Below are 57,671 nucleotides of genomic sequence, written 5' to 3' on the forward strand. Positions count from 1 at the left end.
ACCTTATGAAACTACTTGATACAGACATATTAATTAAATAACTGTTTTTAATCAAAAAAATATCCATCGCAGAACCAGTGGATACCGTCTGAAACTCTATCAACCTTGGCTCCTAAGGGACAGGCCACTGGTTCGACTCCAGTCGGGAGCGCCATACAAAACAAGGGGTTGGCATCATCACGATGCCAACCCCTTGGTCGTTTTTGGCGGCAATGAATCCGACCATCCAACCGTAATGACCCTCTCCTTTCTGCGTTCAGAGCATGCGCTCTCTCTGATAAACTGCTTCTCTTTGGCTTGTCTTTGAGGCCAAGCCCTGTTTCATCTTGCAAAAGAGTGTTGGATGTCCGGATGTTCCTGGTGGGATAGATCCACCGGTTTTGCCTTGCTGACCATTGTGCTGTGGGCCTCGCTGGCGGCGCTGACGTCACGGGTCACCAGCGTGTCACCACTGGTGCTGGTCGGGCTGGTGCTGTTTTTCTGCGGGGTCGGGGCCTTGCCGTTCTGGCGCCAGTGGCGTGCTCGCCCTATTACCTGGCTGGTGACGGTTACGGCATTGCTGCTCTACCATCTGCTGCTCTTTATGAGCTTTCGCCATGCCCCGGTGCTGGAGGCAAACCTCATCAACTACCTCTGGCCGCTCTGCATCATTCTGTTCACCCCGCTGTTGTTGCCCGGTCATCCACTCCATGCACGTCATCTGCTGGCTGGCGCCTTTGGTCTGGCGGGTTCCATACTGGTGATGGTCGATGGCGAGCTGCAACTGCAGCAGGCCTATCTGCCGGGATACCTGTTGGCGCTCGGTGCAGCTGTCGTCTGGGGGGCCTATTCGGTGCTATCACGCCGTCTGCCACCAGCCCCTGCCGTGGTCACTGCGGCAGCCTGCCTACCCGCAGGTTTGCTGGCGCTGCTGCTTGCCCGTCTGCTGGAGGGGCCCCTGCCGCTCGCACAGATCCCCACCAGTGACTGGAGTCTCATCATCGGGCTGGCGCTGGGCCCGATGGGGGCGGCCTTTGTGACCTGGTATCTGGCACTGCGAGACGGCGATCCACGCCGGATCGGTGCCCTTGCCTACCTGACACCGCTGCTGAGTACTTTGCTGTTAGTGGCATTGAACGGAGAAGAGCTGACCTCGCGCCATCTGCTGGCCGGTGCACTTATCATGGGAGGCGCCCTGCTCGGTATGCTGGGCCAACGCAACAGAGCACTGGCATCCCCAGCCAATTAAGTCGGTAAAATAGGGCCACCTGACCATGCTGTCATAAAAACGCCATCATCCCTGTTTAGGCTCGGGCCACGCTCCCCCATGGTCTGTGCTGACAGGAATTACCCCGTGAAAATCGCCCATTACGCCACCCTATCCTCCCTTGTTTTGTTACTGGTTGCGGGAGGACAGGCGCTGGCCCTCTACCACGGCTGGCAACAGCTTGCCCATACCAATCAGGCCCAGCATCAGCACGAGACGCTGCAACAACTGGTGACAGTGACCCTGCAAAACAGCCTGCGTGACTACCTCAACAGCGGCGATCCGCAACAACTGACAGCAGCGGAGAAGATCCGCCAGCAAGCGCTCTCCTCGCTGGCCGCTCAGGATGATGCCGTGGCGGCCCCGCTCAGACAGCAACTCGAACAGATGGCGCAGCGCATCGCGCACGACTATCAGGCCGCAGGCAAGCTCTCGGGCAACAGCCAGCTGCTGCTGCAAAATGCGGAGAGTGAGCTGGGCAGCCAGGCCATGGCGCTGATCCGCTATGGGGAGCAAGGCGCCAGCACGGAACAATCTGCCGCGGCACAGCAATATCGCCGCGGTGCGGCCGAGATCCTGGCGGGCCTGCCGCGCCTCGCCCATTTGCGCCAAAGCTATATGGAGCAGGGCAATGAAAAGCTGCTCGAAGGGATCCGCTTCGAGCTGGAGGCACTGCAAAAACAGGCGCAAGCGCTGCAAGCCTTGCCGCTGCTCGGCCTGTATGAAGAGGCGCCCGCCGATGAGTTCACCCTGGGGGAGCCGGTACGCAAGGAGCTGGGAGATCAACCGCGCAGCGAATTACGTTCGCTGCTGGGCCGCTATCCGCAGGAGCTGGCCAACAGCCGCACGGCGCTACAACAGCAACAGGCTGGCCGCCAGACCGTGCAGCAAGACATCATGGCGATGTTGCAAGCGACCAGACAGATGGGGGAACAACTTGCACACGAACGGCAAGCCGTCAATCAGGAGCTGGCCACCATCCTCGGCACGCTGGCGCTCTGTCTGGTGATAGTCGCCCTGCTGTTTGCGCTGGTGCAACGACGCTGGCTGCTCGCCCCCTTGTTACGACTGCGCGGAGCCTTTCTACAGCTCGATCAGACGGGGCAGGCCGAGCCGTTGCCTACCGGGCGCGATCGCAACGAGTTGGCCGATATTGTTGCCAGCTACAATCGGCTGATCGGTCGTCTGCAACAGGATCAGCAACAAAAAGAGGGGCAGCTGTCAGCGGTATCCCTCAGTCTGCAAGGAATGGTTAGTCAGGTTGACGAGATCCACCACAGCACCCGCACCACCGAACAGGTGGTCGACGAGAGCGGTCAGATGATGGATGAGCTGAACCAGCTGGCCGGAGAGGTCCATCAGGTCGCCGCCGACATCGCCCGGCATGCCCACCATAACGAACAGGCGATGAGCCAGAGTGAAGATCTGGTGGGCAGCATGCTGCACGCTACTCATCAGACCGGACTGGCGATTGACGAGAGCGATGAGGCGCTGCAAGCCCTCACCCGCTCGGTTGCCGATGTGACGGCCATTGTCGATGTGATCGGTCATATCGCTCAGCAGACCAACTTGCTGGCCCTCAACGCCGCCATCGAAGCGGCCCGCGCAGGGGAACAGGGACGCGGCTTTGCGGTGGTCGCCGATGAAGTACGCCACCTCTCGGCCAATACCCAGCAATCCCTCAACCAGATCACCGATATTCTGGGGCGCCTGACCCAATCCGGCGAACAACTTGGCACTGTACTGAACCGGATCACCAGCGAATCAAGCCGCCAGCGGGCGCAGGCGGAACAACTGCGCCAGACTACCCAGGCAGTGCGGGAGATCGCCCGCAACACCGCAGTGATCGCCCTGCAGGGCGCCGACAACGCCAAAAGTCAGGAACACAAGCTGGCCAGTTTTGCCGATCTGATCGCCCGTATCCATCAGCATGCCCGTCAGGTGAGTCAGCTCTCGGTGCAGGTCTCGTCCCATATCCACCATCAGGCGCAGCAGATCCCCCGCATCCTCGACCAGCAAGGCTGACCCCTATTTGCCCCGCATCCTCACCAGATCACTTTCCCTCGACCAGAGGGAAAGTTTTTTTGTAGCACAAAATTATCTGTTATCGGCAGGTTAACTGACACCTCCCCCGTACCGGATGAAAACCCGCACTGGCGCTGGCTGCGGCCTCAAGAAAACGCTCTCATCACCGTGATACCTGCCATGAGGCTGTTTACGACCTTGCCCATGATTATTTGCACTCGGTCATACTTTTGAAACGTTGAGGGAACTTTTCATTGATATTTCGCACCGCGAACGTACTCTTGGGGTTGTCCGATAGCCAAGAATCGGAACATAAAAAAACAACATGTGATGATCAGGACTGCCAACTACAGATGTGCCAAGACATCCGGGTTTGCAGGTAGCCAAGACAAGATTTTTTGCCCTTCGGGGTTTTGATTGCAATGCCAATACCGAGCGGTAGGCCCGATGCCAACTGCCGGAAAAAAAAGCTAAGTCCATAAAATCAGGAGCAATAAAAATGGAAAAAGTGATCTTCAAGCGCGCCGCTTTGAGTGCCGCTGTGGTAGCCGCTCTGGTCGCCCCCGGTATGGCGTTGGCAGCTCAGGATATGATGAGCCCGGAATACGGCCAGTCCTATGAAACCTTCGTGAAAGACTCCAAACTGACCGGCGGTCTGTTCTACTTCCAGCGTGATCGTCAGCGCATCGATGGTGACCCGACTGCAGCCAAGAAAGAAGGCAAATACCAGTCCAACCTGAGCCATTCCACCGTTCAAGCCGCTCTTAACTTCAACTCCGGTTATGCCTGGGACACCGTAGGTCTGGATCTGGGCGGCTTCGGTGCCTATGACCTGGCCGTTACCGAAAATCACCCGGTCAACCAGGAAAACGAATTCTCCTTCGCTGGCCGTTCTTGGGGCAACAACGCCAAAGATGGCTCCCCTGAAGGTGGTTTCAGCCTCTCCAACGCAGCGATGAAGCTGAAATTCCTGGACGGCGGCATCACTGCCAAGGGTGGTTATACACAGCTGTATGTCCCTGGCCAAATCGGTGTTAACTGGTCTTATCAGCCGGGTACCTATCGTGGTGGTCAAGTTGAAGGTAACTTCGGTGGCCTCTACCTGACCTACGCCATCGCTGACGAGTACAAGGCCCCCTGGTACAAAGAGACTCAGGTCTTCTCCCGTGCCAAAGCGTGGATGGATCCGTTCGCTGATGAAAACGTCATCGACTACATCCACGGTATCGCAGCCCGTTACACCTTCGAAAATGGCACTGCAGTGACCGGTTCTTTCGGTCAGTCCGAAGGCTACATGGACAGCTACCACTTCAAACTGGCTCACAAGTTTGACGTACTGGGCGGCCTCTCCACCAGCTACCAGTTCTACGGTTCCGAGACCGAGACCTACACCAAGGGCGCTTCCCAGATCGAGACTTATGACGGTCTGGCATGGCAACAAGCTCTGACAGCTGCCTGGGGCATGGGCCCGTACGGCTTCCGTCTGGAAGGTCTGTGGACCAAGGCTGAAGGTGCGGAAGGCAACTACCTGCCCCGTCTGACCCGTGGCTACGCCAACTCCCAGGGTGCCAACGAAATTTGGTGGGACTCCCGCTCTGACTGGAACGCCAACAACGAGAAAGCGCTGTTCTTCGGCGTGACCCGTTCTCTGGATGACCTGGTTGGTGCGCCTGGCTGGTCCGTCGGTGTATCCGGTGCTTACGGTTGGGATATCGAAACCGGTCAAGGCAAGAAAGCAGCCAACGGTGAAGATACCGAATGGGCAGCCAACTTCGATGTCACCTATACCGTGCAGGATGGCAAGCTGAAAGGCACCCTGTTCAAACTGCACTACACCGACTACAACAACGACATCAGCCAGGGCGGCGGTTGGACCGATTACCCCAACATCTTCGCCTCCGAGCACGACGTCAAGTTCCACATCATCATGCCGCTTACCTTCATGTAATCAGGCAATACGATGTCAGCAAACCGGGCCACTTGGCCCGGTTTTCTTTTTGCCGGTTGGCAAGCTAACATGCGAGCCGGATAAGGATTTTATCCGCTCACCTACCCACACGCTTTTGTCAGCAGTCACAAGGACGCCATCATGCCCCGTTTTGTTCTGATCACCGGTTGTTCCAGCGGTATTGGCCTCGCCGCCGCACAGGCGCTCGGGCAGCACGGTTTTACCGTGATCGCCTCGGCGCGCAAGGCGGAAGATGTGGCCCGTCTGCAGCAACAGGGATTGCTGGCGGTGCATCTGGATCTGGCGGACCCTTCCTCCATCGAGCTGGGAGCCAGTGCGGCGCTCCATCTGGCGGGCGGGCGCCTCTATGGCCTGTTCAACAATGGCGCTTATGGCCAACCCGGGGCGCTGGAAGATCTGCCCACCGAAGCGCTCAGGGAGCAGTTCAATACCAACCTGTTTGGCTGGCACCATCTGATCCGTCAGGTGCTGCCGCCGATGCTGGAGGCCAAAGAGGGTCGGATAGTGCAGAACAGCTCGGTACTGGGGCTGGTTGCCATGAAGTATCGCGGCGCCTACAACGCCAGCAAATTTGCGCTGGAAGGTTATAGCGACACTCTGCGCCTCGAACTGGCGGGTAGCGGGGTATATATCAGCCTGATTGAACCGGGCCCCATCGATACCCGTTTTCGTGCCAATGCCCGCAGCGCCTTCTTGCGCCACATCGATCCGGCCCAGAGCCGTCATCAGTCTGCCTACCGCCAGACCCTGACGCGGCTGGAAAAAGAGGGAGCAACCAGCGGCTTTACCCTCTCCAGCGAAGCCTGCATCCCGCCGCTGCTCCATGCGCTGACCCACGCCCATCCCAAGGCACGCTATCCGGTGACCACTCCAACCCGGCTGTTTGCCTTCCTGCGACGGGTATTGCCCACTCGCTGGCTCGATAAACTGCTGGCCAAATCGGCCTGACCCCTTGATTGGCGCTAAGCATCCGGCCACCCGGGTGGAGTAGCCGGGTAACGACGTCACCCGACCCGCCAACCTTGTTTATCCCCCTCTTCAATAGTGCTCACCATTGCTGTAGTAGGCACTCTTGACCAGAGGGATCACCTGCACCACCACATAGGTCTGCTCCCCCAGCACCTGCTTCAAATGGCGCGTGATAAGGCGCGCGGCAGCGTCCTGCATCTCCTGCGGCCGTTCGAACCAGTGCAACTCGACAAACGGAAATCCCGCCTCTGGCTCGCCGTTGCGGATCCAGCTGCTCTCCACCCGCTCCATGGTGACAAACTCCGGCTTGCCGCCGGTCAGCTCGCAAAGCTCGGCCAGCAGCGGGCCGCTCACCTGTTGCAGGGTCTCGAGCGCCACGGCGCGAAAACGAAGATGGGGCATGGCAAACCTCTTGGTTATCTGAAATGAGGACTTATCATAGGAGTTATTGTCAGCAAGAGAAGTCACCCGGCGCATATTAAGGATCCCCATGAGATTTCATCGCACCCTCTTTGCCTTCCTGCTCTGCCTGCTGCTACCGCTGCACGCCTTTGCCGATCCTGCCTTCTATCGGATGAGCAAGGGCAACCAGCAACACTGGCTGCTGGGCTCCATCCATGCGGGCAAGCCAGCCCTCTATCCTCTGCCCGAGCCGGTGGAGCGTGCCTGGCTGCAGAGTCGCGCACTGGTGATGGAGGTGGACATGAACAGCATCACGCAGGATCAGTGGCAACAGACCGGCTCCCTCACCCGACTGGTGGATGGCAAGCCGCTCAAGGATCATCTGCCTGCCGAGCTCTATCAACGCACCCTGATGGCAGGCGCCCGCTATGGCATCGACGAGGCGACCCTCGCCACCCTGCGCCCATGGTTTGCCGCCATTACCCTGACCCAGGCCGCCATGGCCCGCTCCGACTTCAAGAGTGAACTCGGGATAGACCAGCACTTTGCCACCCGGGCCGCCAAAGAGGGCAAACCGGTAGTGGGTTTTGAAACCCTGTTGGAGCAGCTCGGTTATCTGGCCAGCGTGGGTGACAACCAGACCCTGATGCTCGCCAGCACCCTGGATGAGCTACCGATGCTGGAGAGCGGTTTCGCCGCCGTGATGAAGGCGTGGCAGCAGGGAGATGAGGCGACGCTGATCAATCTGCTCAAGGAGGAGATGGCTCCCCCAGCGCTACAGAGCTGGATGGAGCAGACCCTGCTGGCCGAGCGCAACCATAACTGGCTGAAGAAATGGTCCACCCTGCCCAACGAGAGCTTTATCGTGGTAGGCGCCCTGCACCTTTACGGCGAACAGGGGTTGCTGGCGTTGCTGGAGCAGCAAGGGTGGCGCATTACCCCGCTCACCACACCGGGCCCGGTGCAGGCTCGGTCGCAAGGAGTCCAGTGAGAACGATCACAGATCGCGCTGGTTATTAAACAACCTGCAAGGGAGTTGATCGGGATCATCCCGGACGGGGCAAAGAGGTATTTATCATGCCTGTCATCAACCGGGTGACAGGAGCAATAAAATGGACTTTTGGCTGGACCTGATGTTTGGCAACAGCGTGGGATTGATGTCGATGCTGGTGATTATCGGCACCTTCTTGCTCATCAGCTCTTACGCGGCCTACTTCATCTACAAGGTGATGCACTCGCAACCGCCTCATTCACAGCAACCCCATTCTCAACAACCCAAAGAGGGCAAATAATCCTCTGACCACAGGCGGCAGTTCACACTGACCGCCTGTGCTGTTTTATGGTTCGCGACTGTGATTCCCGGGCCAGGCTGCACCAGCGTCCATGCTGGGCGCCCCTTATCCCCTCCCCCTTTCCCCGTTTTCTGTGCCGGTTGCGGCCGTTATAATGGCCCCCACTTTTTCTTATGGGGAGCCTGCCGTGTCTCATAACGACGAACTCTCGCTATTTATGAATGAAGTGGCCGACGTGCGGCCCATTCGCAGCGACAACATCCATCCCCATGCGGCCAAATCCGCCCCGACCGAGGCGCAGCTCGCTCGCCGCCAGGCTGCCACTGCCGAACAACTCGCCCTCGACCACCTCACCATGGAGGCCATCGAGATGCTAGATCCGCACGAAATCGTCGGCTTCAAGCGTGATGGGGTGCAGGAGGGGGTCTACAAGAAGCTGCGGCTCGGCAAATACGAGCTGCAGGCCAGCCTGGACTTGCACCAGAAAACCCTCAATGAGGCACGTCAGACGCTGGTGCAGTTCATTGCGGATTGTGAAGTCCGGGATATCCGTTGCCTGCTGATCCTGCACGGCAAGGGGGAGCGCAGCACCCCGCGTGCCCTGCTGAAAAGCTATGTGAGCGCCTGGTTGCCGCAACTGCCCGCCGTCATGGCGTTCCACAGTGCCGAGCGTCGCCACGGCGGCAGCGGTGCCCTCTATGTGCTGCTGCGAAAAAGCGAACGCAAAAAATCGGAAAACCGCGAGCGGCACCAGAAGCGGCTCGGCTAATCCGCGTTTCGCCCCACGCCTTTGGCACGCCTGCATGAAGGTGGTCAACTATACAGCGGCGGTGTTAGCATCGAATGGCCCCGAGCATGCCAGGTACGGGGCGGCATACCATCAGGGACGATAACAAGGACAATCCCATGTCATATCAAAAGCTTGAACAACATCAGCAGCAGATCCACCGCTTTAGCCACCTCGCCGCCATCTGCGGCTGGGATCAGGCGGCCATGATGCCGGAAGGGGGCAACGATGCCCGCGCCGAAGCAATGGCCGAACTCGGTCTGCTGATCCACCAGAAGCGCACCGCTCCCGAGCTGGGCGACTGGATTGCCAAGGCCGAGAGTGAGCCGCTCGATGAAGTGCAACGGGCCAACCTCAGCGAGATCAAGCGCCAGTGGCAAGATGCCAGCCTGCTGCCCGGTGAGCTGGTCGAAGCGCTGTCGCTCGCTGGCAGCAAGTGCGAGCACGCCTGGCGCAGCCAGCGCAAGCAAAACGACTGGGCCGGTTTTGCCCCCAATCTCGAGGAGGTGGTGAAACTCTCCCGTGAAGTGGCGCAACTGCGGGCCGATGCGCTTGACGTGCGCCCCTACGACGCCATGCTGGCCCTCTATGAGCCGGGCATGACCAGCGCACGGCTCGATCAGATCTTCGGCGATTTGGCCAGCTGGCTGCCGGCTCTTATCCAGACCGTGAGTGAACAACAAAAGGGCGATGCCCTGCTGCTGCCGCAAGGCCCCTTCCCCATCCCGACCCAGCAGGCGCTCGGTCAGGAGGTGATGGGACTGCTCGGCTTTGATTTCGCCCACGGTCGCCTCGATGTGAGCAGCCACCCCTTCTGTGGCGGCGTACCGACCGACGTGCGGATCACCACCCGCTACAACGAGCAGGAGTTTGTCTCCAGCATGATGGGCATAGTGCACGAAACCGGTCACGCCCGTTACGAGCAGGGGCTGCCGCGTCATCTGCTGGGCCAGCCGGTGGCCGAAGCACGCTCCATGGCGATCCACGAGAGCCAGAGCCTGTTTTGCGAGATGCAGCTGGGGCATCATCCGGCCTTCCTCGCGCTGCTGGCACCACGCATTCGTCACCACTTCGGCGAACAGGCGGCGTTTGCGCCGGACAATCTGGCCAAGCTCTACAGCCGGGTCGAGCCGGGCTTTATCCGGGTCGATGCGGACGAGGTGACCTATCCGGCCCACGTTATTCTGCGCTACGAGCTGGAGCGCGATCTGGTGGAAGGGAAGATCGAGGTGGCCGACATCCCCGAGCTGTGGGATGCCAAGATGCAGCAGTGGCTGGGGCTCTCCACCAAGGGAAACTACCGCAATGGCTGCATGCAAGATATTCACTGGACCGACGGCTCGTTCGGCTACTTCCCGAGCTACACCCTGGGCGCCATGTATGCCGCCCAGCTGCGCTTTGCCCTCGAGAAAGAACTGGGCAGCATGGGTGAGGTGATCGCGGCGGGCCGCCTGCCGGAGATCTTCGGCTGGCTCGGACGCAACATCTGGTCACAGGGGAGCCTGCACAGCACCGACGAGCTGGTGCGCCGTGCCACCGGTGAAGCGCTCAACCCGCACTGGCTGCGCCAACATCTGGAACAGCGCTACCTGAAGTAATGAGCGCAGTAAGCTAACAGCAGAACGGGGCCCTTTTTAGTTGACCACTACAGGGCCCCGTTTTTATGGCGGTTCATTTTTATGGCGGTGCATGGCACAGCATGCCGTCACGGCAATGCTGTAAAAAGAGAGAGTTCAGAGGGGATCCGGGGCACCCAGCAACTCGCGTAGTTGCAGGATATTGCCCTCAGGGTCGAAGGCGTTGCGCACCACAAAGCCGGGCCCTGTCCACTGCTGTGACAACAAACCGCCGCCGAGATCCGCCGCCTTCGCTTCTGCCCAGGCGAGGCTGGAGACGGTGAAGAACAGCTTGATGGCCCCCTCTTCCCGCAATTCCGGCGGCCGCTTGATAACAACTTGCCCGGCATAAGGCTCGGGAATGGCGTGGATCAGCAGCTGGATATCGCTGTTTTCCAGCACCACCAACTGCTCATCCTGACTGCAGACCACCATCTGCAGCAGGGTACGGTAAAAGTGGGTCAGCAGGCCCGGATCCTTGGCATAGATCAGGGCACCGGCGCGAGCGGGGCCTGGCATGGAGCACTCCTCAACAGTGAACGGCTGGGTGGACAGATCTCCACCTTCTCACAGTTGCGCGCCCCGTTCGATCCTTTTTAGCGGCTCGCCAGCCTCACTGTACAAAGTGCCACTGCCGCAGTGCCAGTGTCGGAGGCGGCCCCTGCTCATCCCCCAAATCTGCCATGCCCAGCGCCTCGTCATAATGCACCCCGCCAGCACCGCTCTCGGTCAGGTGCTTGGCACGCACCGCCCCGTACAAACCGCCACTTCCGCTGATCTTCATCTCGGTCAGCGGGGCATAGAGGGCGGCATAGAGCGGGGTATTGCCCGACAGCTTGATCCCATCCTTGCCGCTATACGCGGAATAGATGGAGATAGCGGGCGTACCGCCAGTGGTCAGCCCCTGCTTGGCTGCCGTCACCTCTGCACCGGCCCCGAGATCGACCTTGCCGCTGACGATCAGGGTCAGGCTGCTCCCCTCGCTCACCGTCAACTTGTTGCTGCCAGTCATGGTGAAATCCTTGTCGATCAGCAGCACCACATCCCCCTTGATGATGAGACTGGCATCGGCCCCCATATTGAGGCTGTCGAGCTGATAAATGGTCTGCTCCTTGCCAAACAACTCCCCCTTGCCGGGTAGCGGTAGCCCGGGCTTGTGCTGGTTGCTGCTGGTGACCGAGCCGGTGGCGGGATCTGTGGTCAGCACCATCTGCTGGGTGGCGCCCAGCGTCAGGGGGCCATTGATGGGCAGCGTTGCAGGGGGGAACGATTTGGGCAACGCGGCCACATTGAGCGGGTCACACACCTGCCCGGCCACAGGTGGCAGCTTGGGATCATTGCGATACTCGGGATCCAGATACTTCTGGTTCGCCTGATCTTTAAAAAAGCCAGCACCACCATAACTGAGTTTGCCGCTGTCGATACTGGTACCCCAGTCCATGGAGACATTGCCATTGACCGCCACCTGACCACCGATGCGCCCCCCTTTCAGGGTCAAACTGCCACCCCCTTTCACATTGCCGGAGACCCGGACAATCTTGTCCGAAGAGGGGGAGATAATGACGTCGCTCCCGGCATTCACGTTGCCGGAGATGGGGGAAGATCCGTTGAGGGTCACGGTACCTGTTGCCCGCACATCGCCCCAAATTGGCGAATTGCCGTCAAGCACCACATTGGCCTTGTCACTGACGGTCGCCACCTTGGCATTCTGGTTAATGTTGGTGCCGCCATATTTGCCCTTGCGCGAGTCATAGCTGTCGATAAAACCGCTACCGGAGAGGCTCAGCCCTTCACACGCCACCACCGAATCCTGAAAGATGAGATTGCCGGGCTCGCGCTTGAGGGCAAACAGCGCGTTGAGGCTGGCATTGCCCTCCAAATAGCGGCCATGGCTCTGCAATGCCAGCTTGCTCCCGGCGGAGGCATCCAGCTGTTCGATGCTAAAGCGGCTACCCGCCATGGCCCCTTCGCCCTTGCTTGGCACCTTCTGCACCAGCTGAGCCCACTCTATCCGCGGTTCGGCGCCAAGGGCCTGATGCAGGGCACGATAACTCTCGTTCATCCCCTGCTCGGCACTGAGCTGCGCATTGATCTTCTTGTGAAAATTGCCGCTCAGGCGAGTTTGCAACTGGTTCTCCTGAATGCTGGTAAACACCAGCAGACTCGACAGCAGGCTCACCACCAGCACCACCAGCAGTACGGCTCCCCGCTGCCCCTGCAATCCCTTGTTCATCCCGCTCCCCCTGCTGTGGCGTTGGCACCGGATGTGGCCAACGCTGCCGCCCAGACCGCCTTGCGGCGGGCCACCTGCACCTCTACTCCCGGTGCCAGATAGCTGGGCAGCCCTTCGGGCAAGATGCGGATATTGACCAGTGCACCCTGCTGGCCGAATTCAAGATCCTGAAGATGGGCCAGCAACAGGCGCGGGCCATCTCCGTCATCGCAACTGAGCACCGGCGGCGTGAAGCGGTACTGCTCGGTAAAATCGGCGGTTTTCTGGTTGCCAAGGCAGGAGAGCACCTGACTGCCCCCCTCTACCTTGAAAGCCAGCGTCAGGCGATCAGGGGTCACGGCTATCAGCTGATCCGCCTGCTTGATGCTGTTGGTAAAGGTGAGAGTGGCAAAGCGCAGCACTTCGTTCGCCTGCTCCAACGCCTTGCTCTGCTCGACCGTGCTCTTGATCGGGGCGTAACCGGCAAAAATCGCCAGCATCAGCATCAGACCGAGCACCATGGAGATCATCAGCTCGACGAGACTGACACCTCGTTGCCGTGAGGGGACGCTCAGCATAAAGGCGGAAATCCTGCGTTCAGCTCCACCCGCTTGGCGCCGGAGACCCGCTCATCCTGCCACTCGATAGCGACCACAAAGTTGTCGCTATAACGGTTCGGCAGTACCAGCCGGTGGCCATCCTGCAGGGTGAAGCGGGCAAGAAAATCGGCCTGGGTGAACCGCTCGGGCTTGCGCTGCACTTCACACAGCGAGCTCCAGATCTGCTCCACGCTGTTGCTCGCCTCGATCGTAGCCAGCGTGCTCTGCAAGCTGTAGTGCGCCTGCTGCAACGAGACCACCTGCCCCTTGGCGAGACCGAGAAACACCATCACCGCCAACACCATGGAAACCATGATCTCCACCAGATTGAAGCCCTGCTGGCGAGCAAGTGCCGCGTATCTCATGAGCAGCTCCCTTGCAGCAGCTGGCCGCTCGGGGCCACGCAGAGCACCCGCTGCTCACCGAGGCGATTGGCCAGAATGATCTCGGCGTGGCTGCTGCTGCCGGTTGGCGCGATCTGGATGGGGTCAAACGGCTTGATCACCACGCCGCCACCGGGAGCTGATGCCTGACGCAACCGCTGGCTGTCGGCCATCACCTCCCAGCCACCGTTCTCGGTGCCCTGCAATACCACCGGCAGGGTCAGCTTGACCGCTTCACTGCGGGCAAAACGGTAGGCAGACGCGAGTTCGGTCGCGCTGCGATCGAGCCGTTCGGCCGCGAGGCGCTGACTCATGGAGGGCAACCCGACCAATAGCAAGATGGCGGCTATACCGACCGTGATCATCAACTCAATCAGAGTAAATCCGCGCACATTCATCTTATGATCCCCAGCAGTCATGGCGATTGGCCGCGCGATAACCGGTCTGATCGAGGGTCAGAGTGCCGCACTCATCCTGTTGTCGCGTCGTTGGAATGGCTTTAAGCAGGTAGTCGCCAGCATCTTGCTGGCTGTAGCTGAACTGGTAGAAATCCGTGTTGGAAGGGGTGGCAAACGTGTCGGGATAACGGCCCTGTTGGGTATAGATACGTTCGAGGGCGAGCGCCTGCTCCAGCAATTGCTGTTGCGCTTCGTAACGACGTCCCTGTTGCAAATAACCCTGATACGCTGGCAACGCGATGGCCGCGAGAATGCTGACAACCGTCATGGCGATCAACAACTCGATCAGACTAAACCCCCGGCAATGGGGCCATGCCTTACAGTCGTTCACTTATCATCCTTGGCAAGTGTTGTTGTTATTGGTCGGCTCTGGGCCGCAAATGCGATGACTTAATAATCATAAAAAATTAACTAACTCGATTGAACAACACTAAATCGTCACACTCAATGTAAAAAAGATAATTATGTGATCTATTATTAATTTTTAAGCAGTTTTCACCGCCACTAATCTCGCTAAGCAAATAAAGCTAAGCAAATCTTGCCTACGACCCGTCCGTTATGCCTCCTTCTGTCGAGCCGCGACATATGAATAACAGCGTGACGAAGAGTGAAACCCGGCCGTGCAATGAAAGAGTAAAAAAACCTTTCGCCAATTTTTGCTATCCCTGTCCGTTTCTGGCTAGTCATGGCCCCCGAGCCCCCTTACTCTCTTGCCATCTATTCCAGCAAAGCCGCCAACACCATGAATGCAAAGCCCAGCCCAGAGTCGTCACAAGATGAGGTGATCAACACCCTCAGCCGTGAGCAGTGTCACGCCGCACGGCTCGCCCGCGATGCTCGCTTCGATGGCCGCTTCTTTACCGGCGTGCTCTCGACCGGCATCTACTGCCGGCCAGTCTGCCCGGCACGGCCACCGCACGAGCACAATGTGCGCTACTTCCAAAGCGCCGCGGCCGCCGAGCAGTATGGGCTGCGACCCTGCCTGCGTTGCCGCCCAGAGCTGGCCCCCGCAGCCCGTGGCAATCTGCCGGTTGAACTGGCACGTCTGCTGGCGCGCATCGATCGCGGCGAGCTGGCTGACGGCTCGCTCTCTGAATTGGCCGAAGAGGCCGGGATAAGTGAACGCACCCTGCGCCGCCAGTTCGAGCAGCACCTCGGCGCCTCGCCAAAACAGGTGGAGCAGACACGCCGCCTGCTGCTCGCGAAACGACTGCTGACTGAAACCGGGCTACCCATCACCGACATCGCGTTTGCCGCTGGCTTTGCCAGCATCCGTCGCTTCAATGACGCCTGGCTCAACGCCTACGGGCTGGCCCCACGCACCCTGCGCCAACAGGAGCAGCACGATGACGCGCCAGAGCACATGAGCACGCAGCCCCGCGGCGCAACCCTGACGCTGCAACTGCCCTACCGCCCCCCGTATGACGTAGCGGCCATGCTGGCGTTCTACCGGCTGCGGGCAATCCCGGGACTGGAGCTGGTAGATGGCGAGGTGTATGAGCGGCGCTACCGGGTCGGCGATCAGGTCGCGCTGGTACGCATCGCGCAGGGCAAGGGGCACAGCCTGCTGCTTACTGTCCATGACCTACCGCTCGCGGCGCTGCCCGATCTGCTCTATCGGGTGCGCAGGATGTGGGATCTCGATGCCGATATGCAGCGGATCGGTGATCTGCTCGGTCAGGATCCGCTGCTCGCCCGCTTGCAGGCGCGCTGGCCCGGCGTGCGACTGCCGGGTGGCTGGGACGAATACGAGGTGATGCTGCGTGCCATCGTCGGCCAGCAGGTGTCGGTCAAGGGGGCCATCACCATACTCGGGCGGCTGGTGGCGCGCACCGAGGCGCAATTCGGGGTGGCGCAACTACCGACCCCCGCCCAGTTGTGCGAACTCGATCTCGACGGCATCGGCATGCCCGGCAGCCGCATTCGTACCCTGCGTGGAGTGGCGAAGGCGCTGGCCAGCGGCGAGCTGACCCTCACTACAGCCAGTGATGAGCAGTTGCTGGCACTACCGGGCATAGGCCCCTGGACGGTCTCTTACTGGCGGCTGCGCTGCGGGCTGGATACCGATGCCTTCCCCGCCTCCGATCTGGTACTGCAAAAGGCACTCGGAGGCGGCACCAAGCTGCCGGTGAAGGAGGTGTTGACGCAAAGCGCAGCATGGCAGCCATGGCGCAGCTATGCGGCCAGCTGGCTGTGGCACGCCATGAGCGAAGCGCCCGATTTGCTGCTCCGTGCCACTGGCAACGAACAACAGCCAGATACCCAACAACAGGAGATAACCCCATGATCCGCTACGATATCCTGCCGACCCGCTGCGGCGATCTGCTGGTTGCCATCAATGAATCCGGTCTGGTGCACGTGGACTTTGTGGCGGGCCTGCGGGCACTGCCCGATATGAGTGGCTGGCAGCAAGATCACGGAGCACTGGCCCCCTTCCTCGCCGAATTTGACGCCTATTTTGCCGGTCACTTGCAGCGCTTCTCCCTGCCCCTTGCCGCCCGTGGCACCGCCTTTCAGCAGGCGGTATGGCAAGCTCTGTGCGACATCCCCTACGGCGAGACCCGCAGCTACAGCGATATTGCCCGCGCCATCGGCAAACCCGATGCGGTGCGGGCTGTGGGCTCGGCGAACGGCCGCAATCCGCTCTCGATCATCGTCCCCTGCCATCGGGTGATCGGCCAAAACGGCAGCCTGACCGGCTATGCGGGGGGATTGGAGATTAAAAAAGCGCTGCTGGCGCTGGAGAGGGGCAATTAAAGGAGGGTAGGCAGAGAACCTGCGATAAAAATTGCCCCTTTCCGGATGGAGAAAGGGGCTCATTGATCAGCGTTTCAGGCTGCCCATCACATGCATTTCGCAGCGGTTGCAGTCAAAACGCAGGCGGAAGGTGTCCTTACCCATCTTGAGCTCCAGCGGCTCGGCCTTGAGACCGGGCACCTCGTTCGGGCAGAGGTTCTGGCTATAGCGGATGCAATGCTTGGTGATCATCAGCACCACTTCCCGTTCCTCCTTGTTAGCCTCATAGGCGGGAGCAATCCGATCCACCCCGTGTTCGCGGAAGAACTGCTCGGCCGCGCTGTTCAGCACATTGCCAAGGTAGGAGAGACGGTGCTGGGGATAGTTGATATCCCGCAGGGCAATGCGTCGCTCGGGGCGCTGGTAGCTGGCCACGCGTGCGGCCTCAAGTGCAGCGATGCCATCCCGGCGCAAACCGTTGAGCTGTGATGCGGCGATAAATAGCGGGTGAGTGAATGCCAACTCAATCTTGCGCGCAACAAACAGGGTATTGCCGAGTTTGCCAAGCTGATCCCGCGCCTGTTGCAGCGCCCGCTCCGGGTTGTCGGCAGGCTGCTTGTCGCAAGGCAAGGTCACCGCAACGCTGATGCCCTGCTCGTCGGTGAGCGTGAGGATCACACCCTCATCGCACTCAGCCAGCACCATATCGACCCGGATGCGGCGATCCGCGCTCGCCTTCTCCAGCATCTTGCTGAACGCCTGATCGTGGTTGCGGTAGATTTCTGTCCCCACCTTTAGCCCCGGCATTCGTTCTGACAGGAGTAACTGCTTACCTTCGACCTTGTTGAGGCGCATTCCCACCAGCTCGTTATTCGGCTTGAAGAAGCCCAGACCATCGCCGTTGTTAAGGCTGACCTGCTTGCCGTCGATCTCGATGCCGTCACGGGTCACCTTGGTGACCCGCCCCAGCGGCTCGCCCACATATTTTGGGCTCTTGGTGGAGTCGATCCCCTGCTGGCGACCATGGAGGAAGTAATCGGTGCTGCCGCGGTTGAAGCTCTTCTTGGGATCTGGCGTGAAGCCGTAGCTGCAACGACCCGCAGAGGCAGCCACCAAATCGGAGCGACTATCCAGAATGGCGTCCAGCTTCTGGCGATACCAGGCGGTGACGTTCTTGACGTAGTCGAGCCCCTTGAGTCGCCCCTCGATCTTGAAGGAGCGGATCCCCGCCTCGATCAACGCCTCCAGGTTGTCGGTCTGATCCATATCCTTGAGGGACAACAGGTGGCTGTCGGCCACCAGCACTTCACCGTCCGGCTTTTGCAGTGAGCAGGGCAGGCGACAGAGCTGGGCACACTCGCCGCGGTTGGCACTGCGACCGGTACGGGCATGACTGATGTTGCACTGGCCGCTGTAGGAGACGCAGAGCGCGCCGTGGATAAAGAACTCCAGCTGCACATTGGTCGCTGCACTGATCTCGCGGATCTGCGCAAGAGACAGTTCGCGCGCCAGCACCACCTGAGAGAAACCCACATCCTGCAGAAACTTCACCTTCTCCGGCGTGCGGTTGTCGGTCTGGGTACTGGCATGAAGCGCGATGGGTGGCAGATCGAGCGCCAGCAGCCCCATATCCTGCACGATGAGCGCATCGGCACCCGCTTCATATATTTGGTGGGTCAGGCGCCGGGCCTGCTCCAGCTCGTGATCGTGCAGCAGAGTGTTGAAGGCGACAAAGACCTGGGCGCCGAAACGGTGGGCGTGGCGCGCCAGCGCTTCGATATCCTCGATGGAGTTGCCCGCCGCACTGCGGGCGCCAAAGGCAGGGCCGCCCATGTAGACGGCATCGGCGCCATGGTTGATGGCTTCGATGCCGTAGGCGAGGTTCTTGGCCGGAGCCAGCAGCTCCAACCGGTTGTTGTGGCTTAACGGGTGCTTGTTCTGGTGCATGGTCTAGAGATCAGGGCGGACAGCAAATGGGCGCTACTCTAGCCCATTCACCCCCCCCGTGCCTTGATCCCGCTTAAGGTATCCGCAAAATGCAGGATTAGATAACCACCTTGAGTGCCAGTCCAAGCAGCACCAGGCCGCTCACCTTATCGATCACAAAGGATTTGGCTTTAAGCCACGCCAGCACCGGCCCGCGGGAGAGCACCAGCGCCACCAGCACGTACCAGACTGCATCGATCCCGCCCGCGGTCAGCATCATGATGCCCCCCTCGCTCCAGCCGGTATCGGCCCGCACAAACTGGCTGAACAGGGCGATGAAGAAGACCGCCAGCTGGGGATTGAGGAAGGCCACCATAAAACCTTCAAAGGCCCCTTGCCGACCACGCAGCTGGTGAACTTCTTCACTCGCGTCACCACTGGCTGGTTTTGCCAGCAGTGCTTTCACCCCAAGCCAGGCAAGAAACGCAGCACCGCCGTAGCGGATCAGATCAAACAGGATCGGGGTCTGGGTGATCAGAATGGAGAGGCCAAGCGCGGTAACCAGCGCATAGATACCAACCCCGAGGCCGTGGCCGAGCGCGGTGGCGACGCCATGCCCCTGCCCGCCCTGCACCGTGTTTCGGATGATCAGCGCCAGACTCGGCCCCGGGCTGATGGCGCCCATCACGCAGATTGCGGCCAGTGCCAGCCAACTCGTCAGTTCCATGCTTTTCCTCTTTATATGCTCGATATGATGCCCTGCATTCAGGGTACGGGCTGAGCCATTATGCCAGTAGTGAAAGTTATGAATAGATTCCATAACCAATGGCTATGGCACCACACAACTGACTGCGGCTAACAGCCGTGATCGAGCAGCTTGCGACTCTCGCCGACGGTACGTTGCAGGTGATCCCGCAGGAATGGGTAGGCCAGCTCGCGAAACCAGCGGTGGGCCGGATCCTGATGGTGGCGCTGGTGCCACAGCAGATGATACTGCTGGTCGCGGGTAGCAAATGGCAGTTCGACAAAGGTGAGCTCATGGTCGCAGGAGAGCTGCCAGGCGATATGAGCCGGAGTGGTCATCAGGCAATCGGTGCGCAGCAACACCTCCACCGCCGCCTGAAAGAAGGGGACTCGGGCAAACCAGCGCCGACTCAGTCCCTGCGGCGCCAACACCTGCTCAACCGGACTGTCCTTGTCGCCTCCCCCACTCACCTGCAAGTGAGGCCAGGCGAGATAGTCATCGAGACTCAGCGCCTTGCCCGCCAGCGGGTGATGACGTCCCATCAACACCGCCAGCCGATCTTCCCCCTGATGCAGGCCGCGTATCTGATCCGGCACCTGTTCGGTGATGGTGGAGACCAGATCAAGCTCGGACTGCCACAGTTGCGGTAGCTGACGTTTGTCCCACAGGCTGTACTCCATCGCCGCCAACGGCGCCTCTTTGGCGAGCGCGGCGCAGATATCGGGCAGGATATGCTGGGCCACATAATCGGAAGAGGCGAGCCGAAATACCCGCTCGCAGCGGCTCGGGTCAAACCCTGGCGCCTCGTAGAGCCGCTCCAGCGCCCCGAGAGAATCCGCCAGCTGGGCTGCCAGCGCTTCGGCCCGTGGCGTCAGCAGCCAGCGTTGCCCCTCCCGCACCAGCAGCTCGTCGTCAAACTCGCTGCGCAACTGGGCAAGCTGCTTGCTGATGGAGGGCTGGCTCAAGTGCAGCAGCTCGGCGGCGCGGCTGATATTGCGGGTCTCCAGCAGCACCTTGAGAGTGGGCAGCAAGTTGAGATTGGCTCTGAGCAAGGAGATACCCTCATCGGTCGGGAAAGGCCTATCTTAGGGCAGACGAGTCCCGTGTTTTAAGCAAAATTTCCAGCCATGTTCAGCACGTTGTGACCCTTTCCGGCCAGATGGCGCAGCCACTTGCCCTGCACATAACCATGACCACAAGATGACAGTGGTTGTCTCGTGCGGCATAATTGCACGATTTTCCGCCCGCGGGGCGCTCCACTTTGAGAAGCGGTAACAAGATGAAATACGCCAATATCACAGGCTGGGGAAAATGCCTGCCCCCCTCCGTGCTGACCAACGACGACCTCAGCACCATCATGGATACGTCAGATGAGTGGATCTATCCCCGTACCGGCATCAAGCAGCGTCGGGTCTCCCATGTCAGTACCTCAGACCTGGCGACTCTGGCTGGCCGTCGCGCGCTGGCCTGTGCTGGTCTCGAAGCGAGCGACCTCGATGGCATCATCCTGGCTACCGCCACTCCGGACAACCTGCTGCCAAGCGCCGCCTCTGCGGTGCAGAAGAAGCTGGGCGCCGTCAATGCCGCCGTGTTTGACCTCAACGCCGCCTGTACCGGTTTCGTCTACTCCCTCTCGGTCGCTACCTCGCTGGTACAGACCGGTATGATGAAGAAGGTTCTGGTGATCGGCGCCGAGCGCCTCACCTATCTGCTGGACTGGGCCCGTCGCGATACCGCTGTGCTGTTTGGCGACGGTGCCGGTGCCGTGGTGATCGAGGCAAGCGAGCAGGAGTGTGGCCTGATCGCCAACAAGCTGGGCTGTGACAGTGAAGCGCGTGAGATCCTGCACGTACCGAACTTCGGTACCGATCGGGTGCGTTTTGCCGATATCGACGGGCTGTTCACCTTCAACTTCGAAGGGCCGGAGATCTTCAAACGCGCCGTGCGCGGCATGGGTGAGGCCACCAGCACTGTGCTGGCGCAGGCCGGTATTGCACCGGAGCAGGTCGATCTGATCGTGCCGCACCAGGCCAATATCCGCATCATCGAGACCCTCGCCAAACGGATGAATGCACCGATGGAGAAGGTGATGGTCAACATCGAAAACTACGGCAACACCTCCGCTGCTACTGTGCCCATCGCCCTGTGCGAAGCGCTGGAGCAGGGCCGCGTCAAGCCGAACTCCTATCTGCTGACCGCCGCTTTCGGTGCCGGTCTGACCTGGGGCGCAGCCATCATCAAGTGGGGCGATCGCGTCACCCCCATCAAGGCGTGCGATGCCGAACTGCCCCCGTGCGACCAGAGCGCGCTGGAGCTGATTGCTCACGCCGTCGAAGGGTGTCAGAAGGCCCACGCCAACGAGGCTTGATCCTCATCAGGAGCCTGAATCCTCAGGCTCCTTCTCTCCTTTTCATCCCCACCAAGCTCTGCCCCCCACTTCGCAAGCCGTTTGATACGGCAATCGCTGATACAAACAACTCCGATTTGCAGCCAATTAATTTTTTTCCGCTAACCTTATTGTGCCAACTATAAATAAAGAAAAGAGCGTCAAGGGGCACCATGACTGTTGCAGTCCCGCGCCTTTACCTCTTACCAAATAATTGCACAGGGATAAGCTACGTATGGCACAACACAAAAGTGGCGTGAACACACCGCTTTGGGAACCGGTTTGCTGGATTTGCTGCATCGGGCTTGCTCTGCTCAGCTGCCTGTTGCTGCAGCTTGCCGATACGCTGTCACCTCTCTACCTGCTGCTCAATGTGCTGGTTGGTATTGCCGCCGCGCTCTGGACATCGAGTCACTTCCACCAGCACACACTCCGACATCGTGCAAGAGAGGAACAAACCGTCGCAACCGATCCTCTCGCCCACTCCATCATCGGGCTCGAACAGGTGTGCGAGAAGGCACTCCCCATCTGGTCCCAGCAAATTGAAAGCTCTCGTCAACAAACCGAAGCAGCGATGATTGACCTGACTCAACGCTTCAGCGGCTTGGCCAACAAGCTGGAAGAAGCAGTCAATGCTTCTCATCTGGCAGCCGGAGAATTGGGTGATGCCAATTCTCGTGGCATGGCTGGAGTCTTGAGCGAGAGCCAGCAGCAGCTCAATGAGGTAGTGGCCATCCTGCACTCCGCCCAGGCCAATCGGGACGCCATGCTGGGTGAGATAAAAAGCCTGACCACCTACACCATAGAGCTCAACACCATGGCCATGGATGTGGCCAAAATCGCCTCACAGACCAACCTGCTGGCCCTCAACGCCGCCATTGAAGCGGCTCGCGCTGGGGAAGCTGGTCGTGGCTTTGCTGTGGTCGCTGATGAAGTGCGCAACCTCTCCCGCCTCTCCAGCGAAACCGCCCAAAAGATGACCGACAAGGTAGACACCATCAATACTGCTATCGGCCGCGCCTTCCAGATTGCCGAAAATGCTGCCGCACGGGATCACGCCTCGGCGCTCAATTCGGAGCAGACAATTGAGCAGGTACTGGCCCGTTTTCGCCATGCCACTGACAGCCTGGCGGAATCCGCCTCCCTGCTGCAAAACGAGAGCACCGATATCCATCGCGAAATCTCCAGCGTCATTGTCTCGCTGCAATTTCAAGACAGGGTCAGCCAGATCCTCAGCCACGTCAGACAAAACATGGAGAGCCTCTCCAGCCATCTGGTTGCTTCGGAGCAGAGCAGCAATGCGACAGGGCCAATCCAGATCGATGCCAATCGCTGGCTGGCAGAGATGGAACTCTCATACGCCACCGACGAACAGCGCAATATTCACCATGGTCGCACCACCCGTTCTGTCAACGCGCAACCAAGCAGCGCCGACATCACATTTTTCTAGGAGAGAGATATGGGCAAAACGATCCTGATCGTGGATGACTCGGCAACTATTCGCCAAGTCGTGGGCATGACCCTCAAGGGAGCCGGTTATGAGGTCATGGAAGCCTCTGACGGCAAAGATGCGCTCAACAAACTAGATGGCAAGAAGATCAACCTGATCATCAGTGACGTCAACATGCCGAACATGGATGGCATCACCTTCGTCAAAGAGGCCAAAAAGCTGGCCAACTACAAATTTACCCCTGTCATCATGCTGACCACCGAGTCTCAGGACAGCAAGAAGCAGGAGGGACAAGCCGCAGGAGCCAAAGCTTGGGTGGTCAAACCCTTCCAGCCCGAACAGATGCTGGCCGCAGTCGCCAAGCTCATCATGCCGTGATCCGGAGTGCATCATGCAACTACAGAGTGAGCTACTCGACAACAAGGTGGTGGTGACCATGCCGGACGAGATCACCATTTATACAGTCAGCGAGCTGAAAGATGATCTCTCGCCCTTATTGCATCAGGGGAACGAACTGGAGCTGAATCTGGCGGCGGTATCCGAGATAGACAGTGCCGGGCTGCAACTGCTGCTGGCAGCGAAGAAGACCGCTCTGCAGCAGGGCACCTCCCTGGCGCTGGTCTGGCACAGCCATGTTGTGCTTGAACTGCTGGAGCTCTACCAACTCTCGGCCTTTTTTGGCGACCCCACCCTCATCACCCATGGCGAACGGCCCTGAGCTACCATGACAAGGAGTCACCGTGAGCATCGATCTTGATCAGGCTTTACAAACCTATATCGCCGAGGCACGCGAGTTGCTTGAAGAGATGGAGTCAGCCCTGCTATCACTGGAATCTGACCCTGACAATAGCGAGCTGATTGGTGCCATCTTCCGTGCTGCTCATACCATCAAAGGGTCGGCTGGCCTGTTTGGTCTGCAACCCATCGTCGGGTTTACCCATATCGTTGAGGATCTGCTCGACCAGATCCGCAATCAGCAGCTCACCGTCACCTCTCCTCTGATCAAGGATCTGCTGGAGAGCTGTGACCACATCCAGACGCTCATCAGTGTCGTTGCAGAACAGGGCAGCACGTTAAGCGATGGCGATGCCAACCAAGATGAACGGCTGAGGCTCACCCTCACCCGTCATCAGTGCGTCCCCCATGCCACGCTGCCAGATACTGTGCATACGCCGGAACCCAAGATCGAAAAAGAGGGAGGAATTACCAGCTCCGCCTCCCTGTGGCATATCTCCCTGCGTTTTGGCCCCGATGTGCTGCGCAATGGCATGGATCCGGCCGCATTTCTGCGCTATCTCGGCACCCTCGGAACCATATGCTCGGTGGAGACCATCCATCAGGCGTTACCGGATTGGGAGCAGTTCGATCCGGAGAATTGCTACCTAGGCTACGAGATAGACTTCGACTCGCAGGCAGACAAGGCAGCCATCAGCGATGTTTTTGAATTTGTTAGAGATGACTGCCAGATCACCATCTTGCCGCCCCACAGCAAGATCGCCGAGTTCATCAACCTGATCGAGTCGCTACCGGAAGATAGCGCCATGCTGGGCCAGTTGCTGGTCAACACCGGCGCCCTGACTGCAGAGGAGTTAGCAAGCGGTCTGCAGGCACAACAAGCGACCCCGGCAGAGCAAGCGCCCAAACTCGGAGAGATCCTGATTGCGCAGGGTGCCGTCAACGAAGCCGTCGTCGATGCCGCCCTGAAAAAACAGAATCAGACCAAAGAGAGCAAGAGCAAAGAGGGCCGTTACGTCAGGGTGCATGCCGACAAGCTGGACGATCTAATCAATCTGGTCGGGGAGCTGGTAGTCGCCAGTTCAGGAGCCAATCTGCTGGCCCAACGCACCTGCGAAAGCCAGCTGCAGGAAGCCACCTCGATCATTGCCATGCTGGTGGAAGAGATCCGCGACAGTGCACTGCGCCTGCGAATGGTGCCTATCGGCGATACCTTCAACCGCTTCCAACGGGTAGTGCGCGATGTCAGTCAGGAGCTGAACAAGGATATCACCCTGGTGATCTCCGGAGCCGAGACTGAACTGGACAAATCGGTGGTAGAGAAGATCGGCGATCCGCTGATGCATCTGGTCAGAAACTCGATGGATCATGGCATCGAATCGGCAGAGCAACGGCTGCTGGCAGGCAAACCCCCCCGTGGCACCCTGAATCTCAATGCCTATCACGACTCCAACAGTATCGTCATCGAAATTCGGGATGACGGCGCAGGTCTCAACAAAGCCAGGATCCAGCAAAAAGCCATCGAGCGCGGTCTGATCAGCCCAACCACCACGCTGACGGATCAGGAGATATACAACCTGATCTTCGAGCCGGGGTTCTCTACCGCCGAGGCGATAACCAACCTCTCCGGTCGCGGGGTGGGCATGGATGTCGTCAAACGCAACATCACTGCCCTGCGCGGCACGGTCGATCTGGACAGCATCCCGGGAAAAGGAACCCGTGTGCAGATCCGCCTGCCGCTCACCCTTGCCATCATCGACGGCTTCCTGGTGCGAGTCTGCGACACCCACTACGTCATTCCACTCGATATGGTGATCGAGTGCGTTGAATTGACCCAGAGTGCACTGTCCGATACCCAGGGTCGCAATTACATCAATTTGCGTGGCGAGGTGCTGCCCTTTATCCGCCTGCAACACTACTTCGATACCAATGGCAGCAAAGGGAGGCGCGAGAACATTGTCGTGGTCAGCCATGCAGGCAAAAAATCCGGACTGGTGGTGGATGAACTGCTGGGAGAATTCCAGACCGTCATCAAACCGTTGGGGAAATTGTTTCAGCGTCTGCAGGGCATTAGTGGTTCAACCATTCTGGGGGGGGGAGAGGTCGCCCTGATCCTCGACATTCCTTCGCTGATCCAGCACGCAATCACTCAGGAATCCTGTCAGCTCAACAGGTTGACAGTGTCGCGCAACCTGCCTCAATCCAGCATCAACTGAGGGGACCATCATGTTAAAAAATTCCACCATCAAATTGCGTCTTATCGTACTGCTCTGCATGCTCTGCCTGCTGCTGCTGGCCGTTGGCAGCCTCGGGTTATACAACATGCAGATCAGCAATACCGGGTTGCAGCGCGTTTACAACGACAGAGTGGTTCCCCTCAAGCAGCTGAAGACTATCTCCGACAGTTATGCCGTCTCGATCATCGACAACCTCAACAAGGCCAATGCGGGGCTGATCCCGGCAGAAGAGGCTTTGAAGCAGATACAACAGGCCCAGCAGACAATCAAAAACGAGTGGCATCACTACCAGTCCACAACTCTCACACCGGATGAACAGCGTTTGTCAGCCGAGGCGACAACCCTGTTCAACGCGGCCGATACCGATATTGGCAAGCTGGAGAAATACCTCGCCACCCAGCACGGCATGATTACTGGCATGCTGAACAATTTTGACGGTGCCCTCTATGGCTCCATCGACCCGATAGGCAACAAAATCACCGAGCTGGTTAACCTGCAGCTCAATGTGGCCAAGTCGGAATATACCGCAGCGCAATCCTGGTATGACGTAATGCTGATAACCATGGCGGTGGTTATCGCGGTCGGCATCGCACTCGCAGCCTGGTTTGGCACCCTGCTGATCAAAAACATCATCACCCCCATCGAACAGGCTCTACGCGTGGCCAATAGTCTGGCTGAGGGCAATCTGGATGTATCGATCCGGATAGAGTCCAACGATGAAGCGGGTCAGCTCTTGATGGCGATGGATAACATGGTCAAGAAACTGGGTGCCTTGATCACGGATATCGAGACCTTGGTCACCGCAGCTGTCGAACAGGGCGACTTCAGCCACAAGATTGCGCTGGAGGATCGTCAGGGATATATCAAGCGGGTATCCGAGCTGCTGAATCGCCTCTCCCATGTGACAGATACCAGCCTGGAAGATGTGATGCGCATCGCCACCGCGCTCTCCAAGGGGGATCTGACCCAACGGATCGATGAGCCCTACCCAGGTATTTTCGGCCAGACCAAAGACGGCCTCAACCGGACCATCACTGCGCTGACCAATATCATCGAAGAGGTACGCAACGCTGCCGACAACCTGACCAATGCCTCCAATCAGGTGAGCAACACGGCGCAGGCATTGAGCCAAGCCACCAGCGAGCAAGCGGCCAGCGTTGAAGAGACCAGCGCCTCTATCGAGCAGATGAGCGCCAGCATCAATCAGAACACCGAGAACGCCAAGATCACCGACAGCATGGCCAGCAACTCGGTGCTGGAGGCCACCGAAGGGGGCCAATCCGTTCAACAGACGGTGACCGCCATGCAGCAAATCGCCAAGAAAGTCAGCATCATCGACGACATTGCCTACCAGACCAACCTGCTTGCCCTCAACGCCGCCATTGAGGCGGCTCGCGCCGGAGAGCATGGCAAAGGCTTCGCGGTGGTTGCTGCCGAGGTGAGAAAGCTGGCAGAGCGCAGCCAGATCGCTGCGCAGGAGATTGGCGAGCTCTCCTCCGACAGCGTCAGCAAGGCAGAGCGGGCTGGCAACCTGCTGGAGAGGATCGTCCCCTCCATTCGCAAAACTTCTGACTTGGTACAAGAGATCAATGCCGCCTCAGGTGAACAAGCCAGTGCAGCCAACCAGATCAGTCTGGCCATGAACCAGCTTAATCAGGTGACACAACAGAATGCGGCCAGCAGCGAGGAGCTGGCGGCCACGGCCGAAGAGATGAGCTCACAAGCCAGCGAACTTCAGCAAACCATGGCCTTTTTTGCTCTGGAAAAAAGTGCGCAGCTCAACACCAGGCCCCATGAAACCGGCCACAAGGGCATTCCCCCCAGAGGCAGTTTCATCGCCCCCCCACAACGGGCCAGCCAGCCCAATCAACCATCATCCCATTCCATTGATGACGCGGATTTTGTCCGCTTTTAACCGGAGGCGACCATGCATACATCCACCGACATCGCGGTGCCAACAGCGGCCGCTGACGAGAGCAGTGGCGATGCCCAGTACCTGACATTTCTGATCAACAACGAGATGTTCGCCATCAATATTCTGGGGGTCAAAGAGATCATCGAATACGGCAATATCACTCCGGTTCCAATGATGCCGGGTTTTATTCGTGGCGTAATCAACCTCAGAGGAGCGGTAGTGTCGGTCGTAGACTTGAATGCCCGCTTTGGCAATGCACCTTCGGTCATCACTCGCCGCAGTTGCATCGTCATTATTGAGGGGATGGCCCCGCAGGGCGATGAACCTGTAGGTCAGGATATTGGCGTTGTGGTGGATTCCGTATCGGAAGTACTGGGTATCCCACAAGTAGATATCGAGCCCCCACCCAGTTTTGGTGCCCGCATCCGGGCCGATTTCATCAGCGGCATGGGCAAGGTCAACGGCAAATTCGTCATCCTCATCGATACCGGGAAAGTGTTGTCACTCGATGAGATGGCTCAACTCAACGAACTGGCCCAGCCACAGGCAAGGTTGCCACAAGGCAACCTGCAACCCTCCTGAGCAGGCCTCCATACTCCACGACATGCAGCATAAGGAAACGCTCATGACCCAATCACTCTTAGGAAAACTCTTCGGAGACAATGCCACCGAAGTGAGGCAGCGGACCCAGTTACTCGACGCAATCGGCCAGCTGCAACACGCAGTCCTGGCAGAGCAGGTTCCAGCACCACTCGATCTTTCCGGTATGGATAGCCCCTTGCGTGAAGTAGGACATGCCATCAACGAGGTGGTCACCTTGCTCAGTGACAAGCTGGAACAGAGCCGCAACGACATTAAAAAGAACCAGATGTTGCTCCATGAGAACCAGCTGGTTCGCAAAGCCCTCGACTGCGCCAGCACCAACGTGATGATTGCCGATACCAACCTCGACATTATCTATATGAACGAGGCTGTGACCGGCATGCTCAATCAGGCTGAGACCGACATCAAGAAAGAGCTATACAGCTTCAACGCCAATCAGCTGATGGGCGCCAACATCGACAGCTTTCATAAAAATCCCGGCCATCAGCGCGCCATGCTGGCCAAACTCAACAGCACCTACCGTACCCAGATTCAGCTGGGGGGGCGCACCTTCTCCCTGATCGCCAATCCGGTCTTCAACGATACCGGTGAACGGTTGGGATCCGTAGTCGAATGGGCCGACAGAACCAAGGAGGTGATGATAGAGAAAGAGATGTCCGACATTGTGCAGGCCGTGATCAATGGCGAGCTGCACCGCAGGATGGAACTTGCTGGCAAGAGCGGCTTCTTTCAGGCGATGGGAGAAGGGATCAACCAGATTGCCGAAGTGATCGACAGCACACTCAACGACGTCATCCGGGTCGTGCAATGTCTGGCAAAAGGTGACCTGACCCAACAGATTGAGGCGGACTATCCCGGCGTGTTTGGCACCACCAAGGATGCGCTCAACAAGACCATCGCATCGCTCACCAACATCGTCACCGAAGTGCGCGGCGCCTCTGACAACCTCTCCAGTGCCGCCGAGCAGGTAAGCGCGACCGCCCAGTCGATCAGCCAATCCAGCAGTGAACAGGCCTCCAGCATGGAGGAGACCAGCGCCTCCATCGAGCAGATGAGCGCCAGCATCAACCAGAATACCGACAATGCCCAGGTCACCGATGGCATGGCCAGCAAGGCAGCCAAAGAGGCCGTAGAGGGAGGAGAAGCGGTCAAACTAACAGTGGATGCAATGAAACAGATCGCCAGACGGATTGGCATCATCGATGACATCGCCTACCAGACCAATCTGCTGGCACTCAACGCAGCTATCGAAGCCGCGCGGGCAGGCGATCACGGCAAAGGCTTTGCCGTAGTGGCGGCGGAGGTGCGCAAACTGGCCGAACGCAGCCAGGTGGCAGCACAGGAGATTGGTGAGCTAGCCTCCAGCAGTGTCGAGATGGCGGAAAAAGCAGGTCGTTTGCTGGATCAGATGGTTCCTTCAATCAACAAAACCTCGGATCTGGTGCAGGAGATCAGTGCCGCTTCGGTAGAGCAATCCACCGGTGTCAGCCAAATCAATCAGGCCATGAACCAGTTGAGTCAGGTTACCCAGCAGAATGCCTCTTGCAGCGAAGAGTTGGCTGCCACAGCAGAAGAGATGAGCAGCCAGGCTGAACAGCTGCAGCTGGCCATGGAGTTCTTTACCCTGGAGGCCCACACCAAAGAAGGTAAAGCAGCCACCTCGCATCTTCACCCCAATACCCGAGGGCGCTTCATGAACGAGAGCAATGCCAACAGTCGGGAACGAGGCGCCACAGTCCAACGCCCCATCGGCGATGGCGATTTTGTCCGGTTCTAGTCATGGGAGAGGCGTTGCCTCTCCCATCTCCGACAACACAGGTAGAGGGACAGTTTTTTGTATCAAACCCAGCTGCATGATGATGAGTTCTCCCGTTTCCAACGCTGGCTCCATCAAACGGCGGGGATAGAGCTGTCTCCAGCCAAGAAGGCGCTGGTAGCCAGCCGCCTGGCGAAACGGCTCTGCCACTATGAGCTGGATAGTTATGACGACTATTTCCAGCTCATCATGAACGATCGCAGCAGCGAACTGCAGCTGGCGCTTGATCTCCTTACCACCAACGAAACCTACTTTTTTAGGGAGCCCAAACACTTCGAGTTTCTGACGCGGGAGATAGTCTCAGCGCTCCCGCCCGAGCAATCGCTGCGGGTCTGGAGCGCTGCCAGCTCATCCGGCGAGGAGCCCTACAGTCTGGCCATGACCCTCGCGGAAAAACGCAGCACCTTCAACTGGGAGATCCTGGCCTCCGATATCTCGTCCCGGGTGCTGGAACAGGCGATGAGCGGGCGCTACCCCATCGAGCGGGCGCAAAATATTCCACTGCCCTTTTTGATGAAATATTGCCTCAAGGGTGTGGGCCTGCAGGAGGGCATCTTCATCATCGATCGCAAGTTGCGGGACAAGGTGCAGTTCATGCAGATCAACCTCAATCAGGATCTGCCGGACATCGGCATGTTTGACGTCATCTTCATCAGAAACGTGATGATCTACTTCAACAAGGAGACCAAAGGGCAAGTATTGCAGCGGCTGGTACCCAGACTCAAACCCGGTGGCTACCTGCTGGTGAGCCACGCCGAGAGCCTGCATGGCCTGCACCACGGCCTGCAGCTTGTCTCGCCTTCCATCTATCAGAAGAGATAAGTCATGACTCGGGAGGTGATCCTGCAACCGGGAGAGCTCTTTTTTGGCAAGGAGGATGTGGTGGTCAGAACCGTACTGGGCTCCTGTATTGCCATCACCTTGTGGCATCCGGAGCAGAAACAGGGAGGAATGTGTCACTACATGCTGCCAAGTCGGCGCAATCCCTCAACCAAGCTGGATGGGCGCTATGCCGATGAGGCCCTCGCCTTGCTGCTGCAAGCGGCCAGTCACTATCCCGCCCCCATCCATGAATATGAGGCCAAGTTGTTCGGGGGTGGCAACATGTTTACCGAGCCTCAATACGCACAGAGCGACAACAATGTCGCCGCCAAAAATATTCAGGCAGCCTGGCAGCTGACCCGACACCTTGGCCTTGATATCAAGGCTCATCATCTTGGCCATAGCGGCCACCGAAGCTTGCTCTTTGAGCTCAGCAACGGCAGTGTCTGGCTCCGCCATCATCGTCTGCCACATCAACGGGAGTCGCGAGAATGAAGCAGATCCGGGTCATGCTGGTGGATGATTCCGCCGTGGTCAGACAGGTATTGCAAGCGGTGCTGGAGCAGGAGCCTGATATCCGGGTGATCGCCACAGCATCGGATCCCCTGTTTGCGCAGGAAAAACTGAAGAAAGAGTGGCCTGACGTCATCGTGCTCGATGTGGAGATGCCCCGTATGGATGGCATCACCTTTCTCACCAAGATCATGGCAGAGCATCCAACCCCGGTGGTGATCTGCTCCTCCCTCACCGAAAAGGGGGCCGAGACCACCCTGCAGGCAATGGCTGCCGGCGCGGTGGACATCATCACCAAACCGACCATGGGGATAAAAAGCTTTCTGCAAGAATCTGCCCACGACCTGGCGATGGCGGTACGTGCTGCGGCCCAGGCCAACCTCAAGCGCGTGGGCAAGCCTTCATCTGTGCCGGTCAGCACCAAACTCAACGCGGATGCCATGCTGGCGCCCAACCAGCACGCCATGGCACAAACCACAGAGCGGCTCATCGCCATCGGCACCTCGACCGGCGGCACCCAGGCGCTGGAAGCCGTGCTGACTGCCTTGCCCCGGGTCAGCCCCGGCATTGTCATCGTGCAGCACATGCCGGAAAAATTTACCGCCATGTTTGCCGAACGCCTGAACGGGGTCTGCCAGATAGAAGTACGGGAGGCGAGAAACAATGACCGGGTGATACCGGGGTTGGCGCTGATTGCCCCCGGCGGCAAGCATATGCTGCTCAAACGCAGCGGTGCCTACTATCACGTCGAGGTAGTCGACGGGCCGCTTATCAACCGCCATCGCCCCTCGGTGGATGTGCTGTTTCGCTCCGTCGCCAAATATGCTGGCAAGAATGCCACCGGCATCATCATGACCGGCATGGGGGATGACGGTGCCCGGGGATTGCGCGAGATGCTGGATGCGGGTGCCAACACCTATGCCCAGGATGAGGCATCCTGCGTGGTCTTCGGCATGCCAAAGGAGGCGATCAAGCTGGGAGCTGCCCGTCATGTACTTCCCTTGCAAGAGATGCAATACGCCATCCTCGGCAAGTAATCCCTTATCGCGCGTTTTGAGCATAAAAAAGTCCGGCTCCCCAAGGGGAGCCGGACTTTTTACATCAACCGGAACCAATCCGGTATCAGGCGAGCAGATTACTCTGCAGCAGGCGCTTCTTCTGCGGCCGGAGCTGCGTCAGCAGCAGGTGCAGCCGCTTCGGTCGGGGCGTTCGCCTCCTTGATGGAGAGACGTACACGGCCCTGACGGTCCACTTCCAGTACCTTCACCTTGACCACGTCACCGATTGTCAGGTGGTCAGCCACGTTCTGCACGCGAGCGTCGGTGATCTGGGAGATGTGTACCAGACCATCTTTGCCCGGCAGAATGTTGACGAATGCACCGAAATCGGCCAGACGAACAACTTTACCTTCATAGATGCGGTTCACTTCGATCTCGGCGGTGATAGCCTCGATGCGACGGATCGCTTCCATGGCGGCTTCGTTGGCCACGGCGGAGATACGTACAGTACCGTCATCATCCAGCTCGATGTTGGTGCCGGTCTCTTCGGTCAGCGCACGGATCACGGAACCACCCTTACCGATCACGTCCTTGATCTTCTCAGGATTGATCTTGATGGTGTGGATACGCGGTGCAAAATCGGAGATCTGGGCACGCGGAGCCTGGATAGCTTCATCCATCACTTTCAGGATGTGCAGACGAGCTCCACGAGCTTGCTTCAGAGCAATCTCCATGATCTCTTTGGTGATGCCTTCGATCTTGATGTCCATCTGCAGCGCGGTCACACCTTCGGTGGTACCTGCTACTTTGAAGTCCATGTCGCCTAGGTGATCTTCGTCACCCAAGATGTCGGACAGCACGACGAAACCTTCTTCTTCCTTCACCAGACCCATGGCGATACCGGCAACGGAGGCCTTGATCGGCACACCGGCATCCATCAGCGCCAGAGAGGAACCACAGACAGACGCCATGGAGGAGGAGCCGTTGGATTCGGTGATTTCAGACACCACGCGCACCACGTACGGGAACTCGGCGGCGCTCGGCATCACGGCAGCAACGCCGCGCTTGGCCAGACGGCCGTGACCGATTTCACGACGCTTCGGGCTACCCATCATGCCGGTCTCACCGACACAGTATGGCGGGAAGTTGTAGTGCAGCATGAAGCGATCGGCACGGTTGCCGGTCAGCTCGTCGATGTTCTGGGCGTCACGCTCGGTACCCAGAGTGGCGACCACGATGGCCTGAGTTTCACCACGGGTGAACAGGGCAGAACCGTGGGCACGGGGCAGAATACCGGTACCTACGCTCAGGGCGCGGATCATTTCCGGATCGCGACCATCGATACGCGGCTCACCACGTACTACGCGACCACGAACGATGCGGCTTTCCAGGCTGTGGAACTCTTCGCCGATCTTCTTGGCATCTTCTTCCACGCCGGAAGCGATAACTTGCTCAACCACACGACCCTTGATGGCCGCGATGGTTTCGTAACGAACTGCCTTCTCGGTGATGCGGTAGGCTTCACCCAGTTCGGCGCTCGCCAGCTCGGCAACCTTGGCTTTCAGCGCTTCGTTGACGGCAGGCGGAGTCCAGTCCCACGGCTTGGTGCCGACGGCAGCGGCAAACTCGTTGATCGCATTGATCACGGTCTGCATCTGCTCGTGACCGTACACAACGGCACCCAGCATTACCTCTTCGGAGAGGATGGCCGCTTCGGACTCAACCATCAGTACCGCGTTGGCAGTACCGGCAACCACCAGATCCAAATCGCTCTGCGGCAGTTCGGTGGTGGTCGGGTTCAGCACATACTGACCGTTCATGTAACCCACGCGAGCAGCACCGATCGGGCCGCCAAACGGGATACCGGAGATGGCCAGTGCAGCAGAGGCACCGATCATGGCAACGATGTCGGGGGATACGGCCGGATTCACGGACATTACGGTCGCAACGACCTGAACCTCATTGAGGAAGCCTTCCGGGAACAGCGGACGAATAGGACGGTCGATCAGACGGGAGATGAGGGTCTCGCCTTCGCTCGGACGGCCTTCACGACGGAAGAAACCACCCGGGATACGACCAGCAGCATAGGTACGCTCCTGGTAGTTGACGGTCAGCGGGAAGAAATCACGGCCGTGATCGGCCTCTTTCTTGCCGACTACGGTCACAAATACGCAGGTATCGTCCATGCTGACCATAACGGCCGCAGTGGCTTGACGGGCCATCACACCGGTTTCCAGAGTGACGGTGTGTTGACCGTACTGGAATGACTTTACAATAGGATTCACGTGAATTTCCTTTTTACAATTTGGCTCTTTAAATTCGCGCACAAGTATACTTGATTCGATGCAAAAGGTAAGCGGCGACGCGAATTCTGTGAGGCAGGCAACGGCTTGAAGAGCAATAAAAAAGGGGAACCTGACGGTTCCCCTTTTTCGCGAAATCTGATGGTCGATTAACGACGCAGACCCAGCTTGGCGATCAGAGCAGCATAACGCTCGGAATCTTTACGCTTCAGGTAGTCCAGCAGCTTACGACGCTGGGAAACCATGCGCAGCAGACCGCGACGACCGTGGTGGTCCTTGGAGTGCTCTTTGAAGTGACCTTGCAGATGGTTGATCTGGGCAGTCAGCAGGGCAACTTGCACTTCGGGGGAACCGGTGTCGTTGGCGCAACGAGCGTTGTCAGCAACGATTTGAGCTTTGATCTCAGCATTTAGAGACATGGTAATACTCCAGTAGAGTGTTTAAAGGTTCACAGCCAATCTCTAATTCAGCCGTGAAATGAGGGCGGTATCATAATCGTCCCCGCCCCTTTTCGCAACGATAAAGAGGCGAAACGGGAAAGACGCCCTGATACCGCCTGAGGATCACTCCTCGTCGTGATAACGCACCAGTCGCTTGGGAGCGACGCGGCCATCATCATCAATCTCGCCAACCCCGATGAACTCGCGCTCCGGGCCGACCGTCATGCGAACCTGACCGCTTTGCGGCGCACCCGCCACCTGCACGGCCTGGCCCTGATTCACATAGGCAGCCACAACCGCCAGCATGTTCACCTCGGGCAAGCTTGCTACGGCGGTGTCCATCGGCAGCAACAGCGGATCCAGCTGCTCGCGCGGCGGGATGCTCTCGGCCTTGGCCTGCTCGAAGATGCACTCGAGCTGCTCCAGAGTCAGCATCCGCTCGTACGGATAGCTGGCCACCTGGGTACGGCGCAACTGGGTCACGTGGGCGCCACAACCCAGCACTTCACCCAGATCATCCACCAGAGAGCGGATGTAGGTGCCTTTGCTGCAGTGCACTTCAAGGCGCACTTCATCACCTTCGAAGCTCAGCAGTTTGAGCTCGAAGACGGTGATGGGACGGGCTTCTCGCTCGATCTCGATGCCTTCGCGGGCATATTCGTAGAGCGGACGGCCGTTGTGCTTGAGCGCGGAGTACATGGAGGGCACCTGCATGATGGGGCCGCGGAACTGGTCCAGCGCCTCGATCAGGGTACCGACAGCCACGTTCACCGGACGGGTGGAGACCACCTCACCATCGGAGTCGCTGGTATTGGTGCGCTCGCCCAGTTTAGCGGTCACCTCATAGCGTTTGTCCGCTTCCAGCAGATACTGGGAGAACTTGGTGGCCTCGCCGAGGCAGATCGGCAGCATGCCGGTCGCCAGCGGATCCAGTGCGCCGGTGTGACCGGCCTTGGCTGCGTTGTAGATGCGCTTGACCTTCTGCAACACATCGTTGGAGGTCAGACCGGTCGGCTTGTCCAGCAGCAGAATGCCGTGCACATCACGGCCCTTGAAACGACGTCTTCGGGTCATCTCAGGCTTTATCCTCAGTCGTGTCATCCGGTGCGGATTCTGCTTCTTCGTCACGGCCGGATTCGGCCATGCGACGCTTGTCTTCACGCACAGTGTTGGTCACCAGGTTGGAGAGACGCATCCCCTCGACCAGGGTCTGGTCGTAGTAGAAACGCAGCTCGGGCACCACGCGCAGACGCATGGCACTGCCCAGCAGACTACGGATATATCCGGCTGCTTCGGTCAGACCCTGCAAGCCTTCCTTGATGCGCTCGGCATCATTTTCCAGTTGCAAGAAGGTGACATAAATCTTGGCATAGTTGAGGTCACGGGACACTTCCACATCGGAAACGGTCACCATGCCGATGCGCGGGTCTTTCACCTCGCGCTGCAGGATCAGCGCGATTTCACGCTGGATCTGCTGTCCGACCCGACGGGTCCGGCTGAATTCTCTGGCCATATTCTATCCTGCGATAAAAGGGGGCCGCGGCCCCCTATTTTGTCTAACTCTCGGCTTACAGAGTCCGTTGGATTTCAACAGTCTCGTAAACTTCGATCTGGTCGCCTTCGCGCACGTCGTTGTAGTTCTTGACCGCGATACCACACTCGTAGCCGTTGCGAACTTCGTTGACGTCATCCTTGAAGCGGCGCAGGGATTCCAGCTCGCCTTCATAGATAACCACGTTATCACGCAGAACGCGGATACGGTTGGAACGCTTGACCACACCTTCGGTAACCATACAGCCGGCAACAGCGCCGAACTTCGGAGACTTGAAGACGCTACGCACTTCAGCCAGACCGATGATTTCCTGACGATACTCAGGGGCCAGCTTGCCGCTCATGGCCTGCTTCACTTCGTCGATCAGGTCATAGATGACGGAGTAGTAACGCAGATCCAAGCTCTCGGATTCGATGACCTTGCGCGCAGATGCGTCGGCACGGACGTTGAAACCAACCAGGATGGCGCTGGAAGCAGCAGCCAGGGTCGCGTCGGTTTCGGTGATACCACCTACGCCGGAACCCACGATCTTCACCTTCACTTCGTCGGTGGAGAGTTTGACCAGCGCATCGCAGATCGCTTCCACAGAACCTTGTACGTCGGCCTTGATCACCACGTTCACTTCGGATACTTCGCCCTCGGTCATGTTGGCGAACATGTTTTCCAGCTTGGCCTTCTGCTGGCGAGCCAGCTTGACTTCGCGGAACTTGCCCTGACGATAGAGCGCCACTTCACGGGCTTTCTTCTCGTCACGGACAACGGTGGCTTCGTCACCGGCAGAGGGAACGCCGGACAGACCCAGGATTTCCACCGGCAGGGACGGACCCGCTTCCTTGATCTCGCGACCCAGTTCGTCACGCATGGCGCGAACACGGCCGTACTCGAGACCACACAGAACGATGTCGCCCTGACGCAGAGTACCTTCTTGTACCAGTACGGTAGCAACCGGACCACGACCTTTATCCAGGAAGGATTCGATCACGACGCCGTTGGCCATGCCGTCAACCACCGCTTTCAACTCCAGTACTTCAGCCTGGATCAGGATGGCTTCCAGCAGGTCGTCGATGCCTTCGCCAGACTTGGCGGACACGTGCACGAACTGGCAGTCTCCACCCCAATCTTCGGACATGACGTTGTAACGGGCCAGTTCGGTCTTGACGCGATCCGGATCCGCTTCCGGCTTGTCGATCTTGTTGACCGCAACAACCAGCGGCACACCGGCCGCCTTGGCGTGCTGGATAGCTTCGATGGTTTGCGGCATCACGCCGTCGTCAGCTGCAACAACCAGAACAACGATATCGGTCGCCTTGGCACCACGAGCACGCATGGAGGTAAACGCCGCGTGACCCGGAGTATCCAGGAAGGTGATCATGCCACTGTCAGTCTGGACGTGGTAAGCACCGATATGCTGGGTAATACCACCGGCTTCGCCAGCAGCAACCTTGGCTTTACGAATGTAGTCGAGCAGCGAGGTCTTACCATGGTCAACGTGACCCATGATGGTAACGACCGGTGCGCGCGGCTTGGCTTCGGAGGTCTCGTCACGATCGGACAGTACCGCCTCTTCCAGCTCGTTCTCACGACGCAACACAACCTTGTGACCCATCTCCTCGGCGACCAGCTGAGCGGTCTCCTGGTCGATCACCTGGTTGATGGTGGCCATGGCACCCATCTTCATCATCACCTTGATGACTTCAACGCCCTTGACGGCCATCTTGTTGGCCAGCTCGGCCACAGTGATGGTCTCGCCGATGACGACGTCGCGGTTCACCACGGCAGCCGGCTTGTTGAAGCCGTGCTTCATGGCGTTCGGCATGGCAACCTTGCCGCGCTTGCCTTTACGGGCACGCGGGTTGCGAGAATCGCGATCATCTTCACGACGACCGGCTTTCTTCGGTGCCTTGGCAGCTGCGGCAGTGCGGCGGCTGGTCTCTTCTTTCCGATCCAACTCGTCTTCTGCGGCTTGCGCATGCTTGTTGGTGGTCAGATGGTAGTCGCTGCTCTCTTTGGCGCGAGCGGCCTCTTCTTCAGCCCAGCGGGCTGCGTTCTGTTCCGCCATGAGACGAGCCTCTTCGGCTTTCTTCGCGGCGAGTTCTTCAGCTTTTTTCAAAGCTGTTTGTTCCTGTTGGCGCTTCAGTTCTTCTGCTTCGCGCTTGGCCATCTTTTCTGCCTCTTGCTGAGCTGTGCTACTGGCTGCTTTGGCGGGCTGTGAAGCCTGTCGAGCCTTTGATTGTGCCTCGATCCGCGCCTTTTCCTCAGCTTCACGACGAGCTTGCTCAGCCTCACGGCGAGCCTTCTCTTCAGCTTCGAGGCGAGCCTTCTCTTCGGCCTCGCGACGAGCTTTTTCTTCTGCTTCCAAACGCGCTGTTTCCTCGGCTTCCGCCTGACGCTGTTCATCTTCCAGCGCCGAGCGTCTTACATAGGTGCGAGACTTGCGCACTTCTACCTGCACTTCCTTGTTCTTGCCGCCAGTACCCTGAACACTGATGGTGCTCTTGGTCTTGCGCTGCAAGGTCATGCGGGCAGGTGCGGCGACCTCGTCACCTCCATGCTGTTTCTTCAGGTGTGCCAGCAGAGCCTGTTTCTCAGACTCGCTGACCATGTCGTCGGCCTTGCTCTTGCTGATACCGGCATCGACAAACTGCTGGAGAAGACGATCAACCGGTGTGTCGATGTCAGTGGCAAGTTGTTTGACTGATACTTCTGCCATTCATTTTCCTCCGTTTGATCTTACTCGGACTGCTCTTCTCCGAACCAACAGATATTGCGAGCAGCCATAATGAGCTCACCTGCCTTCTCGGCAGTCAGCCCTTCAATATCAGCAAGGTCATCGATACCTTGCTCAGCCAAATCTTCCAGGGTGCCCACGCCACGGCCCGCCAGAGCGTAAGCCAGTTCGCGGCTCAGACCGTTCAGATTGAGCAGCTCTTCGGACGGCTCAACGCCATCGAAAGACTCTTCTTTGGCCAGTGCCTTGGTAGTCAGGGCATCTTTGGCGCGCTTGCGCAGCTCTTCGACCATGTCTTCATCCAGACCGTCGATAGCCAGCAGCTCGTTGACCGGTACAAAGGCGATCTCTTCCAGGGTAGAGAAGCCCTCTTCCATCAGCAGACCTGCGAAATCGTCGTCGATGTCCAGGGTGCTGGTGAACAGGTTCATGATGCGGTCGTTTTCGGCCTGGTGCTTGGCACGCATGTCCTCAACGGTCATCACGTTCAGCTCCCAACCGGTCAGCTGGGAGGCCAGACGCACGTTCTGACCATTTCGACCGATGGCCTGAGCCAGGTTGGCAGCTTCCACGGCGATATCCATGGTGTGGTTGTCTTCATCAACGATGATGGAGGCCACATCGGCAGGTGCCATGGCATTGATCACGTACTGGGCCGGGTTGTCATCGTACAGCACGATGTCGGCGCGCTCACCGCTCAGCTCGGCGGAGACAGCTTGCACACGGGCACCGCGCATGCCGATACAGGCACCAATCGGGTCGATACGACGATCGTTGGTCTTCACCGCGATCTTGGCGCGGGAACCCGGATCACGGGCAGCGCCCATGATTTCGATCATCTCTTCACCGATCTCCGGTACTTCGATACGGAACAGCTCTTTCAGGAAGTCCGGGCTGGAACGGCTGACAAACAGCTGGGAACCGCGGGCTTCCGGACGCACAGCATACAGCAGGCCACGGACACGATCGCCCGGACGGAAGGTTTCACGCGGCAGCATGTCATCACGGAAGATCACGGCTTCAGCATTGCTGCCCAGATCCAGGATGACGTTGTCGCGGTTACTCTTCTTGACCACACCACTGATGATGGTGCCTTCTTTATCTTTAAACTGATCAACTACTTGTGAACGCTCGGCTTCGCGCACTTTCTGCACGATGACCTGCTTGGCGGTCTGGGTAGTGATACGGTCGAAGGTTACAGAGTCGATCTGGTCTTCAACATACTCACCGATCTGGATCTCCGGCTGATCAATCTGCGCCGCTTCCAGGGTGATTTCAGCATAGGGGTTCTCCATCGCGGCTTGATCCGCAATGACTACCCAGCGGCGATAAGTGTCGTAGTCACCGGTCTTGCGATCGATTTCGACCCGAACTTCAATCTCGCCTTCATATTTCTTCTTGGTCGCAGTCGCCAGCGCGGTTTCCAGAGCCTGGAAGATCTTCTCACGGGGTACCGCTTTCTCGTTGGATACTGCGTCAACGACCAGCAAAATCTCTTTATTCATATCCGATAGCCTCGTTAACCAAAGTTCGGCACTATGTTCGCTTTTTGGATATTGGTGAAAGCCAACACGTCGTCCTTACCATCTACTGTCAGGGTGATCATGTCGCCTTGCACAGCTTTGATTACGCCTTTGAACTTGCGGCGGTTGTTTGTTGCCATCCGAAGCGTTACCGCCGCCTCTTGGCCAACGTATTTTTCGAAATGGGCAACCTTGAACAGGGGACGATCCAGGCCTGGGGAGGATACCTCGAGGTAATACTCCTCGGTGATGGGATCTTCGACGTCCATGATGGCGCCAACCTGATGGCTGACCTCAGCACAGTTCTCGACAGTCACACCCTGCTCGCCGTCGATATAGACACGCAAGGTGGAGTGTTTACCTGCACGGATAAACTCAATACCCCAAAGTTCAAAACCCAAGGCAACGACCGGAGCCTCGAGCAGATCGGTCAAACGTTGTTCCAACGTAGCCAAAGTCACCCTCCGAAAAACAAAAAAAGGGCATAAAGCCCAGATAGATATCGATTCAGAGTAAATTGCACATAACAAAAAGCCCCGATGTCAAATCGGGGCTTGGCGCTTTACCCTGATTGTCGCCTCGCAGCGACCGCCTTCCTGAGCGTAGGAAATGCGTGAAATTTGGTTGCGGGGGCCGGATTTGAACCGACGACCTTCGGGTTATGAGCCCGACGAGCTACCATGCTGCTCCACCCCGCGTCCGAAATCGTGCGAGATTATAGCCACTTCACTCTCTCGATACAAGACTGACTGGCTATAATACACTCGGTTTCCCGAGCTCACTGCTTAATTGGTGCCGTGGGCGGGACTCGAACCCGCACACCCTAGAGCACTACCCCCTCAAGATAGCGTGTCTACCAATTCCACCACCACGGCAAAACTCTTACTCGGGAACGTCAGTATCTTTCTTAACTGGCGCTTTGCTCTGCTCAACCTGTTGGGTTTGTTGCAGATTTTCCCACTCACTACCCTGCTTTACCTTGTTGCTGGACATAGATCCGAGCACCAGGCTGATAACGAAAAACAGAGTAGCCAAAATTGCTGTTGTTCGGGTCAGGAAACTGCCTGAACCACCGGAGCCGAATACTGTGTTCGATGCCCCTGCGCCGAAGGAGGCGCCCATATCAGCCCCTTTACCTTGCTGAATCATCACCAGACCAATCAGAGCCAGTGAAACCAGCAGATAAACGACTAAAAGAATCTCGTACATTTAACTTGCACCCTTTGCCGCTTCAACAATTCCTAAAAACGCATCGCTATCGAGGCTTGCTCCGCCAATCAGTCCGCCATCAATGTCGGGTTGGGCAAACAAATCTCTCGCGTTGCTCGGCGTTACGCTCCCACCATAGATGATTCTAACTTTCTCACCTATTACCGGAGTATCCTCCGCCAAGCGACCACGTATAAAGGAATGAACCTCTTGTGCCTGCTCGGGTGTGGCGCATTTACCTGTACCTACAGCCCAAATCGGCTCGTAGGCGATGATAGCATTATCGAAATGCCATCGCGCCATTTTTCTCTATGACGATATCCAGCTCTTCAGCGATCACCTCGAAGGCTCTTCTCGCCTGCCTCGCCGCACCTGATTCACCTAAACAGAGGATGGGAATCAAGCCTGCCGCTCTGGCTGCCGCAAACTTCTCTGCGACGATAAAACTGGTCTCACCAAAGAGACGCCTGCGCTCGGAGTGCCCTACCAATACGTAACGACACCCTGCCTCAACCAGCATCTGACACGAGATTTCTCCAGTGTAAGCGCCAGTAGCGTGCTGACTCACATTCTGAGCCCCCAACTTTATTACCTTCTGCTCATTGAGCAGTGAAGCGCTAAAATCGATATGCACATGGGAAGGACATAGAACCACATCTACTTTTCCGTCAACGCCATTTAGGCACTGACCCGTAAACTGCTCTAACTGCGACCTACTACCGTGCAACTTCCAGTTGGCTGCTACAAACGGCTTGCGATGTCCCATCGGCAACTCCCTTGCGAAAGCGGGGCTGATAATATCCAGAGGATGCTCAGCTGACAAGTGCTATTTTTAAATTTTTGAATCGTTTGAACAAGATACAATCAGGGCGGCTAAAAAGTCGCCCTGACTGTTCATTAAAACGCCGATTCAACCTGCTTGGCGATGCGCTGAGCCATGTCACGTACCTGCTGTTCATGCTCCCCTTCGACCATGACCCGGATCAGCGGTTCGGTACCTGATTTACGCAACAGTACGCGACCACGACCAGCCAGCTCCTGTTCCACCTTGGCAACCTCAGCCATGACAGCATCCGCGGCCAGCGGATCCTTGCCTTCGGCAAAGCGAACATTCACCAGCACCTGCGGGAACTTGCTCATGCCGGAGCGCAGCTTGGCAAGCGGCATCTCGGCACTGCGCATGGCGGTAAGTACCTGCAAGGCAGCCACGATGCCATCACCCGTAGTGGTCTGATCCAGACAGATAATGTGGCCGGAGTTCTCGCCACCGATACGCCAGCCCTTCTCTTCCATCATCTCCAGCACATAGCGGTCACCCACCTTGGCACGGGCAAACGGGATGCCCAGGGTTTGCAGCGCCAGCTCCAGACCCATGTTGGCCATCAGGGTGCCGACGACACCGCCTTTGAGGCGACCATTGCGCAGGGCATCGCGCGCGATGATATAGAGTACTTCATCACCGTCGATGAGATAGCCGGTATGGTCAACCATGATCAGACGATCACCATCACCATCAAAGGCAACCCCCAGATCGGCCTTGCACTCCAGCACCTTGGCCACCAGAGCGTCAGGTGCAGTCGAACCGACACCATCGTTGATGTTGAGACCATCCGGGGCACAGCCCATGGTGATCACTTCAGCACCCAGTTCGCGGAAAACCGACGGCGCAATGTGGTAAGTGGCGCCGTGGCCACAGTCGACCACCATTTTCACCCCATCCAGATTCATGTGGGAGGGGAAGGTGCTCTTGCAAAATTCGATATAGCGACCGGCGGCATCATCAATGCGCACTGCTTTGCCAAGTTCGGCCGACTCGACACACTTGAGCTCGTGATCCAGCTCGGCTTCGATAGCCAGCTCGACATCATCAGGCAGTTTGGTGCCATCGGCGGAGAAGAACTTGATGCCGTTGTCATAGAAGGGGTTGTGGGAAGCGCTGATGACGATGCCAGCTTCGGCACGGAAAGTGCGAGTCAGGTAGGCAACCGCCGGTGTTGGCATGGGTCCCATCAGAATGGCTTTAAGGCCTGCCGCGGAGAGCCCCGCTTCCAGCGCGGATTCCAGCATGTAACCGGAGATGCGGGTATCTTTGCCAATCAGCACCTTTTTGGTGCCCTTCTTGGAGAGCACCTTGCCGGCAGCCCAACCCAATTTCATTACAAAATCAGGGGTGATCGGGTATTCGCCAACCTTGCCGCGCACACCATCGGTACCGAAATACTTTCTTGCCATTGTCTGTTCTCTTTATTATTTGGAAATAAAATCTTGTCCCGTCATTGCCAGCCAACCGACGCGCAATGCGTCCATGGTCTCCCGTACATCGTGTACCCTGATGATGCGGGCCCCATGCTGCATGCCGATAAGGGCGCATGCCAGACTGCCCGCAAGACGCTCATCCACCGGACGGCCCAGCAGGTTGCCTATCATAGACTTTCGCGACATCCCCACCAATAGCGGCAAGCCATAATCAAGCAGTTCCTTTTGAGCCGCCAACAGCTGATAGTTGTGTGCAAGGGTTTTGCCAAAGCCATATCCCGGATCCAGCAACAGCTCTTCACGACGGATCCCGACCGCCAGACAAGCCGCAATACGCTCATCAAAGAAGGCGCGTACCTCCCCGATCAGGTCGTCATAGTGCGGCTCGACCTGCATGGTTCTCGGCTGCCCCTGCATATGCATCAGACAGACCGGAACCCGAGCTTCGGCCGCGGCTTGCAGTGCTCCAGGTTCTTGCAGTGCCCGCACATCGTTAATCAGATGGGCTCCCGCCTTGCAACCCTCCCACATCACCGCCGCTTTGGAGGTATCGAGGGAGATCATCACATCCAGCTCACGGACCATCTGTTCCACGACAGGAATGACCCTGTCCAGTTCCTCCTGCTCGCTCACTTCGGGCGCACCAGGGCGGGTTGACTCGCCACCGATGTCGATGAGGGTCGCACCGTCAGAGACCATCTGGCGCGCATGGGCCATTGCCCGTTCAAACTGGTTGAAATTACCGCCATCAGAGAAGGAGTCGGGCGTCACATTGAGGATCCCCATAACATGGGGACGATCGAGGGAGAGGCTGAGCCCCTTGCTGGTTAACTGCATTTTCACATCCATCTGATAAAGAAAAACCCCGGGCAAGCCCGGGGTTTGGAGAGTCACGATTATTTGGCCGGCGCGTCGTTGGCTTTGTCGATAGTGACATCCGCCACCGGTGCAGCCTCATCGGCAGGCTTGGCCTCGGCAGCCACAGTGGAACCGCCTTGCGGGGTATCACCGTGCTCGTCATGCCAGTTGCTCGGAGCACGTACCTCGCGACGCGCCATCAGGTCATCGATCTGTTTGGCGTCGATGGTCTCGTACTTCATCAGCGCATCTTTCATGCTGTGCAACACGTCCATATTATCCAGCAGGATCTGCTTGGAACGGGCGTAGTTGCGGTCGATGACCTGCTTGACTTCGGCATCGATCACGCGAGCTGTATCGTCGGACATGTGCTTGGCCTTGGCCATGCTGCGACCGAGGAACACTTCACCATCTTCTTCCGCGTAGAGCATCGGGCCGAGACGCTCGGACATACCCCACTGGGTCACCATCTTGCGTGCAATGTCGGTCGCTCGCTCGATGTCGTTGGAAGCGCCAGTAGAAACCTTCTCGGCACCATAGATCAGCTCTTCTGCCAGGCGACCGCCATACAGGCTGGAGATCATTGACTCCAGATGCTGCTTGGAGTGGCTCCAGCGATCCTGCTCCGGCAGATACATGGTCACACCCAGCGCACGACCGCGCGGAATGATAGAGACCTTGTAAACCGGGTCATGATCCGGGACCAGACGACCAATGATGGCGTGACCGGCTTCATGATATGCAGTCATCTCTTTTTCGGACTCTTTCATCACCATGGAGCGGCGTTCCGCACCCATCATGATCTTGTCCTTGGCCTTCTCGAACTCGGCCATGGAGACCACTCGGCGGCTCTCACGGGCAGAGAAGAGGGCAGCTTCGTTGACCAGGTTGGCCAAATCCGCACCGGAGAAACCGGGTGTACCACGGGCAATCAGCGCCGGATTGACGTCATCCGCCAGCGGAACTTTGCGCATGTGCACTTTCAGGATCTGCTCACGACCACGGACATCAGGCAGACCGACCACAACCTGACGGTCGAAACGGCCCGGACGCAGCAGTGCCGGATCCAGTACGTCAGGACGGTTGGTGGCAGCAATGACGATGATGCCTTCATTGCCTTCAAAGCCATCCATCTCGACCAGCATCTGGTTAAGAGTCTGCTCACGTTCATCATGACCACCACCCAGACCGGCACCACGCTGGCGACCGACAGCATCAATTTCATCGATGAAGATGATGCAGGGGGAAGATTTCTTGGCCTGTTCGAACATGTCACGCACCCGGGAGGCACCGACACCGACGAACATCTCCACGAAATCGGAACCAGAGATGGTGAAGAATGGCACCTTGGCCTCGCCCGCAATGGCCTTGGCCAGCAAAGTCTTACCGGTACCGGGAGGACCAACCAGCAGCACACCGGTCGGGATCTTGCCACCCAGTTTCTGGAATTTGCTCGGGTCGCGCAGATAGTCAACCAGCTCCTTCACCTCTTCCTTGGCTTCATCACAACCTGCAACATCAGCAAAGGTGGTCTTGATCTGATCTTCGCTCATCAGGCGAGCCTTGCTCTTGCCAAACGACATGGCACCTTTGCCACCGCCGCCCTGCATCTGACGCATGAAGAAGACCCAGACACCGATCAGCAGCAGCATCGGGAACCAGGAGATGAAGATAGAGGTCAACAGAGACGGCTCTTCCGGCTTCTCGCCCATCACTTTGACATTGTGATTGAGCATGTCGTTGAGCAGCTGGGGATCCGGCGCAGGTATGATGGTGGTGAATCGTTCACCAGTACGCTTGACGCCATTAATGACCTTACCGTCCATCCGCACTTCACGGATCTGCTCTTGGGTCACCTCTTTAACGAAGCTGGAATAGTCCAGCTGGCGACTGGTGGTATCGCTGGGGCTGAAGCTATTGAACACCGACATCAAAACGACGGCGATGACCAGCCACAGGATTAAGTTTTTCGCCATGTCACTCAAATCAGTAACCTCGCAGACTGACAGTTAACGATGAAGGTTAGGGTACTACAGTTTAAAACCGGTAGCCACAATGTAGACTTCCCGTGATCTGGCGCGGGATGAGTCTGGTTTACGAATCTTGACAGCGGAGAAAAGTTTACGAATTTCATTGAGATAGGCATCAAAGCCCTCTCCCTGAAACACCTTCACTACGAAACTGCCGTCACTACGCAATACCTGATTGCACATGTCCAGTGCCAGCTCGACCAGATACATGGCGCGAGCCTGATCCACCTGCTGGGTACCGCTCATGTTGGGCGCCATATCAGACATCACGACATCGACCTTGTCGGGACCCACTCGTTCCAGCAAAGCGCCGAGTACAGTTTCCTCCCGAAAGTCCCCTTGCAGGAAATCGACACCAGCAATGGGATCCATCGGCAAAATGTCACATGCGATGACGCGACCCGAATCACCAACCTGTTCAACCGCGAACTGGGACCAACCACCGGGGGCTGCTCCCAAATCCACTACGGTCATGCCATGTTTCAGCAAGCGATCCTTGCCTTGGATCTCGTCAATCTTGAAAACAGCACGAGAACGCAGGCCCATTTTCTGGGCTTTTTTGACGTATTGATCGTCGAAATGTTCTTTTAACCAGCGAGTTGAACTGGGGGAACGTTTTTTCTGGGTCATGATAATCGACTTTAAAAAACCACAAGGGTTATTAGTATTAAGGGCTAAGTGGGGGTAGAATACGCCCCTTTCAACCCTGACTTATGAAGAAATTGCGATGATTCTCAACAATAAACAGAAACAGTACCTCAAGGGCCTTGCCCATAGCCTCAAGCCTGTCGTCCTGCTGGGTCAGCATGGTCTGACCGAAGGTGTACTGGCCGAGATCGATCTGGCACTGAACCATCACGAGCTGATCAAGGTTAAGGTTGCCTCTGAAGATCGCGAAATGAAACAACTGGTTATGGATGCTATCGTCCGTGAAACCGGTTCAATCAAGGTGCAAAGCATGGGTCATGTGCTGACCATTTATCGTCAAGCCAACGAACCCAAAATCCAGCTGCCCCGCAAGTAAAAGGAAAGAGCATCGCTCTTTCCTTATTCCACTTCTTCCCGAGTCGCTTGCCAAAGTAGTCGCAAAGCCCTTAACCTGCGATGAATACTTCCGGACACGCATTATGGCTCACCATCCTATTCTGACCGACGATGAGCTGGCCATGCTGCGGGACTTGGGGAGCAATCAGGACACACATGTTCTGAGTGGTCACCTCGATGCCCCCATGCTTGGCTTGCTGCAAAAAGCCGAACACCTTGTACTCGAAGCCCGCTTCGCAGGCCATCAGCTGCGTTTTCCCCTGAGCTTTACCCAAGGGGAAGATGGCTTCGTCGAGCCCCGCTTATCTGCACCGGTCATCAGGGAGCTGGGGTTTGCGCAACCGCGCGCCTGGCGTCTCACCCAAAAAGCCAAGCTATGCAGCGAACTGGGCCTGTTTCAGGTACTCAGCCTCTCCCTCAACGGCCTCATCGTGGAAAATTTGCCAATCGACATGGTGGCCGATACCCCCATCAACGGCGAGCTCTGCATCGAGCAAGAGGACCCTCTTCCACTGCAGGGACGACTGGTAAGGCGCATCAAAGCCAATGCCGACCATGCCACCTGGGCACTGAGCTTTCAGATGAGCGAGAACAACATCGAACGGCTGCGCCACTGGTTGTTTCAGCGCCATCAGGACGCCTTTACCGAGGCGTATCTGTCCTGATTTTTATCAATAATCACATAGATAAAGACAAACAGGGGAGCGCAAGCCCCCCTGTTTCATCGTCTGTAGCATTCGCTTAGATATAAGCGACTTCCAGCACTTCGTATTCCACATCACCGCCCGGGGTCTTGACGATTGCGACATCGTCCACTTCCTTGCCAATCAGGGCGCGGGCAATGGGGGAGTTGACAGAGATGAGGTTCTGTTTGATATCAGCCTCATCATCACCCACGATGCGGTAAACCACCTCTTCCTCTGTCTCGCTCTTGAGCAGAGTCACAGTCGCGCCAAAAATCACGCGGCCGTTGTTGGTCATCTTGGTGACATCGATCACCTGGGCATTGGAGAGCTTGGCTTCAATCTCCTGAATGCGGCCTTCACAAAACCCCTGCTGCTCGCGAGCGGCATGGTATTCGGCGTTTTCCTTCAGATCGCCGTGCTCACGGGCATCGGCAATCGCTTCGATAATCTGGGGACGAAGCTCGGTCTTGAGATAATCGAGCTCTTCGCGCAGCTTCTCAGCGCCGCGAACAGTCATCGGAGTATGATTCATAGTCGAAACCTGGGTTGCTTGAAAATAGAAACTGCGGCCATCTGCAAGGAGGCCGCAGCGATCGGTTCGGATGAGGCATCTTAATATGAAGCCAACACAAAATCCACGTCAGCCCCCTGATGCAGATCCCACTTGCGTCATCGGCATTCCCTTAGCTTACTTCCCTTCCGGTACGGAAATGGGGGCCGAAACGGTCGGTTTGCCCTGCATGATGGCGATCTCCACCCGCCGGTTCATCCGACGATTTTCCGGGGTGGTATTGGGCACCAATGGTTGGGAGTCCGCCATCCCCTGCACAACCAGTCGCCCCTGATCAAAACCGGGGACCTTCAGCATCTGGTGCGCCACCGCCACCGCCCGTTGCGACGACAGCTCCCAGTTGGACTGGAACAGCTCATCTTCGGTCGCCACGTTGTCGGTGTGACCGGAGATGGTGATTTCACCCGGCACATCCTTGAGCAGGGTCGCGACCTTGCGAATGACCGGCCAGAACTGGGGCTGCAGAAATGCCGAACCGGCCGGGAACGACGCTTTTTCCCTGATCCGGATGATGATCTGCTGGCCCAGTGCCTCAATTTCGATAGCGCCATCCTGGATCTGATCTTTCATCTGCTCGGCGAGGGCTTTGGCCAGGGTATTGGACTGTTCTTGCGCCTTCTTCGCATCCTGCGCGGTATCGCCCCCCGTCTGTTTGCCATCACTCTTGTCCTGACCACCGGCCTGATCCGACTCGCCGGGCAGAAACTCCAGTTCGGTCTGGGTCAGATCGATGGTCTGCTGCATCACGGTATCAATCGGCGTGGGTTCCGGGCGACCGGGCCTGAACTCCTGGGCAATCACCGAGGTTCCCTTGGGAATATCTTTCACCTCAAGGATGTTCTGTACCCCGAATGCCTTATCCATGGAACCGGCTATCTGCTTGAACTTCTGCACATCCATCTCGGCAAAGGAGAGCAACAGCACGAAGAAGCACATCAACAGCGACATCAGGTCGGCAAAGGTTCCCATGTAACCAGGGAGACCTGGTGGCGGGCACTTGCAATCAGACATAGCGCCCCCTATTCGGTGCCGGTATTACGTTTGGACTGGTTCAGATAGTTTTGCAGCATGGACTGGATCACCCGCGGATTCTGACCATCCTGAATCCCCATAATGGCATCAAGGATCAGGGTACGACTGAGCTTCTCCTCCCCGCTGCGCAGCTCCAGCTTGTCGGCAATCGGGATCGCCAACATATTGGCCTCTATCGCACCGTACAGGGTGGTAAGCAAGGCCACCGCCATCGCCGGCCCGATCGACTTGGGGTCACTCATGTTGGCCAGCATGGCCACCAGACCCACCAACGTACCTATCATCCCCATGGCAGGGCCCAGATCCCCAAGGGTACGGAAGACCTTGATGGCAATGACATGGCGCTCGGCTGTCAGGTCGATATCCTTTTCCATCACGGCGCGCACCACTTCGGCATCGTGACCATCCACCAGCATATCGATCCCTTTTTTCATAAATGCATTGGGGATCTCTGCGGCCTCCAGCGCAAGAAAGCCCCCTTTGCGAGCCGCGTCAGCCAGTTCAACGGCTTTGGTAATCAGGTCTTCAAGCTTGTCGCCCTTGTACATAAAGGCTTTACCCGCCACCTTGAATGCCATCAGGAACTGGCCAAGGTTGAACTTCATCATGGCGATGAAGATTGATCCCAATACAGTGATGTAGACCGATGGCATATCAACATACATGCTCATGGGGCCACCCAGCAGCATGCCGTACACCACCACCCCGAAACCCAGCACTATCCCTATCAGACTGCCTAGATCCACGTCCCTACTCCTGTCACCGGTTCTTATGCCTAATTATAGTTTGTTGAATTTTCTGCTATTGCGACCCTAGCGGCAAGCATGCATCCACTGAGAATGATGGCTCATTATCGGCCAGTTTAGCGAGAGTTTGAGGGGGCAATGCTTTTCTGCCTCCCCCCTGTGGACGGTCGATGTTAATATAAGCCGTTTTTTTCAATCCCCGAGGATGGACATGGCCAGTAAAAAAATCGACCGTCTGAGTTTTGATGCCACTCTGGAAGAGCTGGAAACCATCGTTCATCAGCTGGAACAAGGTTCCCTACCCCTGGAAGAGGCACTCAAGCAGTTCGAGCAGGGCGTTCATCTGGTTCGGGCCGGTCAGCAGAAGCTGGAACTGGCCGAACAGAAGATCCAGATCCTGCTCAGTCAAGCCGATGGCAGTGATCAGCTCGCCCCCTTCCAGCCAGAACAAGGAGAGGAGTGAGTGGCGCTGGACCATTTTTCCCGTCTGCATCGTCAGCGTATTGACGACTGTCTGTCAGCACAACTTGAATCCTTGCCCGCCATGGCGCCACGCCTGCGCGATGCCATGAGTTATGGCCTGCTGCTGGGCGGCAAGCGGGTTCGCCCGTTTCTGGTCTACGCGGTCGGCGAGATGCTGGGCGTCAAGAGCGAACTGCTGGATGGCCCCGCGGCTGCCGTGGAGTGCATCCACGCCTACTCCCTGCTACACGATGACCTGCCCGCCATGGATAACGACGACCTGCGTCGTGGTCAGCCAACCGTTCACAAGGCGTTTGACGAAGGAACCGCCATTCTGGCCGGTGATGCGCTGCAGACCCTGGCGTTCTCCATTCTGGCCGATCACCCCATGCCCGACTCCTTGATGGCCAACCGTGTGCGGATGCTGAGTACCCTCGCCCGCGCCTCCGGCTATCTGGGTATGTGTGGCGGCCAGGCGCTGGACCTGCAGGCCGAAGGGCGCCAGATCACGCTTGCCGAACTGGAGCAGGTACACCGCCACAAGACCGGTGCGCTGATTGAATGCGCCGTGGCGCTCGGCGCCCTGTGCAAAGCCGATGTCGATGACGCCACTCTGGCTGCACTGCAAACCTATGCCGCCGCGATTGGCCTCGCCTTTCAGGTGCAGGATGACATCCTCGACATCACAGGTGATACCGCCACCCTGGGCAAGCCACAAGGTTCTGACCTGGCGCTGGAGAAAAGTACCTATCCGGCCCTGCTCGGACTCGAAAATGCCCGTGAGCTGGCTCGCGAACTGCATGGGAAAGCCTTAACAGCCCTGCAATCCTTGCCCTACAATACCGACATTCTGGAAGCGTTTGCCGATTACATCATCGAGCGAACCCACTAAACGCTGGATAACAGTAACAATATGAGCGTTGATATTAGCAATTTCCCCAACCTGGCCCTCGCGGACACTCCGGTCGAGCTGCGTTCCTTGCCCAAAGATCGGCTGCCGGTGCTGTGCAACGAGCTGCGCGAATATCTGCTGCGCTCAGTCAGCCGCTCCAGCGGACATTTTGCCTCCGGTCTCGGCACGGTCGAACTGACCGTGGCCCTGCACTACGTCTACAACACCCCGTTCGATCGGCTGATCTGGGATGTAGGCCATCAGGCCTATCCCCACAAGATCCTGACCGGGCGCCGTGATCAGATCCACACCATCCGGCAGAAGGATGGTCTGCACCCCTTCCCCTGGCGTGGCGAGAGTGAATACGACGTGCTCTCCGTCGGCCACTCCAGCACCTCCATCGGTGCGGCGCTCGGTATGGCGGTCGCCGCCGAGAGCGAAGGGCTGGGTCGCAAGGTCGTTGCCGTGATCGGTGACGGCGCCATTACCGCTGGGATGGCCTTTGAAGCGCTCAATCACGCCGGCGATGTCCATAAAGACATGCTGGTGATCCTCAACGACAACGAGATGTCCATCTCCGAGAATGTCGGGGCGCTGAACAACCATCTGGCCCGGGTCATGTCCGGCAAGCTCTACACCACCATCCGCGAAGGCGGCAAGAAGGTGCTGGCGGGGCTGCCGCCGGTCAAGGAGCTGGCCAAACGGGCCGAAGAGCACCTCAAGGGGATGGTGGTGCCCGGCACCCTGTTCGAGGAGTTCGGCTTCAACTATATCGGCCCCATCGACGGTCACGATATCGAGGCACTGGTCGAGACCCTGCGCAACATGCGCAATCTCAAAGGCCCGCAACTGCTGCACGTCAAAACCAAGAAGGGCAAGGGTTACGAGCCAGCAGAGAAAGATCCCATCGGCTATCACGCTGTGCCCAAGTTTAATCCGGACGAATGTTCCCTACCCAAGGCAAGCGGTGCCAAACCCACCTTCTCCGCCATCTTTGGCCAGTGGCTGTGCGACATGGCTGCCAAAGACGAGAAGCTGGTTGGCATCACCCCCGCCATGCGCGAAGGCTCCGGGCTGGTGAAATTCAGCCAACAATATCCGGATCGCTACTTCGATGTGGCGATTGCCGAGCAGCATGCGGTCACTTTCGCCGCGGGTCTCGCCATCGCCGACAAGAAGCCGGTGGTGGCCATCTATTCGAGCTTCCTGCAGCGTGCCTACGATCAGGTGATCCACGACGTAGCGCTGCAAGATCTGCCGGTGCTATTCGCCATCGACCGGGCCGGCCTGGTGGGCGCCGATGGCCCGACCCATCAGGGGGCGTTCGACATCAGCTTCCTGCGCACCGTGCCCAACATGGTGGTGATGACGCCATCTGACGAGAACGAGTGCCGCCAGATGCTCTATACCGGCTATCTCCATCAGGGCCCTGCCGCCGTGCGTTACCCCCGCGGCAGCAGTCTGAGCGATGCCCCCATCTCATCAGAGATGCAGGCACTGGAGCTCGGCAAGGGACGAATCCTGCGAGAGGGCAAGGGCACTGCCATTCTGGCGTTTGGCACCTTGCTGCACCACGCGAAAGCGGCCGCCGAAGCGCTGGATGCCACTCTGGTGGACATGCGCTTCGTCAAACCGATGGATGAGGCACTGGTGCTGTCGCTGGCAGCCAGCCACGATCAGTTTGTCACTCTGGAAGACAACGCCATCATGGGCGGCGCCGGTTCGGCGGTGAACGAGTTGCTGATGCGCAGCAAACAGTGCAAGCCGGTGCTCAACCTCGGCCTGCCGGATCGCTTCGTGGAACAGGGTACCCAGCAGGAGATCTATGCCATGCTCGGTCTGGACGATGCAGGCATCCAGCGTAGTATCGAAAGCTGGCTGCAAGCCTGACGAGACACGATGTGATGCAATAGACAGGAAAATTCAGTAACGGTTCGAAAAAATCCCCAGGTAATGCCTGGGGATTTTTTTAAGAAGACAGCAGAGTGTGACTACTGTTGTGACGATACCGAATCGACAGCGCTTAGTTACACCCTTCGGTAGACGTTGAGTTCAGATAGCTCACCTCATTGCCTGGCTGATAATCGGCCACGTTGATGGTCTTCTTGATCTCGATGTACTCCTTCAGCACGGCAGCATCGACCAAACCGGCATTGATGGTATCGATCTTCGGATAGCCGTCACCACCGGAGGCACTGAAGCTCGGGATCGCGAAGCTGTAGGTTGCTGCCGGATCAAACGCCTTGCCACCGATACTGGTGATATTGACGCTCTTGGCCTGACAATCCACCGCCATGTTGATACCGCCAAACTGGGCATAACCACCGGTATTGCGGGTCTTGCTTGCCACCTGACCCAGATAGGTCGCCAGCTCGCTTCCCTTCATGACAGCCTTGTTGACCGTGTTGCCAAACGGGTGTACCAGCAACACGCTGCGGTAGGTGATATCACCGGCCGGGATGCTGTCACGGACGCCGCCAGAGTTGACGATACCAAAGTCGACACCCAGCTTGCTGCTGGTCGCCGTGGTGATGAGGCGACCCAGGTTGGTCTGCTTGTTGCGAACCGAGTTGCGATCACCAACCAGCAAGCCATCTGCCGAGCCAATGACGACATTCAGCTCTTGCTGACCTTTCTCCTGATAACCCAGCAGGGTGTTATACAGCTCGGGATCCTTGGTGATCTCGTCCTGTACGAACTGCATCTTGGCCGGGTCCTTGGTCACGGCACCGTTGGCATCGATCGCCTCACCCTTGGCGTTGCGCTTGATCAGGTTGACCGGGATCAGGTCATAGCTGGTCAGGGTCAACTTGCCATTCTGGTACTCAAACTGGGCACGGCCCACATACTTGCCCCACTCGTGGGCCTGCATGATCCAGGTGCCGTTTTGCTGGTCCGGTTGGCAGTTATCACCCGGTTTGAAATTGGCGTACTTGTTGGTGGTACCCGGTTCCATACAGACCGGATTCTGGGAGTGGCCACCAATGATGGCATCCAGAGTCCCTGCCGGCAGTGCACGAGCCATCTCTACATCGCCCGGCGCATTGCTGCCGTGCTGACCATTCTCGTAATGGCCCATGTGAGTGATGGCGAAGACCAGATTGGCCTCCTTGTTGCTGCGGATCTGCTGGCCCAGTTTGGCCGCCTCGCTGGTCGGATCGCGGAACTCCAGGGTCTGCACGTTGTTGGGATCAACCAGCTGGGCGGTATCCTCGGTGGTCAGGCCCAGTACGGCAACCTTGAGACCACTCTCCAGCTTGAACACCTTGTAGGGGTCAAAGTAGTGTTTGCCACTCGCCTTGTCATAGATGTTGGCCGAGAGCATGGGGAACTGGGCCCACTTGCGCTGCTTCTCCAGCACGCTGAGGGGGTTGTCGAATTCATGGTTGCCCACTGCCATGGCATCGTAACGAATGTTGTTCATCGCCATGAAGTCAGGCTCGGCATCCTGCAGATCGGACTCCGGCACCCCGGTATTCACATCACCACCGGAAAGAACCAGTACGTCACTGCCAGCAGCCTTGGCATCGGCACGCAGCTGTTCGACCAGAGTCTTCTGGGCAGCCATACCATACTCATTTTCAGCGTTGTGCCAGAAACGGCCGTGGGTATCGTTGGTGTGCAGGATGGTCAGTTTGCAGACATTTTCGGTGCAGGGTGCAACGGTGTCATTGGTCGAGGTATTACAGCCAGTCAGTGCAGCAAGCACGGCCAGTGCCACGCCACCTTTGATAAAGTTATTATTCATTTCCATATCACCTTGATTGTTTTGTTATTTATCAACCCTGTCCAGCGGGTCGGGCGCCAATATAACAAACAACAGATGACCGTTTTTCATCGATGACTCACAAATTCTGCTAATTGTGATCTTCGGCCCAACATCCGGCTTCCTGCTGATTTATCAGGTTTTTTGTTGAGCAGTCACTCACTTGCTCCCCTCCCGCACCAAGGAGGCGCCACGTATACGCCCCTTTATGGCATACTCCCCAGCCAGCCATGCCCGAGGAGATGATTTGATGGCCAAGTACGACAAGATTTCCCCCGAGACTCAGCAGGAGGCGATGAAAATTGCCCGTGCCAACCAGAAGCCGGGGCAGACCAAAGAGCAGACCCAGCTTATCGCGCAAGGGATCCAGAAAGGCATCGACGAATACAAGAAACAGATGAAGGCGCGGGCCCGTGAAGCGAGCCGCCAGAAAAAATTACAGGCCAAAGCCAGGCAGCCACAGGGCGCGCGCCAAACCGAAGAACAAGACGATCAGCTGGAGTTGGTTGAAGTAAGCCATCAGCATCCCCTGCCCTGGATATTGCTGGTGCTGAGCTGGCTGGGATTTGCTGCAGCCTGGTTCTGGTTGCACTAAGACGCGCTAGCAAACCTTTATCCGGGATCCTCTTCACAGCCCGGGCCCTGGCTGCTGGTGATTACCTGCGAAGAGTGGTTAAATCCCGCGCCTCTTGCACCGGACAACCGGTTTTTTAACGATCAGTTTTCAGGAAAG

The 57,671-nt window shown here is 57.9% G+C and carries 53 protein-coding genes, 2 tRNA genes and 1 pseudogene; 27 read left to right on the forward strand and 29 right to left on the reverse strand.

Annotated elements, in window-relative coordinates:
- Positions 1–343: 343 nt before the first annotated feature.
- The 4 genes from ACTG20_RS18130 to ACTG20_RS18145 all read left to right on the forward strand — a co-directional run bounded on the left by ACTG20_RS18130 (position 344) and on the right by ACTG20_RS18145 (position 6,188).
- The gene (locus ACTG20_RS18130) at positions 344–1,228 is read left to right on the forward strand and encodes a DMT family transporter (RefSeq protein WP_194496569.1); all 885 of its coding nucleotides are present in this window, start codon (positions 344–346) and stop codon (positions 1,226–1,228) included.
- A 105-nt stretch (positions 1,229–1,333) separates the two neighbouring features.
- Positions 1,334–3,271 carry a methyl-accepting chemotaxis protein gene (locus ACTG20_RS18135; protein WP_194496570.1) on the forward strand — a complete coding sequence of 646 codons (1,938 nt, stop codon included), beginning with the start codon at positions 1,334–1,336 and terminating at the stop codon, positions 3,269–3,271.
- Between the two features lie 499 nt (positions 3,272–3,770).
- A complete protein-coding gene (locus tag ACTG20_RS18140) occupies positions 3,771–5,219 on the forward strand; it encodes an OprD family outer membrane porin (RefSeq protein ID WP_005338723.1) in 1,449 nt (482 codons plus the stop codon).
- A gap of 141 nt (positions 5,220–5,360) precedes the next feature.
- Positions 5,361–6,188, forward strand: a complete 828-nt coding sequence (locus tag ACTG20_RS18145) for an SDR family oxidoreductase (protein ID WP_194496571.1) — start codon at positions 5,361–5,363, stop codon at positions 6,186–6,188.
- 90 nt (positions 6,189–6,278) lie between these two features.
- Here ACTG20_RS18145 and ACTG20_RS18150 read toward each other — a convergent pair whose 3' ends face one another.
- Positions 6,279–6,611: a DUF1904 family protein gene (locus ACTG20_RS18150; protein WP_113739026.1), complete on the reverse strand. Its 333-nt coding sequence runs from the start codon at positions 6,609–6,611 to the stop codon at positions 6,279–6,281.
- An 88-nt stretch (positions 6,612–6,699) separates the two neighbouring features.
- Here ACTG20_RS18150 and ACTG20_RS18155 point away from each other — a divergent pair, with 88 nt between their 5' ends.
- From ACTG20_RS18155 to ACTG20_RS18170, 4 genes are all read left to right on the forward strand, one after another.
- Positions 6,700–7,602, forward strand: coding sequence for a TraB/GumN family protein (locus ACTG20_RS18155; RefSeq protein WP_194496572.1), 903 nt, complete (start codon positions 6,700–6,702; stop codon positions 7,600–7,602).
- 121 nt (positions 7,603–7,723) lie between these two features.
- Positions 7,724–7,903 carry a DUF3149 domain-containing protein gene (locus ACTG20_RS18160; RefSeq protein ID WP_005338733.1) on the forward strand — a complete coding sequence of 60 codons (180 nt, stop codon included), beginning with the start codon at positions 7,724–7,726 and terminating at the stop codon, positions 7,901–7,903.
- 187 nt (positions 7,904–8,090) lie between these two features.
- Positions 8,091–8,672: a DNA endonuclease SmrA gene (gene smrA / locus ACTG20_RS18165; RefSeq protein WP_194496573.1), complete on the forward strand. Its 582-nt coding sequence runs from the start codon at positions 8,091–8,093 to the stop codon at positions 8,670–8,672.
- A 137-nt stretch (positions 8,673–8,809) separates the two neighbouring features.
- Positions 8,810–10,288 (forward strand): carboxypeptidase M32, encoded by a 1,479-nt coding sequence (locus ACTG20_RS18170; protein WP_194496574.1) that lies wholly within the window; start codon positions 8,810–8,812, stop codon positions 10,286–10,288.
- 135 nt (positions 10,289–10,423) lie between these two features.
- Here the strand turns inward: ACTG20_RS18170 and ACTG20_RS18175 are convergent, their stop codons facing one another.
- The 6 genes from ACTG20_RS18175 to ACTG20_RS18200 all read right to left on the reverse strand — a co-directional run bounded on the left by ACTG20_RS18175 (position 10,424) and on the right by ACTG20_RS18200 (position 14,289).
- Positions 10,424–10,825 (reverse strand): VOC family protein, encoded by a 402-nt coding sequence (locus ACTG20_RS18175; RefSeq protein ID WP_194496575.1) that lies wholly within the window; start codon positions 10,823–10,825, stop codon positions 10,424–10,426.
- Positions 10,826–10,919: 94 nt separating this feature from the next.
- Entirely contained in the window at positions 10,920–12,539 is a 1,620-nt protein-coding gene (locus tag ACTG20_RS18180) for a DUF7305 domain-containing protein (RefSeq protein WP_194496576.1), read from the reverse strand.
- The gene (locus ACTG20_RS18185; protein ID WP_005338746.1) at positions 12,536–13,096 is read right to left on the reverse strand and encodes a PilW family protein; all 561 of its coding nucleotides are present in this window, start codon (positions 13,094–13,096) and stop codon (positions 12,536–12,538) included. The genes ACTG20_RS18180 and ACTG20_RS18185 overlap by 4 nt, the downstream gene beginning before the upstream one ends.
- Entirely contained in the window at positions 13,090–13,482 is a 393-nt protein-coding gene (locus ACTG20_RS18190; protein ID WP_005338749.1) for a type IV pilus modification PilV family protein, read from the reverse strand. The genes ACTG20_RS18185 and ACTG20_RS18190 overlap by 7 nt, the downstream gene beginning before the upstream one ends.
- Positions 13,479–13,898: a GspH/FimT family pseudopilin gene (locus tag ACTG20_RS18195; protein WP_005349592.1), complete on the reverse strand. Its 420-nt coding sequence runs from the start codon at positions 13,896–13,898 to the stop codon at positions 13,479–13,481. Before ACTG20_RS18195 ends, ACTG20_RS18190 begins: the two co-directional genes overlap by 4 nt.
- 1 nt (position 13,899) lies before the next feature.
- Complete coding sequence (locus ACTG20_RS18200; protein ID WP_005343572.1) at positions 13,900–14,289, reverse strand: type IV pilin protein; 390 nt, start codon at positions 14,287–14,289, stop codon at positions 13,900–13,902.
- Positions 14,290–14,700: 411 nt separating this feature from the next.
- Between ACTG20_RS18200 and ACTG20_RS18205 the strand changes: the two genes are divergently transcribed.
- Positions 14,701–16,245: an AlkA N-terminal domain-containing protein gene (locus ACTG20_RS18205; protein WP_194496577.1), complete on the forward strand. Its 1,545-nt coding sequence runs from the start codon at positions 14,701–14,703 to the stop codon at positions 16,243–16,245.
- Entirely contained in the window at positions 16,242–16,715 is a 474-nt protein-coding gene (locus tag ACTG20_RS18210; RefSeq protein ID WP_194496578.1) for a methylated-DNA--[protein]-cysteine S-methyltransferase, read from the forward strand. The genes ACTG20_RS18205 and ACTG20_RS18210 overlap by 4 nt, the downstream gene beginning before the upstream one ends.
- A 66-nt stretch (positions 16,716–16,781) precedes the next feature.
- On the opposite strand, the gene ACTG20_RS18215 is transcribed toward ACTG20_RS18210, so the two are convergent.
- The 3 genes from ACTG20_RS18215 to ACTG20_RS18225 all read right to left on the reverse strand — a co-directional run bounded on the left by ACTG20_RS18215 (position 16,782) and on the right by ACTG20_RS18225 (position 20,417).
- Entirely contained in the window at positions 16,782–18,641 is a 1,860-nt protein-coding gene (locus tag ACTG20_RS18215) for a peptidase U32 family protein (RefSeq protein ID WP_194496579.1), read from the reverse strand.
- A 97-nt stretch (positions 18,642–18,738) separates the two neighbouring features.
- Positions 18,739–19,347 (reverse strand): LysE family translocator, encoded by a 609-nt coding sequence (locus ACTG20_RS18220; RefSeq protein WP_042080663.1) that lies wholly within the window; start codon positions 19,345–19,347, stop codon positions 18,739–18,741.
- Positions 19,348–19,475: 128 nt separating this feature from the next.
- Entirely contained in the window at positions 19,476–20,417 is a 942-nt protein-coding gene (locus ACTG20_RS18225; RefSeq protein WP_194496580.1) for a LysR family transcriptional regulator, read from the reverse strand.
- 227 nt (positions 20,418–20,644) lie between these two features.
- Here ACTG20_RS18225 and ACTG20_RS18230 point away from each other — a divergent pair, with 227 nt between their 5' ends.
- The 11 genes from ACTG20_RS18230 (at position 20,645) to ACTG20_RS18280 (ending at position 32,879) form a co-directional block, all read left to right on the forward strand.
- Positions 20,645–21,733, forward strand: coding sequence for a ketoacyl-ACP synthase III (locus ACTG20_RS18230; protein WP_194496581.1), 1,089 nt, complete (start codon positions 20,645–20,647; stop codon positions 21,731–21,733).
- A gap of 253 nt (positions 21,734–21,986) precedes the next feature.
- Positions 21,987–23,201, forward strand: a complete 1,215-nt coding sequence (locus ACTG20_RS18235; RefSeq protein WP_194496582.1) for a methyl-accepting chemotaxis protein — start codon at positions 21,987–21,989, stop codon at positions 23,199–23,201.
- 9 nt (positions 23,202–23,210) lie between these two features.
- Positions 23,211–23,579, forward strand: coding sequence for a response regulator (locus ACTG20_RS18240; RefSeq protein ID WP_005338778.1), 369 nt, complete (start codon positions 23,211–23,213; stop codon positions 23,577–23,579).
- A 13-nt stretch (positions 23,580–23,592) separates the two neighbouring features.
- Entirely contained in the window at positions 23,593–23,919 is a 327-nt protein-coding gene (locus tag ACTG20_RS18245; protein WP_194496583.1) for an STAS domain-containing protein, read from the forward strand.
- Between the two features lie 22 nt (positions 23,920–23,941).
- Positions 23,942–26,152: a chemotaxis protein CheA gene (locus ACTG20_RS18250; protein WP_194496584.1), complete on the forward strand. Its 2,211-nt coding sequence runs from the start codon at positions 23,942–23,944 to the stop codon at positions 26,150–26,152.
- Positions 26,153–26,162: 10 nt separating this feature from the next.
- Positions 26,163–28,088 carry a HAMP domain-containing methyl-accepting chemotaxis protein gene (locus tag ACTG20_RS18255; RefSeq protein WP_194496585.1) on the forward strand — a complete coding sequence of 642 codons (1,926 nt, stop codon included), beginning with the start codon at positions 26,163–26,165 and terminating at the stop codon, positions 28,086–28,088.
- Between the two features lie 12 nt (positions 28,089–28,100).
- Positions 28,101–28,670: a chemotaxis protein CheW gene (locus ACTG20_RS18260; RefSeq protein ID WP_194496586.1), complete on the forward strand. Its 570-nt coding sequence runs from the start codon at positions 28,101–28,103 to the stop codon at positions 28,668–28,670.
- A 43-nt stretch (positions 28,671–28,713) separates the two neighbouring features.
- Positions 28,714–30,468, forward strand: coding sequence for a methyl-accepting chemotaxis protein (locus ACTG20_RS18265; RefSeq protein WP_194496587.1), 1,755 nt, complete (start codon positions 28,714–28,716; stop codon positions 30,466–30,468).
- 57 nt (positions 30,469–30,525) lie between these two features.
- A complete protein-coding gene (locus tag ACTG20_RS18270) occupies positions 30,526–31,329 on the forward strand; it encodes a CheR family methyltransferase (protein WP_005349557.1) in 804 nt (267 codons plus the stop codon).
- Positions 31,330–31,332: 3 nt separating this feature from the next.
- Positions 31,333–31,824, forward strand: coding sequence for a chemoreceptor glutamine deamidase CheD (cheD, locus tag ACTG20_RS18275; RefSeq protein WP_005349556.1), 492 nt, complete (start codon positions 31,333–31,335; stop codon positions 31,822–31,824).
- A complete protein-coding gene (locus tag ACTG20_RS18280) occupies positions 31,821–32,879 on the forward strand; it encodes a protein-glutamate methylesterase/protein-glutamine glutaminase (protein WP_005338795.1) in 1,059 nt (352 codons plus the stop codon). Before cheD ends, ACTG20_RS18280 begins: the two co-directional genes overlap by 4 nt.
- A gap of 98 nt (positions 32,880–32,977) precedes the next feature.
- On the opposite strand, the gene pnp is transcribed toward ACTG20_RS18280, so the two are convergent.
- The 15 genes and pseudogenes from pnp to rlmE form a co-directional block, all read right to left on the reverse strand.
- The gene (gene pnp, locus ACTG20_RS18285) at positions 32,978–35,125 is read right to left on the reverse strand and encodes a polyribonucleotide nucleotidyltransferase (protein WP_005338796.1); all 2,148 of its coding nucleotides are present in this window, start codon (positions 35,123–35,125) and stop codon (positions 32,978–32,980) included.
- Between the two features lie 167 nt (positions 35,126–35,292).
- Positions 35,293–35,562, reverse strand: coding sequence for a 30S ribosomal protein S15 (gene rpsO / locus ACTG20_RS18290; protein WP_005338797.1), 270 nt, complete (start codon positions 35,560–35,562; stop codon positions 35,293–35,295).
- Between the two features lie 144 nt (positions 35,563–35,706).
- On the reverse strand, positions 35,707–36,657 hold the full coding sequence (truB, locus tag ACTG20_RS18295; RefSeq protein WP_005338798.1) for a tRNA pseudouridine(55) synthase TruB: 951 nt from the start codon (positions 36,655–36,657) through the stop codon (positions 35,707–35,709).
- A 1-nt stretch (position 36,658) separates the two neighbouring features.
- On the reverse strand, positions 36,659–37,096 hold the full coding sequence (gene rbfA, locus ACTG20_RS18300; protein ID WP_005338799.1) for a 30S ribosome-binding factor RbfA: 438 nt from the start codon (positions 37,094–37,096) through the stop codon (positions 36,659–36,661).
- A 55-nt stretch (positions 37,097–37,151) separates the two neighbouring features.
- Positions 37,152–39,845 carry a translation initiation factor IF-2 gene (gene infB, locus ACTG20_RS18305; protein WP_005338806.1) on the reverse strand — a complete coding sequence of 898 codons (2,694 nt, stop codon included), beginning with the start codon at positions 39,843–39,845 and terminating at the stop codon, positions 37,152–37,154.
- Positions 39,846–39,865: 20 nt separating this feature from the next.
- Entirely contained in the window at positions 39,866–41,368 is a 1,503-nt protein-coding gene (gene nusA, locus ACTG20_RS18310; RefSeq protein WP_005338808.1) for a transcription termination factor NusA, read from the reverse strand.
- A 14-nt stretch (positions 41,369–41,382) separates the two neighbouring features.
- On the reverse strand, positions 41,383–41,841 hold the full coding sequence (gene rimP, locus ACTG20_RS18315) for a ribosome maturation factor RimP (RefSeq protein ID WP_005338809.1): 459 nt from the start codon (positions 41,839–41,841) through the stop codon (positions 41,383–41,385).
- Positions 41,842–42,007: 166 nt separating this feature from the next.
- A tRNA-Met gene (locus ACTG20_RS18320) sits at positions 42,008–42,084 on the reverse strand.
- Between the two features lie 92 nt (positions 42,085–42,176).
- Positions 42,177–42,261, reverse strand: a tRNA-Leu gene (locus tag ACTG20_RS18325).
- A gap of 7 nt (positions 42,262–42,268) precedes the next feature.
- Complete coding sequence (secG, locus tag ACTG20_RS18330) at positions 42,269–42,595, reverse strand: preprotein translocase subunit SecG (RefSeq protein ID WP_159157528.1); 327 nt, start codon at positions 42,593–42,595, stop codon at positions 42,269–42,271.
- Positions 42,596–43,361 (reverse strand): annotated as a pseudogene (gene tpiA / locus ACTG20_RS18335) (triose-phosphate isomerase).
- A gap of 131 nt (positions 43,362–43,492) precedes the next feature.
- Positions 43,493–44,827 (reverse strand): phosphoglucosamine mutase, encoded by a 1,335-nt coding sequence (gene glmM, locus ACTG20_RS18340; RefSeq protein ID WP_005338823.1) that lies wholly within the window; start codon positions 44,825–44,827, stop codon positions 43,493–43,495.
- Positions 44,828–44,842: 15 nt separating this feature from the next.
- Positions 44,843–45,688 (reverse strand): dihydropteroate synthase, encoded by an 846-nt coding sequence (gene folP, locus ACTG20_RS18345; RefSeq protein ID WP_194496589.1) that lies wholly within the window; start codon positions 45,686–45,688, stop codon positions 44,843–44,845.
- Between the two features lie 59 nt (positions 45,689–45,747).
- Positions 45,748–47,694, reverse strand: a complete 1,947-nt coding sequence (gene ftsH / locus ACTG20_RS18350; protein ID WP_005343537.1) for an ATP-dependent zinc metalloprotease FtsH — start codon at positions 47,692–47,694, stop codon at positions 45,748–45,750.
- A 45-nt stretch (positions 47,695–47,739) separates the two neighbouring features.
- Positions 47,740–48,369 carry a 23S rRNA (uridine(2552)-2'-O)-methyltransferase RlmE gene (rlmE, locus tag ACTG20_RS18355; protein ID WP_005338828.1) on the reverse strand — a complete coding sequence of 210 codons (630 nt, stop codon included), beginning with the start codon at positions 48,367–48,369 and terminating at the stop codon, positions 47,740–47,742.
- 97 nt (positions 48,370–48,466) lie between these two features.
- Here rlmE and yhbY point away from each other — a divergent pair, with 97 nt between their 5' ends.
- A complete protein-coding gene (gene yhbY, locus ACTG20_RS18360; RefSeq protein ID WP_005338829.1) occupies positions 48,467–48,763 on the forward strand; it encodes a ribosome assembly RNA-binding protein YhbY in 297 nt (98 codons plus the stop codon).
- Positions 48,764–48,866: 103 nt separating this feature from the next.
- The gene (locus tag ACTG20_RS18365; protein WP_021230375.1) at positions 48,867–49,448 is read left to right on the forward strand and encodes a hypothetical protein; all 582 of its coding nucleotides are present in this window, start codon (positions 48,867–48,869) and stop codon (positions 49,446–49,448) included.
- Positions 49,449–49,524: 76 nt separating this feature from the next.
- Here ACTG20_RS18365 and greA read toward each other — a convergent pair whose 3' ends face one another.
- The 3 genes from greA to pomA form a co-directional block, all read right to left on the reverse strand.
- Positions 49,525–50,001 carry a transcription elongation factor GreA gene (gene greA, locus ACTG20_RS18370; RefSeq protein ID WP_005338833.1) on the reverse strand — a complete coding sequence of 159 codons (477 nt, stop codon included), beginning with the start codon at positions 49,999–50,001 and terminating at the stop codon, positions 49,525–49,527.
- A 156-nt stretch (positions 50,002–50,157) separates the two neighbouring features.
- The gene (locus ACTG20_RS18375) at positions 50,158–51,051 is read right to left on the reverse strand and encodes a flagellar motor protein MotB (protein WP_005349528.1); all 894 of its coding nucleotides are present in this window, start codon (positions 51,049–51,051) and stop codon (positions 50,158–50,160) included.
- Positions 51,052–51,059: 8 nt separating this feature from the next.
- Positions 51,060–51,818 carry a flagellar motor protein PomA gene (gene pomA, locus ACTG20_RS18380; protein WP_005349525.1) on the reverse strand — a complete coding sequence of 253 codons (759 nt, stop codon included), beginning with the start codon at positions 51,816–51,818 and terminating at the stop codon, positions 51,060–51,062.
- A gap of 211 nt (positions 51,819–52,029) precedes the next feature.
- Between pomA and xseB the strand changes: the two genes are divergently transcribed.
- Genes xseB through dxs form a run of 3 tightly spaced genes read left to right on the forward strand, consistent with a single transcriptional unit; the run spans position 52,030 to position 55,062 of the window.
- On the forward strand, positions 52,030–52,281 hold the full coding sequence (xseB, locus tag ACTG20_RS18385; RefSeq protein ID WP_005338838.1) for an exodeoxyribonuclease VII small subunit: 252 nt from the start codon (positions 52,030–52,032) through the stop codon (positions 52,279–52,281).
- Entirely contained in the window at positions 52,282–53,172 is an 891-nt protein-coding gene (gene ispA / locus ACTG20_RS18390; protein WP_064338656.1) for a (2E,6E)-farnesyl diphosphate synthase, read from the forward strand.
- Between the two features lie 21 nt (positions 53,173–53,193).
- On the forward strand, positions 53,194–55,062 hold the full coding sequence (gene dxs / locus ACTG20_RS18395; RefSeq protein ID WP_194496590.1) for a 1-deoxy-D-xylulose-5-phosphate synthase: 1,869 nt from the start codon (positions 53,194–53,196) through the stop codon (positions 55,060–55,062).
- A gap of 133 nt (positions 55,063–55,195) precedes the next feature.
- Here the strand turns inward: dxs and ushA are convergent, their stop codons facing one another.
- A complete protein-coding gene (ushA, locus tag ACTG20_RS18400; RefSeq protein WP_194496591.1) occupies positions 55,196–56,920 on the reverse strand; it encodes a bifunctional UDP-sugar hydrolase/5'-nucleotidase UshA in 1,725 nt (574 codons plus the stop codon).
- Between the two features lie 268 nt (positions 56,921–57,188).
- On the opposite strand from ushA, the gene ACTG20_RS18405 reads away from it, so the two are divergent.
- Positions 57,189–57,533: a DUF2956 domain-containing protein gene (locus ACTG20_RS18405; protein WP_194496592.1), complete on the forward strand. Its 345-nt coding sequence runs from the start codon at positions 57,189–57,191 to the stop codon at positions 57,531–57,533.
- Positions 57,534–57,671 lie beyond the last annotated feature (138 nt).

The organism is Aeromonas sp. 84A, assembly GCF_051919345.1.
Taxonomy (GTDB): domain Bacteria; phylum Pseudomonadota; class Gammaproteobacteria; order Enterobacterales; family Aeromonadaceae; genus Aeromonas; species Aeromonas veronii.

Coding starts and splice junctions, on each gene's coding strand:
- ACTG20_RS18130 (WP_194496569.1), top strand. CDS start 344: ATGTCCGGATGTTCCTGGTGGGATAGATCCACCGGTTTTGCCTTGCTG.
- ACTG20_RS18140 (WP_005338723.1), top strand. CDS start 3,771: ATGGAAAAAGTGATCTTCAAGCGCGCCGCTTTGAGTGCCGCTGTGGTA.
- ACTG20_RS18145 (WP_194496571.1), top strand. CDS start 5,361: ATGCCCCGTTTTGTTCTGATCACCGGTTGTTCCAGCGGTATTGGCCTC.
- ACTG20_RS18150 (WP_113739026.1), bottom strand. CDS start 6,611: ATGCCCCATCTTCGTTTTCGCGCCGTGGCGCTCGAGACCCTGCAACAG.
- ACTG20_RS18155 (WP_194496572.1), top strand. CDS start 6,700: ATGAGATTTCATCGCACCCTCTTTGCCTTCCTGCTCTGCCTGCTGCTA.
- ACTG20_RS18160 (WP_005338733.1), top strand. CDS start 7,724: ATGGACTTTTGGCTGGACCTGATGTTTGGCAACAGCGTGGGATTGATG.
- ACTG20_RS18170 (WP_194496574.1), top strand. CDS start 8,810: ATGTCATATCAAAAGCTTGAACAACATCAGCAGCAGATCCACCGCTTT.
- ACTG20_RS18175 (WP_194496575.1), bottom strand. CDS start 10,825: ATGCCAGGCCCCGCTCGCGCCGGTGCCCTGATCTATGCCAAGGATCCG.
- ACTG20_RS18180 (WP_194496576.1), bottom strand. CDS start 12,539: ATGAACAAGGGATTGCAGGGGCAGCGGGGAGCCGTACTGCTGGTGGTG.
- ACTG20_RS18185 (WP_005338746.1), bottom strand. CDS start 13,096: ATGCTGAGCGTCCCCTCACGGCAACGAGGTGTCAGTCTCGTCGAGCTG.
- ACTG20_RS18190 (WP_005338749.1), bottom strand. CDS start 13,482: ATGAGATACGCGGCACTTGCTCGCCAGCAGGGCTTCAATCTGGTGGAG.
- ACTG20_RS18195 (WP_005349592.1), bottom strand. CDS start 13,898: ATGAATGTGCGCGGATTTACTCTGATTGAGTTGATGATCACGGTCGGT.
- ACTG20_RS18205 (WP_194496577.1), top strand. CDS start 14,701: ATGAATGCAAAGCCCAGCCCAGAGTCGTCACAAGATGAGGTGATCAAC.
- ACTG20_RS18210 (WP_194496578.1), top strand. CDS start 16,242: ATGATCCGCTACGATATCCTGCCGACCCGCTGCGGCGATCTGCTGGTT.
- ACTG20_RS18215 (WP_194496579.1), bottom strand. CDS start 18,641: ATGCACCAGAACAAGCACCCGTTAAGCCACAACAACCGGTTGGAGCTG.
- ACTG20_RS18220 (WP_042080663.1), bottom strand. CDS start 19,347: ATGGAACTGACGAGTTGGCTGGCACTGGCCGCAATCTGCGTGATGGGC.
- ACTG20_RS18230 (WP_194496581.1), top strand. CDS start 20,645: ATGAAATACGCCAATATCACAGGCTGGGGAAAATGCCTGCCCCCCTCC.
- ACTG20_RS18235 (WP_194496582.1), top strand. CDS start 21,987: ATGGCACAACACAAAAGTGGCGTGAACACACCGCTTTGGGAACCGGTT.
- ACTG20_RS18240 (WP_005338778.1), top strand. CDS start 23,211: ATGGGCAAAACGATCCTGATCGTGGATGACTCGGCAACTATTCGCCAA.
- ACTG20_RS18245 (WP_194496583.1), top strand. CDS start 23,593: ATGCAACTACAGAGTGAGCTACTCGACAACAAGGTGGTGGTGACCATG.
- ACTG20_RS18255 (WP_194496585.1), top strand. CDS start 26,163: ATGTTAAAAAATTCCACCATCAAATTGCGTCTTATCGTACTGCTCTGC.
- ACTG20_RS18260 (WP_194496586.1), top strand. CDS start 28,101: ATGCATACATCCACCGACATCGCGGTGCCAACAGCGGCCGCTGACGAG.
- ACTG20_RS18265 (WP_194496587.1), top strand. CDS start 28,714: ATGACCCAATCACTCTTAGGAAAACTCTTCGGAGACAATGCCACCGAA.
- cheD (WP_005349556.1), top strand. CDS start 31,333: ATGACTCGGGAGGTGATCCTGCAACCGGGAGAGCTCTTTTTTGGCAAG.
- ACTG20_RS18280 (WP_005338795.1), top strand. CDS start 31,821: ATGAAGCAGATCCGGGTCATGCTGGTGGATGATTCCGCCGTGGTCAGA.
- rpsO (WP_005338797.1), bottom strand. CDS start 35,562: ATGTCTCTAAATGCTGAGATCAAAGCTCAAATCGTTGCTGACAACGCT.
- truB (WP_005338798.1), bottom strand. CDS start 36,657: ATGACCCGAAGACGTCGTTTCAAGGGCCGTGATGTGCACGGCATTCTG.
- rbfA (WP_005338799.1), bottom strand. CDS start 37,096: ATGGCCAGAGAATTCAGCCGGACCCGTCGGGTCGGACAGCAGATCCAG.
- infB (WP_005338806.1), bottom strand. CDS start 39,845: ATGGCAGAAGTATCAGTCAAACAACTTGCCACTGACATCGACACACCG.
- nusA (WP_005338808.1), bottom strand. CDS start 41,368: ATGAATAAAGAGATTTTGCTGGTCGTTGACGCAGTATCCAACGAGAAA.
- secG (WP_159157528.1), bottom strand. CDS start 42,595: ATGTACGAGATTCTTTTAGTCGTTTATCTGCTGGTTTCACTGGCTCTG.
- glmM (WP_005338823.1), bottom strand. CDS start 44,827: ATGGCAAGAAAGTATTTCGGTACCGATGGTGTGCGCGGCAAGGTTGGC.
- folP (WP_194496589.1), bottom strand. CDS start 45,688: ATGCAGTTAACCAGCAAGGGGCTCAGCCTCTCCCTCGATCGTCCCCAT.
- rlmE (WP_005338828.1), bottom strand. CDS start 48,369: ATGACCCAGAAAAAACGTTCCCCCAGTTCAACTCGCTGGTTAAAAGAA.
- yhbY (WP_005338829.1), top strand. CDS start 48,467: ATGATTCTCAACAATAAACAGAAACAGTACCTCAAGGGCCTTGCCCAT.
- ACTG20_RS18365 (WP_021230375.1), top strand. CDS start 48,867: ATGGCTCACCATCCTATTCTGACCGACGATGAGCTGGCCATGCTGCGG.
- greA (WP_005338833.1), bottom strand. CDS start 50,001: ATGAATCATACTCCGATGACTGTTCGCGGCGCTGAGAAGCTGCGCGAA.
- ACTG20_RS18375 (WP_005349528.1), bottom strand. CDS start 51,051: ATGTCTGATTGCAAGTGCCCGCCACCAGGTCTCCCTGGTTACATGGGA.
- xseB (WP_005338838.1), top strand. CDS start 52,030: ATGGCCAGTAAAAAAATCGACCGTCTGAGTTTTGATGCCACTCTGGAA.
- dxs (WP_194496590.1), top strand. CDS start 53,194: ATGAGCGTTGATATTAGCAATTTCCCCAACCTGGCCCTCGCGGACACT.
- ushA (WP_194496591.1), bottom strand. CDS start 56,920: ATGAATAATAACTTTATCAAAGGTGGCGTGGCACTGGCCGTGCTTGCT.
- ACTG20_RS18405 (WP_194496592.1), top strand. CDS start 57,189: ATGGCCAAGTACGACAAGATTTCCCCCGAGACTCAGCAGGAGGCGATG.